General features: G+C 63.3%; 37 protein-coding genes. 23 read left to right on the forward strand and 14 right to left on the reverse strand.

Annotated features, from left to right (window positions below; all coding sequences use genetic code 11):
- Positions 1-105 precede the first annotated feature (105 nt).
- Entirely contained in the window at positions 106-2,115 is a 2,010-nt protein-coding gene (locus QMX78_RS03505; RefSeq protein WP_282266573.1) for a M13 family metallopeptidase, read from the reverse strand.
- Positions 2,116-2,405: 290 nt separating this feature from the next.
- Positions 2,406-4,502, reverse strand: a complete 2,097-nt coding sequence (locus QMX78_RS03510) for a M13-type metalloendopeptidase (RefSeq protein WP_282266639.1) — start codon at positions 4,500-4,502, stop codon at positions 2,406-2,408.
- A gap of 169 nt (positions 4,503-4,671) precedes the next feature.
- Here QMX78_RS03510 and QMX78_RS03515 point away from each other — a divergent pair, with 169 nt between their 5' ends.
- Positions 4,672-6,279, forward strand: coding sequence for an NAD(P)/FAD-dependent oxidoreductase (locus tag QMX78_RS03515; protein WP_282266575.1), 1,608 nt, complete (start codon positions 4,672-4,674; stop codon positions 6,277-6,279).
- Positions 6,280-6,665: 386 nt separating this feature from the next.
- Here QMX78_RS03515 and QMX78_RS03520 read toward each other — a convergent pair whose 3' ends face one another.
- The 3 genes from QMX78_RS03520 to QMX78_RS03530 form a co-directional block, all read right to left on the reverse strand.
- Positions 6,666-7,481: a hypothetical protein gene (locus QMX78_RS03520; RefSeq protein ID WP_282266577.1), complete on the reverse strand. Its 816-nt coding sequence runs from the start codon at positions 7,479-7,481 to the stop codon at positions 6,666-6,668.
- Between the two features lie 99 nt (positions 7,482-7,580).
- A complete protein-coding gene (locus QMX78_RS03525) occupies positions 7,581-9,545 on the reverse strand; it encodes a S9 family peptidase (RefSeq protein WP_282266579.1) in 1,965 nt (654 codons plus the stop codon).
- A gap of 127 nt (positions 9,546-9,672) precedes the next feature.
- The gene (locus QMX78_RS03530; protein ID WP_282266581.1) at positions 9,673-12,477 is read right to left on the reverse strand and encodes a TonB-dependent receptor; all 2,805 of its coding nucleotides are present in this window, start codon (positions 12,475-12,477) and stop codon (positions 9,673-9,675) included.
- A 453-nt stretch (positions 12,478-12,930) separates the two neighbouring features.
- Between QMX78_RS03530 and apbC the strand changes: the two genes are divergently transcribed.
- Positions 12,931-13,773, forward strand: coding sequence for an iron-sulfur cluster carrier protein ApbC (gene apbC / locus QMX78_RS03535; protein WP_282266641.1), 843 nt, complete (start codon positions 12,931-12,933; stop codon positions 13,771-13,773).
- A gap of 172 nt (positions 13,774-13,945) precedes the next feature.
- A complete protein-coding gene (gene dcd, locus QMX78_RS03540) occupies positions 13,946-14,518 on the forward strand; it encodes a dCTP deaminase (protein WP_282266583.1) in 573 nt (190 codons plus the stop codon).
- Between the two features lie 72 nt (positions 14,519-14,590).
- Here dcd and QMX78_RS03545 read toward each other — a convergent pair whose 3' ends face one another.
- The 3 genes from QMX78_RS03545 to QMX78_RS03555 are packed head-to-tail and all read right to left on the reverse strand — an operon-like array spanning position 14,591 to position 15,868.
- Positions 14,591-14,758, reverse strand: a complete 168-nt coding sequence (locus tag QMX78_RS03545) for a DUF5668 domain-containing protein (RefSeq protein WP_089153126.1) — start codon at positions 14,756-14,758, stop codon at positions 14,591-14,593.
- A 31-nt stretch (positions 14,759-14,789) separates the two neighbouring features.
- Positions 14,790-15,212, reverse strand: coding sequence for an HIT family protein (locus tag QMX78_RS03550; RefSeq protein WP_282266589.1), 423 nt, complete (start codon positions 15,210-15,212; stop codon positions 14,790-14,792).
- Positions 15,209-15,868 carry a dienelactone hydrolase family protein gene (locus QMX78_RS03555; protein WP_282266591.1) on the reverse strand — a complete coding sequence of 220 codons (660 nt, stop codon included), beginning with the start codon at positions 15,866-15,868 and terminating at the stop codon, positions 15,209-15,211. The genes QMX78_RS03550 and QMX78_RS03555 overlap by 4 nt, the downstream gene beginning before the upstream one ends.
- Before the next feature lie 309 nt (positions 15,869-16,177).
- Between QMX78_RS03555 and rimO the strand changes: the two genes are divergently transcribed.
- Both rimO and QMX78_RS03565 read left to right on the forward strand, forming a co-directional pair.
- Entirely contained in the window at positions 16,178-17,539 is a 1,362-nt protein-coding gene (rimO, locus tag QMX78_RS03560; protein WP_282266593.1) for a 30S ribosomal protein S12 methylthiotransferase RimO, read from the forward strand.
- A 29-nt stretch (positions 17,540-17,568) separates the two neighbouring features.
- On the forward strand, positions 17,569-18,375 hold the full coding sequence (locus QMX78_RS03565; RefSeq protein ID WP_282266595.1) for a DUF3025 domain-containing protein: 807 nt from the start codon (positions 17,569-17,571) through the stop codon (positions 18,373-18,375).
- On the opposite strand, the gene greB is transcribed toward QMX78_RS03565, so the two are convergent.
- Positions 18,362-18,862, reverse strand: coding sequence for a transcription elongation factor GreB (gene greB / locus QMX78_RS03570; RefSeq protein WP_282266597.1), 501 nt, complete (start codon positions 18,860-18,862; stop codon positions 18,362-18,364). The two genes, QMX78_RS03565 and greB, sit on opposite strands and share 14 nt — an antisense overlap.
- A 103-nt stretch (positions 18,863-18,965) precedes the next feature.
- Between greB and QMX78_RS03575 the strand changes: the two genes are divergently transcribed.
- A complete protein-coding gene (locus QMX78_RS03575) occupies positions 18,966-20,414 on the forward strand; it encodes a rhomboid family intramembrane serine protease (RefSeq protein ID WP_282266599.1) in 1,449 nt (482 codons plus the stop codon).
- A 189-nt stretch (positions 20,415-20,603) separates the two neighbouring features.
- Here QMX78_RS03575 and QMX78_RS03580 read toward each other — a convergent pair whose 3' ends face one another.
- Positions 20,604-21,869: a hypothetical protein gene (locus QMX78_RS03580; protein ID WP_282266601.1), complete on the reverse strand. Its 1,266-nt coding sequence runs from the start codon at positions 21,867-21,869 to the stop codon at positions 20,604-20,606.
- Between the two features lie 78 nt (positions 21,870-21,947).
- Complete coding sequence (locus QMX78_RS03585; RefSeq protein ID WP_282266602.1) at positions 21,948-23,453, reverse strand: helicase HerA-like domain-containing protein; 1,506 nt, start codon at positions 23,451-23,453, stop codon at positions 21,948-21,950.
- 123 nt (positions 23,454-23,576) lie between these two features.
- On the opposite strand from QMX78_RS03585, the gene QMX78_RS03590 reads away from it, so the two are divergent.
- Entirely contained in the window at positions 23,577-25,154 is a 1,578-nt protein-coding gene (locus tag QMX78_RS03590) for a transglycosylase SLT domain-containing protein (RefSeq protein ID WP_282266604.1), read from the forward strand.
- A 154-nt stretch (positions 25,155-25,308) separates the two neighbouring features.
- On the opposite strand, the gene asd is transcribed toward QMX78_RS03590, so the two are convergent.
- Both asd and QMX78_RS03600 read right to left on the reverse strand, forming a co-directional pair.
- On the reverse strand, positions 25,309-26,151 hold the full coding sequence (asd, locus tag QMX78_RS03595) for an archaetidylserine decarboxylase (RefSeq protein WP_282266606.1): 843 nt from the start codon (positions 26,149-26,151) through the stop codon (positions 25,309-25,311).
- The gene (locus QMX78_RS03600) at positions 26,148-26,795 is read right to left on the reverse strand and encodes an SCO family protein (RefSeq protein ID WP_282266607.1); all 648 of its coding nucleotides are present in this window, start codon (positions 26,793-26,795) and stop codon (positions 26,148-26,150) included. The genes asd and QMX78_RS03600 overlap by 4 nt, the downstream gene beginning before the upstream one ends.
- A 215-nt stretch (positions 26,796-27,010) precedes the next feature.
- Here QMX78_RS03600 and prmB point away from each other — a divergent pair, with 215 nt between their 5' ends.
- From prmB to QMX78_RS03665, 13 genes are all read left to right on the forward strand, one after another.
- Complete coding sequence (gene prmB, locus QMX78_RS03605) at positions 27,011-27,940, forward strand: 50S ribosomal protein L3 N(5)-glutamine methyltransferase (RefSeq protein ID WP_282266609.1); 930 nt, start codon at positions 27,011-27,013, stop codon at positions 27,938-27,940.
- A gap of 74 nt (positions 27,941-28,014) precedes the next feature.
- Entirely contained in the window at positions 28,015-29,112 is a 1,098-nt protein-coding gene (aroC, locus tag QMX78_RS03610; RefSeq protein WP_282266611.1) for a chorismate synthase, read from the forward strand.
- Positions 29,105-30,157: a D-glycerate dehydrogenase gene (locus QMX78_RS03615; protein ID WP_282266613.1), complete on the forward strand. Its 1,053-nt coding sequence runs from the start codon at positions 29,105-29,107 to the stop codon at positions 30,155-30,157. The genes aroC and QMX78_RS03615 overlap by 8 nt, the downstream gene beginning before the upstream one ends.
- Positions 30,158-30,238: 81 nt before the next feature.
- Positions 30,239-31,264 carry an aspartate-semialdehyde dehydrogenase gene (locus tag QMX78_RS03620; protein WP_282266614.1) on the forward strand — a complete coding sequence of 342 codons (1,026 nt, stop codon included), beginning with the start codon at positions 30,239-30,241 and terminating at the stop codon, positions 31,262-31,264.
- A gap of 116 nt (positions 31,265-31,380) precedes the next feature.
- Positions 31,381-33,237, forward strand: coding sequence for a FimV/HubP family polar landmark protein (locus QMX78_RS03625; RefSeq protein ID WP_282266616.1), 1,857 nt, complete (start codon positions 31,381-31,383; stop codon positions 33,235-33,237).
- A 12-nt stretch (positions 33,238-33,249) separates the two neighbouring features.
- The gene (locus tag QMX78_RS03630; protein WP_282266618.1) at positions 33,250-33,609 is read left to right on the forward strand and encodes a VOC family protein; all 360 of its coding nucleotides are present in this window, start codon (positions 33,250-33,252) and stop codon (positions 33,607-33,609) included.
- Between the two features lie 45 nt (positions 33,610-33,654).
- Positions 33,655-34,428, forward strand: coding sequence for a tRNA pseudouridine(38-40) synthase TruA (gene truA, locus QMX78_RS03635; protein WP_282266643.1), 774 nt, complete (start codon positions 33,655-33,657; stop codon positions 34,426-34,428).
- Positions 34,425-35,084 carry a phosphoribosylanthranilate isomerase gene (locus QMX78_RS03640; protein ID WP_282266620.1) on the forward strand — a complete coding sequence of 220 codons (660 nt, stop codon included), beginning with the start codon at positions 34,425-34,427 and terminating at the stop codon, positions 35,082-35,084. Before truA ends, QMX78_RS03640 begins: the two co-directional genes overlap by 4 nt.
- 212 nt (positions 35,085-35,296) lie before the next feature.
- Positions 35,297-35,986: a hypothetical protein gene (locus QMX78_RS03645; protein ID WP_282266622.1), complete on the forward strand. Its 690-nt coding sequence runs from the start codon at positions 35,297-35,299 to the stop codon at positions 35,984-35,986.
- Positions 35,986-37,986: a hypothetical protein gene (locus QMX78_RS03650; RefSeq protein WP_282266623.1), complete on the forward strand. Its 2,001-nt coding sequence runs from the start codon at positions 35,986-35,988 to the stop codon at positions 37,984-37,986. The genes QMX78_RS03645 and QMX78_RS03650 overlap by 1 nt, the downstream gene beginning before the upstream one ends.
- Positions 37,987-38,126: 140 nt before the next feature.
- The gene (locus QMX78_RS03655; RefSeq protein ID WP_282266625.1) at positions 38,127-43,487 is read left to right on the forward strand and encodes a DNA repair ATPase; all 5,361 of its coding nucleotides are present in this window, start codon (positions 38,127-38,129) and stop codon (positions 43,485-43,487) included.
- Entirely contained in the window at positions 43,465-44,202 is a 738-nt protein-coding gene (locus QMX78_RS03660) for a hypothetical protein (protein WP_282266627.1), read from the forward strand. Before QMX78_RS03655 ends, QMX78_RS03660 begins: the two co-directional genes overlap by 23 nt.
- Positions 44,203-44,265: 63 nt before the next feature.
- Complete coding sequence (locus QMX78_RS03665) at positions 44,266-45,363, forward strand: toxic anion resistance protein (protein ID WP_282266629.1); 1,098 nt, start codon at positions 44,266-44,268, stop codon at positions 45,361-45,363.
- A 206-nt stretch (positions 45,364-45,569) separates the two neighbouring features.
- Here QMX78_RS03665 and QMX78_RS03670 read toward each other — a convergent pair whose 3' ends face one another.
- On the reverse strand, positions 45,570-46,460 hold the full coding sequence (locus QMX78_RS03670) for a LysR family transcriptional regulator (protein WP_282266631.1): 891 nt from the start codon (positions 46,458-46,460) through the stop codon (positions 45,570-45,572).
- Between the two features lie 94 nt (positions 46,461-46,554).
- Here QMX78_RS03670 and trpB point away from each other — a divergent pair, with 94 nt between their 5' ends.
- The 3 genes from trpB to trpA are packed head-to-tail and all read left to right on the forward strand — an operon-like array spanning position 46,555 to position 49,245.
- Positions 46,555-47,772, forward strand: coding sequence for a tryptophan synthase subunit beta (gene trpB / locus QMX78_RS03675; RefSeq protein WP_282266633.1), 1,218 nt, complete (start codon positions 46,555-46,557; stop codon positions 47,770-47,772).
- Positions 47,772-48,443 carry a hypothetical protein gene (locus QMX78_RS03680; RefSeq protein WP_282266635.1) on the forward strand — a complete coding sequence of 224 codons (672 nt, stop codon included), beginning with the start codon at positions 47,772-47,774 and terminating at the stop codon, positions 48,441-48,443. Before trpB ends, QMX78_RS03680 begins: the two co-directional genes overlap by 1 nt.
- A 1-nt stretch (position 48,444) precedes the next feature.
- Positions 48,445-49,245, forward strand: a complete 801-nt coding sequence (gene trpA / locus QMX78_RS03685; protein WP_282266637.1) for a tryptophan synthase subunit alpha — start codon at positions 48,445-48,447, stop codon at positions 49,243-49,245.
- Positions 49,246-49,367: the final 122 nt, after the last annotated feature.

Here is a 49,367-nt window from a genome sequence, read left to right on the forward strand (position 1 = left end):
ATGCTCGGCAAAGGGGCATCACAGGTAAAGCCTCAGCCGAGCATGGCTCGGCACTACAAAACAAAAAAAGCCGCGGAATCCGCGGCTTTTTTTGTCAGCGAGGCATCAACGCCAGATCCTGATCTGTTCGGCGTCGGTGCGCTGCATCGGCTGGCCCGGCTTGCAGCTGAAACTGGCGCCAAACTCCGGCAGGTTGGACAGCGGTGCATTGCTGCGCCAGCGGCCCGGTGCGCGCACGTCGGTGCTCAGGCGCTGCACGGCTTCGTTCGGCGACAACTGCTGCGCCCACAGGCTGGTCCAGCCCTTGAAGAAGTCCTGCTTGTCGGCGGGCTTGGCATCAGCCTGGGCGGCAGTGAAGGCCTCCAGTGCGATCTCCATGCCCGACAGATCCGCCATGTTCTCGTCGCGGGTCAGCTCACCGTTGACCTTGGCATCCTTGACGCCCGGGAACGGGTAAGCGCTGTACTGCGCGGCGACGCGGTTGCCGAGCAGCGTCCAGGCGCTCTTGTCAGCCGGCGTCCACCAGCTGCGCAGTTCGCCCTTGGCGTCGATCATGGCACCCTTGACGTCGATCGCGCGGCTGACTTCATGCGCGACCAGGCCACCGAAAGCGCCGAACTTCTCGGCATTGCTGGCGTTGGCGGCAAAGATCGGCCCCTGCAGGGCCGCGGCCGTCACGATCAAGCGGTTCTGGGCGATGTCGTAAGCGATCGACGGCTGCTGCGGCAGCACGTCCCAACGGCGGTCGGCGTTGCCCTTGCCGATGCGCTTCATTTCCTGGGCGTGGCGCCAGGTGGAAGCGATCAGGATGTTGCCGCCAAAGCTGCCGCGGCCCATCGGTTGCACGGTGTAGTCCAGATCGCGCAGCGGGGTGCCGATCTCGATCTTCATCGCCGCCAGCTTGGCTTCGGCTTCGGTCTTGGCCTCGGCGCTGAGCCAGCTGCTGCGCTTGACCGCGGCGATCTGTGCTTCGCGGATCTGGTCGACCATGACGCCCGCCTGGCGGCGGGTATCGCGGTTGAGGTAGGTTGCGGCGTATTCGTGGCCCAGCATCGGACCGGCGGCCACGTTGATGGCATCCAGCACGGCGTCCGGGCGCGCCGGGGCGATGGCCTGGCCACGCAGCAGGCGGCCACGGAACTCGAATTCGGCGTCGCGGTAGGCCTTGGACAGGTAGGGCGCCATCGCATCGCCCACGCGCCAGCGCAGGTAGGCCTTCCACTGGTTGGCCGGCAGGCGGCTGACCATGCCGTTGAGCTGCTGGAACAGCGCCGGGTCGGCCAGCGACACCAGGTCGTCGTTCACGCCCTGCACCTTCAGGAAGGCATCCAGCTGCAGGTTGCGGTAGCGGCTGTTGAGGTCCTTGGTGGAGACCGGCGCATAGTTGTTGAACGGGTTGTTGATGTCGGCAACCGAGTGCGCGCTGCGCGCCAGCTCGGTTTCCAGCTGGATGACCAGCGCAGACTCGGCATCAAGCTGTGCGGCCGGGGTGCCGGTCAGCGCCAGGATCTGCTTCACATAGGCGCGGTAACGCCCCATCAGGGCGACGGTGTCGGCATCGGTACGGGTGTAGAACGCCGGGTCCGGCAGGCCGGTGCCGCCCTGCATGAAGTAGCCGATATGGCGGTCCAATGCCTTCAGGTCCACGTCCGGGGCGAAGTTGAACGCCACCGGGATGCCGACCTGATGCAGTGCAGCGATCGAGGCCGGGATGTCCTTGGCCTTCTTGATGGCGTTGATGCGGGTCAGCAGCGGTGCGATCGGCTTGGAGCCGTCGGCTTCAACCGCGGCCTCATCCAGGCCGCTGGCCCAGAAATCGCCAAGCAGCTTCTGCACGTTGCCTTGCGGCGCGGTCATCGCGCGATCCAGCAACTGGCGCTGCTGGGTGCGGGTGTTCTCTGCCAGGGTGCCGAGGGCGCTGACCGCGCCGGTCTGCGGCACCGGATTGGCCTTGAGCCAGTTGCCGTTGGTGGTTTCGTAGAAATCCGTACAGGCTGCGCTCACTGCCGGTGCCCGTGCCGCAGGCTTCTTGCGGGCGGCCTGCGCATCGTTGGTGGACAGCACGGTCACCAGGGAGAAGGCCAGGGCCAGGGTAAGTGGGCGAACGTTGGGCATGTGGTGCATATCCGCAGAAGGACAAAGTGGGCGGAGTTTAACAAGCTGGCGGCGGATTGGTGCCGGGGCAGGGCACGGATTTGGGTGCTGCATCAAAACCAGTGGTTGTAGGAGCGGCGTCGGCCGCGAAGTCACTGCAGATGATGCGGCTGGCATTGACTGGATTGCGTTGATTTCTGGCGTTTTGGACCTGGTCGGCTTCGCGGCTGACGCCGCTCCCACAAAGAAACGCTGAAAAAAGAAGGCCCGGCAATGCCGGGCCTTCTTCGGTTCTTACTGCAGGGCAGCGATTACCAGATCACAACCTGCTTGTCGCCAGCACGGACCATCGGCGAACCGGCCTTGCACTGGAACGCAGCGGCGAAGGTCGGCAGGTTCGACGGCGCACCCATGGCGCGGAACTGAGCCGGGGCGTGCGGATCGGTAGCCAGGCGGACCTTGGCGTTTTCGGCGGTGTACTTGGTACGCCACACGGTTGCCCAGTTGAAGAAGAAGCGCTGGTCGCGGGTGAAGCCGTCAACCTTGGCGTCTTCCTTGCCGGCCGAAGCCTTCTGCAGGGCGTCGTAGGCCGTGGCCAGGCCACCGAGATCAGCGATGTTCTCGCCCAGGGTCAGCGAGCCGTTGACGCTCTGGTCGCCTACCTTGTACTCGTTGAACTGGTTGACCAGCTTGCCGGTCAGGCCAGCGAAGCCCTTCGAATCCGCCGGGGTCCACCAGTTCTCGAAGTTGCCGGTCGGGCCGAAACGGCTGCCCTGGTCGTCGTAACCGTGGGTCATTTCGTGGCCGATGACAGCACCGATGCCACCGTAGTTCAGCGCGTCGTCGGCGTTCGGGTCGAAGAACGGCGGCTGCAGGATGGCGGCCGGGAACACGATCTCGTTCTGCAGCGGGTTGTAATAGGCGTTGACGGTCTGCGGGGTCATGCCCCACTCGGTCTTGTCCACCGGCTGGCCGATCTTGGCCAGTGCCCACTTGTAGTTGAAGGCATTGGCAGCGCGCACATTGCCCAGGTAGTCATCGTGCGTGGTGCTCAGGCCGCTCCAATCACGCCACTTGTCCGGGTAGCCGATCTTCGGGGTGAAGGTTTCCCACTTGGCGATGGCCTTGGCCTTGGTCTCGTCGCTCATCCAGGTCAGGTTCTGGATGCGGTCCTTCAGCGCGCCGGCCAGGTTCTTGACCAGCTCTTCCATCTTGGCCTTGGACTCGGGCGAGAAGGCGACCTTCACGTACATCTGGCCGAAGGCGTCGCCGGCATCGCTCTCGATCGTGCCAAGCACCTGCTTCCAACGTGGCTTGATTTCCTTCTGGCCGTTCAGTTCCTTGCCGTAGAACGCGTAGTTCTCCTGCACGAACTCATTGCTCAGGTACGGCGCGGCGCCGTCCACGGTGTGGAAGCGCAGGTAGGCGCGCCAGGCTGCCGGGTCGGTGTCGGCCAGCATCTTGCTCACTTCCGCGTGGAAGGCCGGCATCGCCAGCGAGAAGGTCGCCGGTGCGGCAATGCCCTGTGCCTGGAAGAACGCAGTCCAGCTGAAGTTCGGGGTCAGCTTGTCGGCATCAGCCACGGTGACCGGGTTGTAGTACAGCGAGACGTCGCGCGACAGCTCGACGCTGGACTTTGAGGCCTTGGCAAGACGGGTTTCGAACTTGATCACGTCCTCGGCCTGCTTGGCAGCGTCGGCTGCGGCCACGCCGCTCAGCTCCAGTACCTTGGCCACGTGGGCCTTGTAGGCGTTGAGCTTGTCGGCCTTGCTGGCGTCGGTGTAATAGGTGGTGTCCGGCAGACCCAGGCCGCCCTGGCTGGCGTAGGCCATGTTCATGGACGAATTCTTGAAGTCCGCTTCCGGACCGAAGCCGAACAGGAAGTTCTCGCCCTTGGCAGCGGTGCTGCGCAGGTAGTCGGCCAGTGCGGCGGTGTCCTGCAGGCCGTCAATCGCGGCCAGGTCGGCCTTCAGCGGGGTGATGCCAAGGCTGTTGATCTTGGCTTCGTCCATGCCGGCGGCCCAGAAGTCGCCGACGATCTTCTCGATGCCGGTGGCGTTCTTCATTGCAGCAGCCTGCTCGGCCAGCTGGTGCTGCACGGCAACCGAGCGCTCGTCGAGGATGGTGAAGGCGCCCCAGCTGGTGCGGTCAGCCGGAATTTCGTTGGCGTTGAGCCACTTTTCGTTCACGTAACCGTTGAAGTCGGTACATGCGTCCTTGCTGGCGTCGAGGTCGGCAGCGGTGAAGGCGTTGTAGGCCGGCAGCTTGGACTCGTCCAGCTTCAGCTCAGTGGCGGCCGGGGCAGCGGCGGTGGCTGCCGGCGGGGACTGCTCTTCCTGCTTGGGGCAACCGGTCAGCACGGCGGCGACAGCCAGCGACAGCAGGAGAATCTGGGGTTTGCGAACGATCACGGGAAAGGCCTCCAGGCCGGTTTCAAAGCATGAGTGAGGCCACGGAGTCCGGGGCCGAAGCAGGAAGATACGCCTGAAACCGATGAGGAAGGGGTGTAGAAGGTCATGGGTCGCGGCGGGCGTATTCCTATGGGCGGCGACGGCTGGCCGGTGCTATACAGCGGGAATGACCAAGACATCAAGCAAGCAGTGGGATGCGATCCTGATCGGCGGCGGCCATAACGGGCTGGTGTGCGCGGCCTATCTGGCGAGGGCCGGCAAGCGCGTACTGGTATTGGAGCGACGATCAGTAGTCGGAGGCGCAGCCGTCACCGAGGAGTTCCATCCCGGTTTCCGCAACTCGGTGGCCTCTTATACGGTGTCGCTGCTGCAACCCAAGGTGATTGCCGAGCTGGAGCTGGAGCGGCACGGCCTGCGGGTGGTGCCGCGCAAGCTCAACAACTTCCTGCCCTTGGGCAATGACGAGTATCTGTTGGCCGGGGGCGGGCGCACTGCCGAACAGGTTGCGCGCTTCTCCGCACGCGATGCGGCACGCCTGCCCGAGTACGAACAGCGCTTGGAGATTTTTGCCGATGTGCTGCGTGCGCAGGCCCTGCAGGCGCCGCCGAACATCAGCGGTGCGAGTTGGTTGCGTGCGTTGCCGGAGCTGTGGAAGGCAGGGCAGCTGGGCCGGCAGCTGCAGCGCCTGGATCCGGGCTTGCAGCAGGAGTTGATGGATCTGTTCACCATCTCCGCTGCCGAATACCTGGACCGTTGGTTCGAAAGCGCACCGATCAAGGCCTTGTTCGGTTTCGATGGAATCGTCGGCAACTACGCAAGCCCCTACGCTCCCGGTACCGCATACGTGTTGTTGCACCATGTGTTTGGTGAAAGCAATGGCGTCAAAGGCGCCTGGGGGCATGCCATCGGTGGCATGGGCGCGATCACCCAGGCGATGGCGCGCTCGGCAGTTGAGGCCGGTGTCGAGATTCGTACTGATGCCGCCGTCGAGAAGGTGTTGGTGGAGCAGGGGCGTGCAGTCGGCGTTGTATTGGCCGGTGGCGACGTGCTGCGCGGCTCTGCCATCGTTGCCAACGTCAATCCGAAGCTGCTCTACGAGCGCCTGTTCGATCCTGCCGATGTGCCGGCGGCTACGTTGGAGCGCATGGCCAACTGGCGCTGCGGCTCGGGAACATTCCGCATGAATGTGGCTTTGTCGAAGCTGCCTGATTTCAGCGTGCTGCCGGGACTCGGTGATCACCTGACCGCTGGCATCATTATCGCCCCGAGCCTGGACTACATGGATCGCGCCTATCTGGATGCGCGTCAATACGGTTGGTCACGCGAGCCCATCGTCGAGATGCTGATTCCCAGCACGCTGGATGACTCGCTGGCGCCCCCCGGGCAACATGTGGCCAGCCTGTTCTGCCAGCACGTGGCGCCCCAGCTTTCGGATGGACGAAGCTGGGACGATCATCGCGAAGAGGTCGCGGATCTGATGATCGCCACCGTCGACAAGCATGCGCCGGGTTTTGCTGCTTCGGTGCTAGGCAGGCAGATCATGAGCCCGCTGGATCTCGAGCGGACCTTCGGCCTGATTGGCGGCGATATTTTCCATGGCGCGCTGAGCTTGAACCAGTTGTTCAGTGCGCGGCCGATGCTGGGGCAGGCGGGGTACAAGGGGGCGCTGCCTGGTTTGTATCTCTGCGGATCGGGCGCACACCCTGGGGGTGGGGTTACTGGTGCGCCGGGGCACAATGCGGCAAACGTGATTATGGCGGACCTGGTCGGTTGATGAGCGAAATCGTTGGAGCCGAGCGGGTTTGGATGCAGAAGACCCGGTTTTAGTAGATTCTACGAGTGGTAATTCGATGGGGAATGGAAATCCTGTGTCAGCCAAGTTGCGTATTTAGGGCCAAAAATTTTTGGAAGACATGGGTTTAAGCTATTTCTTCACCAATCTCAATGAGCGATATTTTTAGCCGAAGCGAGTTATTCAAACGCGAATCCTCCATTCCAGAGTCCCCGTTAGTTGTGAAGGCAATGGTCGCTAAGAGCTCTGTTTCCAGCTGCATGAGTTTTCTTCGGGTAGATTGTGCAAGGCCTGAAGGTGTGAGGCAGGGACCAAAAAGACAACGGCCGCAAAAGCGGCCGTTGCTTTTTTCGCTCTAAGCATGGAATTCAAGGCTTTGTATTGCCGCCCTGCAGATTAGGCATTGCGTCGTCGGTAGCGGGTTCCTCGGCATCAATTTGTGGTTGCACTTTGGGTATGCGGTGCTCATTGATGCTGGGCGGAATCTGGCTGGCTGCGCCGACATTCACCGAACCAATGCGCGGCTTCATCCACACCTGATCATGCCATTGCTGATATAGCTGTGGATCCCAATAGCGGCGGTCATAGAATTTGGAGCCCGAGATCTGCATGCCCTCTCCATCCGGACCTGGGACGTAGATGGTCAGTGCGCCAGCTGAACCCAAGCGACTGCCGGTCACACCTTGCTGGCCACGATGCAGGACGCGCGCCAAGCGGGGCGATGCCGCTTCATCACCGTAATGAGCGTAGACCTCTTGCCCCAGTTCCACCGCACGTTCACGTTCGATGTCGTCGAGTTGAGCCCAGTAGCGCTCTCGCAAACCAGCAAAACCGGCGTAGCCGCGCTCCGCCGCAAGATCCATCCATGCATAGGCCAAACTGCGGTCCGCGGTTACACCTTGGCCGTTCCAAAGCATTTCGGCAACCATACCTTGGGACGGCTTGTCCGAATAATAAGCAGCACGCTTGAAGTAAGTGAAAGCCTTTTCTGGTTCGTTGTTCTTCAGTTTCTCCAGGCCCAGTAGCCGGAATCTGAGGTCTGGGTGGCTGGAAAGAAAGCCGGCAGACCTCATCAGGGGGTCCATTGTCGGGTCGGCGGGTAGCTTCTCCGCGGCGATCGTAACAGCACTGGACAATAGTGAAAGTGCCAGTACTGGCGCGGCAAGGAACAGTTTTATTTTCATGATGGCTCGGTGACGGGCGAGTCAGTGCTATAGGCGAGATTTTGTCGATGTTGATGATATCCCTGTCACCGGCAAAATCCGATGACAGGGTATCCATTTTTATTGTTTCGTGCCGATGTGGCGATCGAAGAAATTCAACATCTCGGTATAGAGTTTGAGGCGTGCTTCGTCACCATAGAAGCCATGCATTTCGCCGGACTGGATGATCATTCCTTCAGGGCGGTTACCCGCCGCAATAAGTGCTTTGTTCATCAGCTCGGTTTGCTCGGGTACGGCGCGAGCATCGCGAGCGCCGGCTGCAAGGTAAACCGGAATCTTGACTTCGCTCGCCCGCAGGGCTGGGGATGCACGCTGCCAGTCAGCGCGGTCGCTACCGTGGGTGCGGCGAAGATAGCGAAGCCCGGAATCGCTTTGCGGGATGTCGCCTTTCTTGAAAAGCATGTCGATGTCGTAGACGCCGACATAGCCAAAGGCGCATTGAAACAGGCCTGGCTCGCGGATCGGTGCCATCATCGACGAGTAGCCACCAAAGCTACCGCCATAAATGCAGATGCGACTCCTATCTACGTAGCCGTTGTCCAGTGCCCAGTGTGTGGCATCGAGGATATCGTTCTGTATGTTCTGGTCCCATTGGCGGTGACCTGCGTTCTGGAACTCCTTGCCGTAGCCGCCTGAGCCGCGGAAGTTGACCTGCAGGGTTGCATAGCCTCGGCTGGCGAACAGCTGCGCCTCAGGGTTGAAAGCCCAATCATCGCGAGGACCAATAGGACCTCCATGGGGATTGACAATCAACGGCAGATTCTTGCCGTCGCTGCCATTGGGGATGGTCAAGTAAGCATGAACCGTACGGCCATCTCGCGCGGTGAAGGAGAAGGGGCGAGTGGTTGCCATCTTCTTCGGGTCGAGTTGGGTCCTGCGCGACATCAGGAAGCGAGCTTTACCGGTATCCCTATCGTACAGATATAGCTCTCCGGGGTTACTGTCGCTGTAGACGGACACGAGAATCTTCTTGCCATCATTGGTGAAGCTGGAGAAGCCCACCATTTGGCCGTCAAAAGCAGATGCGAGGGAGGTATAAAGCTGGGCATCCGGATGTGCTTCATCTAGCATCGTTACCGCCGGTGCCCCGGCCTCGGTGATGACGCCGATCAGCGTGTTCAGATCGGTGGACCAGATGTTTCCGGAGATTTCGGCGATGGGGTCGGAGAACAGCTGTTTGAACTCGCCACTGCTGGTGTCGAGTGTTCCGATAGCAGCTGGCGTCTTGCCATCATCCAAAGAGGCATAGACGGTTCCGCTTTCGGTGGTGCGTTCAACGGATAAGTGTTTGCCTTCGGCTTTTGAGGAATTGATCAGTGTCCAGCTCTGCGCATCACGGCGGTAAAGTTCGGAACGTTCGGCGTACTCGCCACTTTCATCACGTGAAGAGCTGCAGACGGCAAATCGCGGCTGTTTGGTTTCGTCAAGAGTAATGCTGCAGTTTTCCTTGGGGGCTCGGCCCAAAGACGTGCGACGCCCACTGACTACGTCGACCTTGAAAAGCTCGGTCCCAACGCCTTCGCTGGACCGTGCTGAGGTCGCCTGCATGATCACGTTGTCGTCGTCGTTACGCAGGGTGTCGACCAACGAGTAACGTTCGTTGCCGATGCTCTTGGCTTGCTGGGTAGCGTCGCGCGTCCCCTGGAAGATGAGCGGTCGCGGTTGGGTGCCGTCCGCGTTCACTGCGTACCATTCTCCGATGCTGAATGGAGCGGCGTAGCCCCCCAATTTCTTGACAGCATCGAACATCAGGCGCTCTGGGCTGACCCAGTAAAAACTGCCTATGCTTTTCTTATCGGGCAGCTGGTTTATTTTCAGTGGCTTGAGGTCAGCAGCGTTCAATACAATCAGGACGTCCTGATCGCCCTTGTCCACGGTGATTGCCAGGTAGCGGCCATCGGGTGAGATTTTTGCTGTTCCGTAGGTTGGACGGCCGATGAAGTCCTGGATGTCCTGGGCAGCAAACACTGGGGAACAGGCTGCGCCAATGGATAGGGCCAGCGTCAGGCCAATAACTTTCTTCATTGTCAGCTCCTTGCTTTTTAGCGCGCAGTGGTGGCGCTCAGCCCCATTTTGGGGGCATATTCAATATCCTTTCAGAAAGAAGCCCGGCAGAAACCGGGCTTCTTCTTGATTCTCCAGAACTATCTGATCAGAACTTATAGTTCAGTTCAGCAGAGATCTGGCGGCCTACCGGAGAGTACGAGCGGAAGAAGTACGGGTAGGAATTGTAGGTATCGTCCGCCGGGTGCAGCTTGTCGAACACATTGAGCACTTGCAGGCCAACGGAGGCTTTGTTCGTGATCTTCTTGTTCAGGGTGAGGTTCCACACCAGGTACGGCGCAATACGGCCGGTTTCAGCCCAGTTTGGCAGCGAACCCGTACGAGTGCCGTACACAGTTGCGCTCCAGTCATCCTTGCTCCATGAAGTGGTCAGGCTGGCCTTGCTACGGTAGTTGAAGTACTGCAGGTGGTCTCGGGTGTTGACGATATCGCCACCCGGGAAATCCTGATCTTCCAACTTGAGCACATGGGTGTACTTCATCTGGACGCCGAAACGGCCCCAACGATCAGTATCGAACTTGTAGTCCAATGCTGCGTCGATACCCGAGGTGCGGGTCATGGCTTGGTTGTACGGGATCGAGGTGAAGCCAGTGACCTTGTTCTCGCCCAGGGCGGTATCGTCGCGGGTCACCAGGCTCTTGAAGTACTGGCAAGCGGCCGAGTTGCCGTCGACGACCGAACCAGAGGTCGTAACACCCAGGCGGCAATCGGCTTCATTGCGATACAGGTAGTCGCTGTCGATGTCAGCGACTGCGCCTTCAAGCTTGATGTTGTAGTAATCCACCGTCAGCGCCAAGTCGTCGATGATGTCCCAGACGAAACCAACGGTGAACGACTTGCCGGTTTCTTCTTCCAGTTCCTTGCTGCCTTGGCGGGTAGAAAAAGCCTGGTAGTAGTAGTCGGTGTCATTCGTGCAGGCGGTGCTCTTCGGATCCAAGCCGGCCTCACGGCAGCGCAGTTGGTCGACAATGTAAGAGTACGAGCCGGATTGGCCGGCAAAGACGTAATGCATGTCGGGGGCACGGAAGCTGGTTGCGTAGTTGCCGCGCAACAGCAGGCTCTCAAACGGACGCCATTCCAGGCCGGCGGACCAAGTCGACGCGCCATCAACGTTGGTCACGTCGTCGTATTTGTCGAATCGACCTGCCAAGCTGGCTTTCAGCGAATCGAAGATCGGAATGCTCAATTCAAGGCCAGCCGCATAGCGGTCGCGCTCACCGCCACCGCCGGTTGCTGTGAGGTTGTAGATCTTGTCAGCTCCGGTATACGTGACGGTGGAGCGCACGTCGGGATCAAGCGTGTATTCCTGGCTTGCGGCCTCAAACACCAATGCTGCGCCCAGCGGGCCAGCTGGCAGGTCGAACAAGTCACCGCTGATGGTGAAGCTTCCGGTTGTGTTCTTGGAAGAGCCACTGTTGCGCACGTTGGTGATCAACGAGCGATACACATCAGGCGTCATCGGGCTGAACAGGCGGTCAACATCAACGTTGTACACGCTATAGGTGCCGACGGTGCCGAGCTGCGGGCCGAGGAAATAGTCGTTGATCTTATTGGTCAAGAAGCGGGGGCGGGTGGTGTCGTAGTCGAACTTGGAGTGCGAAATGCTCGCATCCCAATCAAAGCGATTGTTTGCGAACGAACCTCGCAGGCCAGCAACCACGTTGATCGAGGTTTCGTCATATGTCGTGGCCTGTGCGCCGCCAACTTCCTCTGGAGTGAAGATGCGCTGGGCCTGTACGTAGCCGAGGGTCGGGTCGTACACATAGCCAGGTGTCTGCCAGAACTGGGTGGAGCTATAGCCCTTGTTGCTGCTGTCGGTGAACAGCGCCTGGGCGTAAGCCTGGATCCCATTGCTGAAGTCATAGTTGCCAGCGATGTAGCCAGAGGTCTTGTCGTAGGCGTTCTGGATGGACTGGGTTGCCGGATAACCGAAATAACCGCAGCGATTCGGTGTGCTGTTTGACACCGAAGCAGAGGAGTTATATGGGGTGAACTCCGACGATGTGGCCGCGCAGGCCTCACGCAGGTTGGCTACCGAATTGTTCAGGCTGCCATCGTTGCCCTTCCACACATACTGAGCCCCAGTGTTTCGATACAGATAGACGCCACTGGTCGCGGTGGTGAAATCCGGTTTGCCCTTGAAGTCGGGGTTGTCGTAGTAGGAATCCATGAAATCGCGCTGCGATGCCAAGATTTCCTCACGATTGAGGTATTCCGCCGAGTAGGTGACGCTCCAGTTGTCGCCGCTCTTGCCGCCGGTGAACTGGAACAAGCCAGTATCGCCACCGCCACGGGTAGTAGTACCCGCGCGGATCTTGATCGCATTCCCTTCGAAATTGGTTTTGGTAATGATGTTGACAACGCCAGCCACCGCGTCGGAACCGTAAATAGCTGACGCGCCGCCGGTCAGAACCTCGATGCGTTCGACCGCTGCGGCGGGAATGCTGCTCAGACTGACCGCGTTGGACCTGCTGTTGTAGGGCTGCGGGTAGTCAGCCATGCGCTTGCCGTTGATCAGGATCAGGGTGTAGCCCGGGCCCATGCCACGCATATTCAGGAACTGGGCGTTTGGAGTGAAGCCACTCTGCGTCAATTCGTTCTGTACGTCGCCGGTCACCTGGCTTAGCGTGGTGAGTGCTTCGTAGACCGTATTGAAGCCTTCCTTCTCGATATCTGCAGCGGTAATGACGACGACCGGAGTGGGGCCTTCTACGTCGCTCTTCTTGATGCGGGAGCCTGTGACTGAAACGCGATCGAGCGTGGTAGCGCGCTGGGCACTCGGTGTCGCCGCGCCCTGATCTTGGGCGTACGAGACGGCAGGTGCAGCCAGTACTGTCAACAGTGCGATGGCCAAGGCTGAACGCTTTGCGGAAGTAATTTTGTTGATGTGCACGTGGATGAATCCCCTTGAAATTTAAAGACTTTTCCCTGTCACTGGCGTCATTTCAGTGTGTTACAGCGCAGTGAGTAAGGTTAACGTAACATGACCTTAACGTTAATTGCACAGTTTCCGCCGCATTTGGCAAATGATTTCACTTGCAACTTAATTGGCGTGTGTGGTTGGGCGCCTCGATGGGCAGGAGTTGCGCAGCTGGGTCGAGCGGCCGACTGGCAGGCCATGGATCCTCGTTGGCTTTCAAGGAAGCAGGCATAGCCCTTCAGGGCCGGTAGAACTCAACAAAGCGGGGGGCACGGTGCATATTTGCCTTGCCTTGCGAGCGCTGAGTTTGTCAGGGATGCTGACTCATGATTGTTTTCGCTGAAACAGCGTAAGAAAGAGACTGCTCAGTACCTCGCGCTATAGTTCGCATCTGAAATAAAGCAGAGGTTGCAAGTGAGTAGGTCGATTTCGCTGGGTGGCGCCCATAAGGTGCAGAAGGGGCTCTCCCCCCATTCACGTATCCGCAATGTCATTGCGGTTGGCTCGGGCAAGGGTGGGGTAGGCAAGTCCACGACCGCGGTGAACCTTGCGTTGGCGCTGAAAGCGCTGGGCGCCAAGGTCGGCGTGTTGGACGCCGATATCTACGGCCCCAGCGTGCCGGCCATGCTGGGCCTGAGCGGGCGGCCGGAGAGCCCGGACAACAAGTCCATCGAGCCGCTGCGGGCGTTCGGGGTCGAGGCGATGTCGATCGGTTTCCTGATCGAGCCGGACTCCCCGATGATCTGGCGTGGCCCGATGGCCACTTCCGCGCTGACCCAGCTGTTCAACGACACGCTGTGGGGCGACCTGGATTTCCTGCTGATCGATCTGCCGCCGGGTACCGGCGATATCCAGCTGACGCTGTCGCAGAAAATCCCGGTGGCCGGCGCGGTGATCGTTACCACGCCGCAGGACATTGCCACGCTGGATGCACGCAAGGCTTTGAATATGTTCGAAAAGGTCGAGGTGCCGGTGCTGGGTATCGTCGAGAACATGGCCATGCACACCTGCAGCAGCTGCGGTCATGTCGAGCACCTGTTTGGCGAAGGTGGCGGCCAGCGCATGGCCGAGCAGTACGGGGTGCCGTTGTTGGGCTCGCTGCCGCTGGACATCGGCATCCGCGAGCAGGGTGATGTGGGTGCGCCTATCGTGGTTGCGCAGCCCGATTCGGCCGCGGCGAAGGCCTATATGTCGGCGGCGCAGCGGATGGCGGAAGAATTGGCCAAGCGCCCACGCGCCAGCATTCCGATCCTGTCCTCGTTGATCTGAGGCAGTCGCCAGCTCGGTAGCAAGCAAGGCCCGCTCAGCGGGCCTTGCCTTATATAGAGTGTGCAGAAGTTGCTGGCAGGCCATTGCTTGCCGGCTCCTGGCCGGCTCTAGGCTAGAATCGACCACCCCCGGCCGCAGGTATGCTGCGGCACAACGTGAACAGGATCACTGAATGAGCATCAAGAGCGACCGTTGGATCCGCCAAATGTCCGAACAGCACGGCATGATCGCGCCGTACGAAGCCGGCCAGGTCAAGCAGGTGGATGGCCAGCGCATCGTCAGTTACGGCACCTCCAGCTATGGCTACGACGTGCGTTGCTCGCGTGAGTTCAAGGTGTTCACCAACATCAACTCGACCATCGTCGACCCCAAGCACTTCGACCCGAAGAGCTTCGTCGACATCGAGGCCGATGAGTGCATCATCCCGCCGAACTCGTTCGCGCTGGCACGCACGGTGGAATTCTTCCGCATCCCGCGTGACACCCTGGTGGTGTGCCTGGGCAAGAGCACCTATGCGCGCTGCGGCATCATCGTCAACGTCACCCCGCTGGAGCCGGAGTGGGAAGGCCACGTGACGCTGGAATTCTCCAACACCACGCCGCTGCCGGCACGTATCTATGCCAACGAGGGCGTGGCGCAGATGCTGTTCTTCCAGGCCGACAAGGACGACATCTGCGAGACCTCGTACAAGGATCGTGGCGGCAAGTACCAGGGCCAGACCGGCGTCACTCTCCCGCGCACCTGAGTGCGGCCTGGGCTGAAATGAAAAAGGCGCCGTGAGGCGCCTTTTTCTTTGTGCAGGATCCGGCGGTGCGGCTTATTTGCCGCGTCCGAACAACATGCCGATACCGACAGCCACCAGGATGGCCGGCCACCAGGTGGCGAGCATGCTGCCGATGTTGCCGTTGATCCAGCCGAGGTTCTTGGCCAGGAAAAACAGGCCAACGATGATCAGGATCAGGGCGGCGATCAGATTGGAGCGCATCGGCTTGCGGAGTCCGTAAGGGAGAAGGTGCTTATCGTAGCCGCTGGCGCCAGATTTCGACACGTTCGGCCAGCACCTCCGGATCGAAACGCTGTGCCTTGCCGCTGCCCCAGACCGGGCCCGGCCAAGCGGCGTCGTTCTCGTTGCGGCCGATCAGATGCACGTGCAGCTGACGCACGATGTTGCCGAGCGCACCGATGTTGATCTTGCTGACATTGGGCTTGTGCTTGAGGTGCTGGGAGATCTGGTTGATCTCGGCCAGCAGCAGGCGTTGCTGGGCACCGTCCAGGTCGATCCATTCGCTGGCGTTGGGCACACGCGGTACCAGCACGACCCAGGGGAAGCGGTCGTCGTTCATCAAGCGGATCTGCGACAGGGGGCCATCGGCAATCAGCACGCTGTCGGCAGCAAGGCGGGTATCAAGTACGAAATCGGACGTCACAGCTTCGGTCATCGCAGGTTCTCGCTGAAGAAGGCCAAGGTGCGTTCGCGCGCCAGGTCGGCGCTGGCTGGGTGGTAGTGCATGCCGACCTCGCGGTTGAAGGCGTGGTCGGCTGGATAGACATATACAGGCAAGTCGGGTTGCTTTTCACGGTGCGCTGCAACGGCGGCTGCTGGGATCGAAGCGTCCTGGTCGCCAAAGTGGAAGATCGCATGGGCTTTGAACGCTGTATCTAGGAACGGCACGTTGCGTGCGCCGTAGTAGCTGGCCGAAGGTAGGCCCAGCTGTTGCGCAGCCAACATGGCGATGGTGCCGCCCCAGCAATAGCCGACCGTGCCGACCTTGCCGTGGGGCGCCAGCGCAGCAGCGGCCGCTTCGACCACGGTTACCGCGCGGTCCACGCCTAGCTCGTCGACCAACGCCTTGCCGCGACTGACGCCGGCCGCGTCATAGTCCAGCTGCAGGTCCGGTTCGATCAGGTCGAAGAAGGAGGGCGCCAGCACCGCATAGCCCTCGGCGGCGTACTGCTCGGCGACATGGCGGATATGCGCATTGGCGCCGAAGATTTCCTGTATGACCACCAGGCCGGCGCGTGTGTTGCTGGAGGGCAGGGCCTGCCAGGCGCGCACCGGGCCGATTGGGGTGGGGAGGGTGATCCAGTTGGGCATGGGGCAGGCTCCAAGGTGTTGGGTTGGCTCCCTTCTCCCGCTTGCGGGGGAAGGTGTCCGAAGGGCGGATGGGGGGAGCTTTTGGAGCGAGGGGTCTGCTTGCCAGGAGCTTCCCCTCACCCCAACCCCTCTCCCGCTGGCGGGAGAGGGGCTTGAGCGGGTTCATCGGCTAGTAATTCCAGCGATGAGACTGATTATCAGCTCTCTCGCGTATTAAGCCAGCCGCAGGGCGCCGCGGCTGTGGCCCGGTATACTGCCCGGCTTTCCGGCCTCGCTGCCATTCCGGCCCGGCCACAGGATTTCCAGATCATGTCCCAGCTGAACCCCAAAGTCGGCTTCGTCAGCCTTGGCTGCCCGAAAGCCCTAGTCGATTCCGAGCGCATCCTCACCCAGTTGCGGGTTGAGGGCTACAGCATCGTGCCGTCCTATGATTCGGCCGATGTGGTGGTGGTCAATACCTGCGGCTTCATCGACTCGGCCGTGGCTGAATCGCTGGACGCGATCGGCGAGGCGATGAATGAGAACGGCAAGGTCATCGTCACTGGTTGCCTGGGCAAGAAGGGCGACATGATCCGCGAGCATTACCCGGACGTGCTGTCGGTGTCCGGTCCGCAGGACTACACCACGGTGATGGAGGCGGTGCATGCCGCGCTGCCGCCCAAGCACGATCCGTTCGTGGATCTGGTGCCGGACTACGGCATCAAGCTGACCCCGCGCCACTACGCCTATCTGAAGATTTCCGAAGGCTGCAACCACCGTTGCAGCTTCTGCATCATTCCCTCGATGCGTGGCGATCTGGTCTCGCGCCCGGTTGATGAGGTGCTGCGCGAGGCCGAGCGCCTGGTCAAGGGCGGCGTGCGCGAGTTGCTGGTGGTGTCGCAGGACACCTCGGCCTATGGCGTGGACCGCAAGTACGCGCCGGGTACCTGGCGCGGCAAGGAATACGCCACGCGCATGAAGGCTCTGTGCGAAGGCCTGTCCGAGCTCGATGCCTGGACCCGCCTGCACTACGTCTATCCGTACCCGCACGTCGACGACGTGGTGCCGTTGATGGCAGAGGGCAAGATCCTGCCGTACCTGGACATCCCGTTCCAGCACGCCAGCCCGCGCATCCTCAAGCTGATGAAGCGCCCGGGTGCGGTCGACAAGACCCTGGAGCGCGTGCTGCGCTGGCGCGAGATCGCGCCGGACATTACCGTGCGCTCGACCTTCATCGTTGGCTTCCCGGGCGAAACCGATGCCGAGTTCGAGCAGCTGCTGGACTTCCTCGATACCGCTCAGCTTGACCGCGTCGGCGCCTTCGCCTACTCGCCGGTGGAAGGTGCAACCGCCAACCAGCTGCCGGACCCGGTGCCTGAAGAAGTGAAGCAGGAGCGTCTTGCCCGTTTCATGGAGAAGCAGGCAGCTATTTCCTCCGCCAAGCTCGAAGCCAAGATCGGCAGCGTGCAGCAATGTCTGGTCGATGTCATCGAAGACGGCATCGCCGTTGCCCGCTCCAAGGCCGATGCGCCGGAAATCGACGGTCTGGTGCATATCCAGAATGCTGTTGAGGCCAAGCTGCGCGTGGGCGAATTCGTCAATGTCGAGATCACCGACAGCGACGAGCACGATCTGTTCGGCGACGCGCTGATCGAAACCAAGGCCGCACCGTTCGACCTCAAGGTGCTGTGACCACCGCAGCGGCCGCAAACGATGCCGGCGTGAGCCGGCGTCGTTTTGTAGCGCCATTGCGCGGGCAGGTTGAATCGCAGTGCTTTGATCATCCGCTGTTCGCGGACTTCCGCGATTTCGAGGCGTTGATGCGGGCTGCCGATTGGCCGGGCATCGATGCACTCACTGTGCAGTTGCCCGTGCAAGGCAAGCGCTTTGTCGCCCAGGACGAGGCGTTGCTGACTGACGGCCTGCACTACGAGCAACGTATTGCACAGGGCCGTATCGCCACCCGCGAGCAGAACTGGCATGACCTGTTCAACGCGATGGTGTGGGCACGTCACTTCGCTATCAAACGCGCGCTCAACGCGCAGCAGTGCCGGCATATCGCAGTGATGGGGGCAAGCCAGCGCAATCGCGCGCAGGCTGCATTGACCCAGTTCGATGAAACCGGGTTGATCGTGCGTGTGCGCGATGCGGGCGTGCTGGCGGCATGGGATCGGCATGACTGGTCAGCGCTGTTCAATCCGGATGGGTGGCGCGCAGGCGATATCGCGGTCTGCGCGGTGATTGGCCATGCGCTGATGGAGCAGGCATTGCTGCCCGAACGCCTTCTCGTCGGAAAGTGCCTGGTCGTCGTTGGCGATGACGACGTGGCGTGTGTTGCCGCAGTAGCTGCAGCAATCGAAGGCGACCGCTTGCTCGCGGACCCCGCCGAGCTGCGTCCACTGCCGCTGGCCGGCATCCCTGGTTGGCATGCGTCCCAGGATGCGGCCTTTTACCAATTGGCCGACTACTTCCGTCCGTTACGCGAAGGTCGCGCCTATCCGGTGCCGCTCAGGCTCAGCCGTAGTTGACGTCGATGATCGCGAAGCGGGTCAGTCCACTGGGCAGCTCCACCGCGAATTCATCGTCGATGCGTTTCTTGAGCAATGCACGCGCCAAAGGCGAGTCGATGCTGATCCAGCCAGCTGGCGCATCGGTTTCATCGGGGCCGACGATCCGGTAGATCACGGTCTGCCCCGAATCCACGTTCTCCAATTCCACCGTCGCGCCGAAGAACACGGCCTCCGGATCGCTGGGCGTGGTGTCGACAACGCGCAGGGCTTCAAGCCGCTTGCTCAGGTAGCGCACGCGGCGGTCGATCTCGCCCAGCTGCTTCTTGCGGTAGGTGTACTCGGCGTTCTCCGAACGGTCGCCTTCAGCGGCCGCGGCCGCCAGCGCCTTGACCACTTCCGGCCGACGCTGCCGCCACAATTCATCCAGCTCGGCCTTGAGCCGGGCATGGCCCTGGGCAGTGATCAGGGCGGTGCTTTTTTCTGCAGGGGGACGCCAGCGGCTCATTGCGGTCTTGCGTTGCGTGGATGCCGGCATGGTAGCCGGGCTTGCTTGCGCAAGGCCAATCCATGGCTGAAGCTCTGCGTTCTCCGACAAGGAAGTCCGGCCGATGTTGATCCTGCCGCTGCATAAACCGCTCAACCTGAGCACGCTGCCCTTGGTGACCGTGTTGCTGGTGCTGATCAATATCTACGTGTTTTTCGCCTGGCAGGCCGGTGATGAGCAGAAGGTGCAGGCGGCGCAGGACTGGTACCAGCAGTCCGGGCTGGCCGAATACGAGCTGCCCGCCTACGAGAAGCATCTGCGTATGACTGCGCAGGGCGATGCCTTGGCCGAACTGGAATCAATTCCGGCAGGGCAGCGGGGCCGCTACGTTGGCATGGCGACCTTGAGCGATGTTGCGTTCCAGCGAGCGCTGGAGAGTGGTGGCCTGTTCGGGTCGGAAGACGAACAGGCGGCATGGGCGCCATTGCGCCGCGAGTACCAGGCGCAGCTGGACCAGGTATTCACCCTGCGACATATCCTGCGCAGTTCGGAATGGTCGCCGCGGCGATTGCTGTCAGCCGCTTTCCTGCACGGCAGCGTGATGCATCTGCTGGGCAACATGCTGTTCCTGGTGGTACTTGGCCTGTTGCTGGAAGGCGCGCTCGGGGGCTGGCGCTTTCTCGGCCTGTATCTGTTGGGAGCGATGGGTTCCAGTGTGGCCAGCGTGTTGTGGCGCTGGGGCGAAGTCGGCGGCGGGCTCGGCGCATCCGGTGCCATCGCAGCGGTGATGGGGGCGTTCTGCGTGGTCTGGGGAATGCGCCCGGTGCGCTTCTTCTATTGGTTCGGGGTGATCTTCGACTATGTGCGCGCGCCGGCGATCTGGCTGTTGCCGTTGTGGTTGGGCTGGGAGGTGTTCAACCTGCTGACCAATGATGAAGCAGGCATTGGCTTCGACGCGCACGCTGGTGGACTGATCTGCGGTGCGCTGCTGGGTGGCATGCTGGTGCTGGGCCGGCAGACCCGCGAGGACTATATGGCGGACGACACCGAGGTGGCGGTCGACGATCAGCGTTGGGAGCAGGCCCAGTACTACATGGGGCGTCTTGAAAATGCGGCTGCCGAGCGCGTATTGAGTGCACTGGCGGTCGAACAACCACAACGGTTGGATATTGCGCTGGCGCGCTACCGGGTGGCTGCCAATGCCGGCAATAGCGCCGAGATGCGGGCGCGTGCTGCCGATGTATTGCGGCTGGATGCGGATGATGCGTCAGCCCTCGCTGCACAGCGCGGCATCGTGAAGCAGCTGCTGGCCGATGGCGGGGTTGCCGAGCTTGCGCAGCCCGCGTTCGAGCGCTGCCTCAAGGCCGGCTGGCTGCAGGAGGCGGAAGCAGTATGGGAGCAGGCAACGCAGCTATCCGGTGAGGCGCAGGCGCAGGGGTGGCTCCGGCTGGCCCTGCGACACGGCGAGGCTCATGCGCATGAGCAGCGCCGCCGCCTGCTGGAGTTGTTGCAACAGCGGTTTGGCACCACGCCGCAGGCCGGCAAGGCGCGTTTCCTGCTGGAGAACGAGTAAGCCTGCGCGGCAGCAGCTTCAAGCCGAACAAGGCCAGTCTCCTGCCGCCGCCGTAGCCCTGGTAAGCGCAGCGCAGCCGGGGAAATAGGGATATCTGGACGGATCTGCCGCTATGCGTTGGCAATCCCGGGTGCGCTGCGCTTACCCGAGCTACGTTGGCTGTACGGTGGTGCTCGCGAGCGTGCCGCGTCAGACAGGGCTGACCTGCAGCGCCTGCCTGGCGGCCTCGAGCTTGCGGCGTTGCTCATCGTCTTCGCAGCGTTGCAGCGCATCTTCGATCAGTTGCAGTGCTTCGGCATCGCGGTTGTAACGTTCGCCCAGCAACAACGCGGCCTGCAAGGCCCACTGTGGTGCATCAGGTGCGCGCGGCCATGCCTTGAACATCGCACGCAAGGTATCCATCTGCAGTTGCAGCTGGCCGCCGAGGCGGGCGCGTTCGGCCAGATGCGCTGCCTGCTGCGGCTCGGCAGGGGTAAAGTCCGGGTCGACCTCGAGCATGTCACGCAACACGTTCATCGCCTCGCGCTCCTGCTTCTCGATCAGCAGGCGGCTGATGTACTGACGGGCATGGTCGCGCAAAGCATCCGATGGGCCTTTGCGGCGAAGCAGGCGCTGGTACAGCTCGTGTACCGGCAGGCTGACTGCACGCGAGCGCACTGAGCCGCGTAGCGCATCCAGCGCGGCATCCGGGTGACCTTCGCGGATGAAGTGTTCGGCTTCATCCAGCAGTTTCTGGTCCGGGTCATGTCGTGCAAGGGCGTCGTGTGTACCTTCCGGTTCGAAGCCCAGCGCATCGTGGTACTGGTAGACCAGATAGCCGAGCAGATGGAAGGCGCTGAACAAGCCCCAGATGCTGAAGAGGTTGAGCACCAGCTCGCCAACGACGGGCGGCATGAAGGTGTGCAGCCATTGGCCAGCGGTCAATGCGCTGGCCTGGATGACGAACAGCAGCAGGAAGGCGGCGAGGTAGGGCCAGCCGATGCGGAAGGCGATGGTGATCGAAGTGACTGGATTGGCAGCGTGGCGCAGGCTGCCATCCATCGCCAGCGAGATCACGCAGCCGGGTTGCAGCAGGACGACCGCGCCGAGTGTCAGCAGGCCGATCACGGGGCCGGTGAAGATCGTCACCGTCACTACGAAGACGCCCATCAGTATCATCAACCCCAATAGCCGGATGACGGTGCCATCACTGCTGTTGAGGGTGTTTTCCGGCGAGGCCATGCGTCCGTTTGCGGTTTCGCGCAGGATCTCGAAGGCGTAGCGGTAGATCGCCACCCAGGTGACGATGCCAAGCAGCCAACCAATGGCTGGCAGCCAGGTCAGCAAGGTGCATAGGGTGAGTGCGATCAGCGAGTACAGTGCCGGACCACGCACAGGATAGAGCGTGATCGCAGGCAGTCGTTGCCAGAACGGTTGTAGGCGTTGCGCTTTCGCGTCGCGCTTGCGGTCTTCCATGACATTCCCCGGTGAGTCAGAAGCTGATTGTGGTTGCTGCGATAGCGGGCCGGGAATGGGCCGGCCCGGTTGGGACACTCAGCGCTTGCCGCCGAAGATGCTGCCCAGGATGCCGCGCACGATCTGGTTGCCCAGCTTGGTGCCCACGGTGCGGGTGGTCTGCTTGGCCATGGTCTCGATCATGCCTTGGCGGCGTTTGGTGCCGAAGATCGCGTCCTTGATGCTCTGGCCGAAACCGCCTTCCTGTTCTTCATCCTGCTGGCGGGTGCGTGCGGCCGGGGCCTGTGCCTGTGCGCTCGCTTTCTCCGCGCGCTGTGCCAGCAGCTCCGCTGCTGATTCGCGATTGACGGCTGTGTCGTAACGGGTGCCGACCGGGCTGCCTGCGCGTACCTGGCTGCGTTCGGCGTCGGTGATCGAGCCCATCCGGCAGCGCGGCGGTGCGATCAGGGTCTTCTGCACCGGGGAGGGAATGCCCTTGTCCTGCAGCGTGGACACCAGTGCTTCGCCGGTGCCCAGCTGCGACAAGGTGGCGACCACGTCGAGCTTGGGGTTCTGCACGAAGGTCTCGGCCGCCGTCTTGACCGCCTTCTGGTCACGCGGGGTGAAGGCGCGCAGTGCGTGCTGCACGCGGTTGCCGAGCTGGCCAAGGATGTTGCCGGGCACGTCATCCGGGAACTGCGAGCAGAAATACACGCCCACGCCCTTGGAGCGGATCAGGCGCACCACCTGCTCGATACGCTGCACCAATGCCGGTGGCGCATCGTCGAACAACAGGTGGGCTTCGTCGAAGATGAAGACTAGCTTGGGTTTCTCCAGGTCGCCCACTTCCGGCAGCTGCTCGAACAGCTCGGACAGCAGCCACAGCAGGAAGGTGGAATACAGGCGAGGCTTGAGGATCAGCTGCGCGGCGGCAAGGATGCCGACCACGCCACGGCCGTCATGGTTGACCCGCATGATGTCGACCAGATCCAGTGCCGGCTCGCCGAAGAAGGCTTCGCCGCCGTCCTGCGACAGGCGCAGCAGCGAGCGCTGGATGGCCGCCACCGACTGCGCGCTGACCAGCCCATATTCGGTGGAGATGTCCTTGCGCTCCTCGGCCACCAGGCCGAGCAGGGCGCGCAGGTCATCCAGGTCCAGCAACAGCAGGCCACGGTCGTCGGCCAGCTTGAAGACGATGTCGAGCACGCCGGACTGGGTGTCGTTGAGCTCGAGGATGCGGGCCAGCAGGGTGGGGCCCATTTCGCTGACCGTCGTACGCACTGGATGACCGAGCTTGCCGTACAGGTCCCAGAACACCACCGGGCTGGCAGCCGGGGCGAAGCCGTCGACGCCAATCTCGGCGGCGCGTTGGGCCAGCTTCTCGCCGCCTTCGCCGGCAACTGCAAGGCCGGCCACGTCGCCCTTCACGTCGGCCATGAACACCGGCACGCCCAGTCGCGAGAAACCCTCGGCCAGCGTCATCAAGGTCACCGTCTTGCCGGTACCGGTGGCGCCTGCCACCAGGCCGTGACGGTTGCCGAAGCGCGGGAGCAGGGTGACGGCGATGTCGTCGGTGACGCCTTTGCCGAGCAGGATCGGGTCCATGGAGGCACTCATTGATGAATGAAGGAAGGATTCTAACGGCCGACTGTATCGCGGCGGTGGCAATGTTGCCCCCGGGTCTGTCCGCCAGCTACCCTGCCTCACCTTTGTCATGCAGTGCTGCTGATGCCCGTATCCCTGTTTTCTGCTCGTGCCTGGTCGATGTTGGTTGCGACTTCGCTGTTGACCGTGGTTCCGGCCGCCCAGGCGATCTCCGCCCGTGACAAGGTCAAGGTTGATGCCATCGAGGCGCGGATGACGGCGGCCGAGAAGCGCTACAGCGATGCCTTGGTGCTGGTTGCCAATGCCGACCCCAAGGGCACGGCCGAGGGCGACGCCGCGCTGGAAGACATGGAAGACGTGATCAGCGCCTGCATTGCACAGAAGGGCTGCCAGGTCAGCAATCTGCTGGCGACCTACAAACGCCTGCTCAAGCAGCGGACCGATGCCAACGGCGAGGCGCAGGAGGAGGACGGTGGCCCATTGGAGGCCGATCCGGACCACATCGCGCCGCTGGTGGCCGATGTGCCCGAAGCCGCCCGTGCAGCTGCATTGCTCAATGACCACCGGCACGCCTTCGACGACATGGTCGAGTACAACCCGGCGATCCAGGCCGGCATCCGCCGCTGGCTCACCGATATGCGTCCCTCGCTGCTGACCAGCTACGAGAACTACATGAACCTGCGTGGGATCATGTGGCCCGAATGGGAGAAGGACGGCCTGCCCGAAGCGTTGCTGTTCGGCATCATGGCCAAGGAATCCAATGGCCGCGTGCATGCATCCTCGCGTGTGGGTGCGGCCGGCCTGATGCAGTTCATGCCGGCCACCGGCCGCCGTTTCGGGCTGGGCCCGGATGGCACCGGCTTCGATACCCGCTTTGACCCGCGCAGCGCGGCCAGTGCCAGCGCCGATTACATGAATGAGCGCATGCGTGGGCTCAACAAGAACATCGAGTACGCCTTGGCTGCCTACAACGGTGGCGAAGGCCGTGCTGCGCGCATCTACCGCGAAACTGGCGGGCAGAGCTTCTGGACCGATACCTCGTACAACCAGTTCCCGGGCGAGACCAAGGATTACGTGCCGATGGTGATCGCCGCGGCGTGGATCTTCCTGCACCCACAGCAGTACGGCGTCGAATTCCCCAAGCTCAACGCACAGCCGGCAACCCTGCGTTTGGCGAAGTCGACCACCATCTATGAGTTGACCATCTGCCTGGGCAGTACCGGTACCCGCGACGGTTACATGCGTGCGCTGCGCAACCTCAACCCGCGTTACGAGGCCGATGGTTGGATTCCGGGCGGCACCACCATCAATGTCACCACCCGCATTGCTGGTCTGTACAACCGCTACTGCGTCAGCGGCCCGCGTGCCGACCTGGCCCGCGCGCTGATCACGGCCGATCTGAATGCGGCGATCAAGCGGCCATCGGCGGCGACGGTTACCGGTAGCGTCGCGGTAGGCGATGTGCAGGCGATGCAGGCAGCGCAGGCCGCTGCACCTGTTGTCGCGCCGCCACCGCGCCCGGCAGCACCGGCACGACGGGCAGCGCGCAGCTACAAGGTTGTCCGCGGAGACACGCTGGGCGCCATCGCCAACCGCTTCCAATGCGAAGTGCCGGCTTTGGCGCGCGCCAATGGCCTGCGCGCGCCGGCTTACGCGCTCAAGCCCGGGCAAAGCCTGAAGCTGGAAGGCTGCGGTCGTTGAAGCAGAAGGGCGCCGAAAGGCGCCCTTGTTGGTTGGTTTTGTAGGAGCGGCGTAAGCCGCGAAGCTGGGATGATTTCAGCGATCAGAGCTTCTGCAATCTGAGGGTCTATCTGCTTCGCGGCTTACGCCGCTCCTACAATCGGATGCGCTGCTGTCAGCGCAGCTTCGCCAGCGCCTGACCCAGCTGCACCGGGCTCTCGGCCGTCAGCGAGGGATCAAAGTCGGCAACGCCGGGCGGCAGCAGCACGATCACCGTCGAGCCGTAATTGAAACGTGCCATCTCGGCGAAGCGTTCCAGGGTGATGCCCTTGCCGCGCCAGTCCTTGCGGGTGATGCGGTCGCCGTAGGCGGGGATTTCCTCGCCGCTCCATACCGTCTCCACGCCGCTGACCAGCAGCGCGCCAACCATCACCTGCACCATCGGGCCGAAATCGGTGTCGAAGTGGCAGACCAGTCGTTCGTTGCGGGCAAACAGGCGCGGTACATTGGCCACCGCATCGGTGCCTACGCTGAACAGTCGCCCCGGCACATGCACGGTCTCGCGCAGGGTGCCGGTCCACGGCATGTGCACGCGGTGGTAGTCGCGCGGCGACAGGTACACGGTGGCGTACAGGCCGTTATTGAACGGGACCGCGTCGGCAGCGTCGCCCAGCAGCTCGGCGGCGGTGAACGACTGGCCCTTGGCCTGGAAGATGCGGCCATCCTCGATCGGGCCCAGCTGGCTGATACGGCCATCGGCCGGCATGGTCAGGGTGCGTGGGTCGACCGCGGCCACGCGCGCGCCGGGCTTCAGCGCACGGGTGAAGAAGGCGTTGAAGCTGGGATAGCTGCGCGGGTCCGGATTGGCGGCTTCGGCCAGATTGACGTTGAACTTGCTCGATACCGTGTCGATCAGCCAGCGCGAGATGCGCGGGTTCTGCGAATAGGCCAGCGAGCGGGCCATCGACGACAACAAGCGGTGCGGCAATACATAGGTGAGGCTTGTAACCAGACTCATGGTGCGGTTTTCTCGGTGAGCTTCTTCAGGTCGCTGGCAATCGCCTGCGGGTTGAACGGGGGGCGCATCAGGCCGGCCAGGCGACCCTGCGGGTCGAGCACGGCGATGCTGGCGGAGTGGTCCATGCTGTAGTCGTCCGGGTTCTGCTCGAAGTGCTTGCCCGGTGCCTTCTGGAACACCATGCCAAGCGAGGTGGCAAAACGCTCCAGCGACGGCACGTCGGCGGTGGCGGCAATGGTGTCCTTATGGAAGGCATGGGCGTACTCGCCCAGGCGGTTCGGGGTGTCGCGCTCGGGGTCCACCGAGACCAGCACCACGCGTGGGCGCAGGCTGTCGGGGATGGTCTCCCATTGCTTCTGGGCCTGGGCCAGCTCGGTCAGGGTGGTCGGGCAGACGTCCGGGCAGGAGGTGAAGCCCAGGAACACCAGGGTCCAATGGCCGCGCAGCTCACCCGGGATCAGGCGGGTGCCGTCGGACTGGGCCAGGTCGAAGTCGGGCAGGGTGCGCGGGGTGCCATAGAACAGGATGCTGCTGGTGCCGTCCGTGCCCTTGTTGGAGGGGCCGAAGACCTTCTGTGCCAGCAGCAGGCCGAGGCCGGCGGCCAGGGCGATGGCCAGGATGATGCCGGTATTTCGATTGAACATGCGCGCGGGCTTCCGTTCGGATACGGCGGCGGGACGGGAGGTCCGCCGCGGGCGGGATACGGGAGTGTAGGGGATTGCAGGCGTACACCCCGGCGGTTTGGCGGGCGTTTGCGCCCCTTTGGAGGGCCATTGCCGAAGTTTCGGCTGCAACTTGGCAATCAATATACCGGCCAGATGCCTATAATCGCAGACCTTTCAAGTATTTCCGTATTGCCATGACTGCCGAAGCGGCCGCTGAACTCCAAACGATCGTCGATCTGATCCGCTACGGCGCAAGCCGTTTCAATGCTGCTGGCCTGACCTTCGGCCACAGCTATGACAATGCCCTGGACGAGGCGACCCAGCTGACCCTGCACAGCCTGCACCTGCCGCCGGACCTTGGCCCGGCCTATGGCACGGCGCGGGTGCTGCTGGAAGAGCGGCAGCAGGTGCTGGCGCTGTTCCAGCGTCGCATCGACGAGCGCCAGCCGGCAGCCTACCTGACCGGTGAGGCCTGGTTTGCGGGTTTGAGCTTCAAGAGCGATTCGCGCGCGCTGGTGCCGCGTTCGCCGATCGCCGAGCTGATCCTCAGCGGCTTCGAGCCGTGGCTGGCCGGACGTGACGTCAACCGCGCGCTGGACCTGTGCACCGGCTCGGGCTGCATCGCCATTGCGATGGGCCATTACTACCCGAACTGGCAGGTGGACGGTAGCGACGTCAATGACGCCGCGCTGTCGCTGGCGGTGGAGAACAAGGAGCGCCTGCTCGCCCACAACGTGGAGCTGGTCAAAAGCGACCTGTTCGCTGGTCTGCAGGGCCGCGTCTACGACCTGATCGTCACCAATCCGCCTTACGTCACCAATGACGAGACCGACGCGCTGCCGAAGGAATACCAGCACGAGCCGGACCTGGCCCTGCGCGCCGGCGACGACGGCCTGGACCTGGTGCTGAAGATCCTGCGTGATGCGCCGGACCACCTGACCGAAGACGGCCTGCTGATCTGCGAAGTAGGCGATTCCGAGCAGCACCTGATCAAGCTGCTGCCGGAGGTCTACATGTCCTGGATCGAGTTCAAGGTCGGGCAGATGGGCATCTTCGCTGTCGAAGCGGCTGAGCTGCGTGCACACCATGCGCGCATCGCCGAATTGGCTGCAGCACGTTCCTGAGTCACGCTTTTGCCGTCACTCCGCATCTGTGGGGTGACGGCAACGGCCGGCGTAACCGCAAGAGCACAACGGCATTGAATACATTCGGACAACTCCTCCGCGTCACTACCTTCGGTGAATCCCACGGGCCGGCCATCGGCTGCGTGATCGATGGTTGCCCGCCCGGTCTGGAAATCAGCCCCGAAGAATTCGCCCACGACCTGCAGCGGCGTGCCACCGGCAAGAGCCGCCACACGTCCGCGCGGCGTGAGGCCGACGAGGTCGAGATCCTGTCCGGGGTCTATGAAGGCCGCACCACCGGCACGCCGATCGCGCTGCTGATCCGCAACACCGACCAGCGCAGCAAGGACTACAGCAACATCGCCCAGCAGTTCCGTCCGGGCCATGCCGATTACAGCTACTGGCAGAAGTACGGCATCCGCGATCCGCGCGGTGGCGGCCGTTCCTCCGCGCGCGAAACCACCATGCGCGTGGCCGCCGGCGTGGTCGCCAAGAAGTGGCTGCTGCAGCGTTTCGGCGTCAGCGTGCGCGGCTACCTGTCGCAGCTTGGCGAGATCACCCCGGCCGGTTTTGACTGGAATGTGGTCGAATACAACCCCTTTTTCTGGCCCGATGCCAAGCAGGTGCCGGAGCTGGAAACCTATATGGATGCGCTGCGTAAGTCCGGTGATTCGGTCGGTGCGCGCGTCACCGTGGTTGCCGACGGCGTGCCGCCGGGTTGGGGCGAGCCGATCTACGGCAAGCTCGATGGCGATATCGCCGCCGCGCTGATGAGCATCAATGCGGTCAAGGGCGTGGAGATCGGCGACGGTTTTGCCAGCGCCGCGCAGAAGGGCACCGAACACCGTGACCTGATCACCCCGCAGGGTTTCCAGTCCAACCATGCCGGCGGCATCCTCGGTGGCATTTCCACCGGCCAGCAGATCGTTGCCTCGATGGTGCTCAAGCCAACCTCCAGCCTGCGCCTGCCCGGCGCAACCGTGGATACGGCGGGCAATGCGGTCGAGGTCATCACCACCGGTCGCCATGATCCCTGCGTCGGCATCCGCGCAACGCCCATCGCCGAGGCGATGCTGGCGCTGGTGTTGATGGATCAGGCCATGCGTCATCGCGGTCAGTGTGGCGATGTCGGCGAGATGAGCCCGCGCATCCCGGGCCAGCGCAGTGACTGACCGTCGTCCCCGCGTCTGGGTGTCGCAGCCCCTGTTCGACGACACCGTCGCGCAGTTGGCGGTGCATTGTGATGTGGTTTCCACTGATGCGGTCACCAAGCACGACAGTGCCAGCCTCAGTGCGAATCTGGCTGGCATGGATGGCGTCCTTGTCACGCTCAACGAGCGCATCGGTGCGGCGGAAATCGCCAACGCGCCCGCGCTGAAAATGATCGCCAACGTTGGCGTCGGCTATAACAATCTGGATGTCCCTGCGTTGAATGCAGCCGGCATCGTTGCCAGCAATACGCCGGACGTACTTACCGAAACCACGGCCGATCTTGGCTTCTCGCTGCTGATGGCGGCCGCTCGCCGCATCGTCGAGTCCGATCGCTGGTTGCGTGACGGCAAGTGGGGGCAGTGGTCGTTCACCACCATGCTCGGCGCCGATCTGCATGGCAGCACCCTGGGCATCCTCGGCATGGGCCGGATTGGCCAGGCCATCGCCCGGCGTGGCCATCATGGCTTCGGCATGAAGGTGCTGTACCACAACCGTTCGCAGCTGCCTGCCGAGCAGGAGCAGGCGGTCGGCGCCAGCTATGTCGGTTTCGATGAACTACTGGCCAGCGTCGATCACCTGGTGCTGGTGCTGCCGTATACGGCGCAGAACCACCACATCATCAACGCCGACGCGCTGGCGAAGATGAAGCCGACCGCCACCTTGGTCAACATCGCCCGCGGCGGCATCGTCGATGAGCTGGCCCTGGTCGATGCGCTGGCCAACGGTTGCCTGGCCTCGGCCGCGCTGGATGTTTACGAGAACGAGCCGAACGTGCGTCCGGAATTGCTGGCGCTGGACAACATCGTGCTCACTCCGCATATCGGCAGCGCATCGCTGGCAACACGCCGGGCGATGGTGCAGGTTGCGCTGGACAACCTGCTGGCCGGCCTGGGCATCGGGCCGGATGCCGGCAAGCCGGTCAACGCCATCAATACCGAACTGCTGAGCAACGGCACCGCGCGCATTGCCGTTGCCGGCAAAAAAATCGACGACAAAAAACGATAGGGAGCCTCGGCAGCCGCGCGCTGGAGGTTCCCCGAATCTGGCTCGATATGTGTCTCCCCCTCCAAACTTTCGAGTATCCCCATGAGCAATGAAGCCCGTCGTTTCCATGTAGCCGTTGTTGGCGCCACCGGCGCTGTCGGCCAGACCATGCTGTCCATCCTGGCCGAGCGCAATTTCCCGATCAGCAAGCTGACTCTGCTCGCCTCCGAGCGCTCGGCCGGCCAGCAGGTCGACTTTGAAGGCGACAAGATCACCATCCAGGACCTGGCCACGTTCGACCCGGCTGGCGTCGAGATCGCCCTGTTCTCGGCCGGTGGTGGTATTTCCAAGGAATTCGCGCCCAAGTTCGCCGCTGCTGGCGCCGTGGTGATCGATAACTCGTCGACCTTCCGTTACGACGATGACGTACCGCTGGTGGTGTCCGAGGTCAATCCGGAAGCGGCGAAGAACCGCCCGCGCGGCATCATCGCCAACCCGAACTGCTCGACCATGCAGCTGATGCCGGTGCTGGCGCCGATCCACCGCGAGTACGGCATCGAGCGCATCAATATCGCCACCTACCAGTCCGTGTCGGGCGCGGGCCAGACCGGCATGGAAGAGCTGGGCAAGCAGACCGCACAGTTGCTCGGCTTCCAGGAGATCGAGCCGAAGAAGTTCCCGATGCAGATCGCCTTCAACCTGATCCCGCACATCGACGAGTTCCTCGACAACGGCTTCACCAAGGAAGAAATGAAGCTGGTCTGGGAGACCCGCAAGATCCTCGGCGACGACAGCATCCTGGTGAACCCCACCGCAGTGCGTGTGCCGGTGTTCTACGGCCACTCCGAGGCGGTCAATATCGAGACGAAGAAGAAGATCAGCACCGAGCAGGCCCGTGAGCTGCTGGCCACCGCGCCAGGCGTGAAGGTGGTGGACGAGCGCAAGGCTGGCGGCTATCCGACCCCGGTCACCCATGCTTCGGGCACCGATCCGGTCTATGTCGGCCGCATCCGCGAGGACATCTCGCACCCGCGTGGTTTGAACATGTGGGTGGTGGCGGACAACATCCGCAAGGGTGCCGCACTGAACGCAGTGCAGCTCGCCGAGCTGGTCGCCAACGGCGGCTGATCCCCCCAACGACGCCGGCGTGATGCCGGCGTCGTTGCATATGGGCGGTACAGCGGTGTTCGAAAGGCGGGTCAGCCGTTATATTGGCCGCCATGAAACCAAGGGGCGGGGGCGCGATGCGCTCATTACAAGGTGTGCTGGTTCTCGGCCTGGCGCTGTTCAGTAGCACAGCAATGGCGTTGGGGCTGGGCAATATCCGCGTCCTGTCCAAGCCGGGACAGCCTTTGCTGGCCGAGATTCCGGTCATTACCAGTGATGCGAGCGAGCTCGACAACGCCAAGGCGGGGCTGGCATCAGCGGCCACCTTCGAGCGTGTAGGGCTGGCTGCGCCGGCCGGGCTGGTAGGAGAACTGCAATTCCAGTTTGCGCAGGACCGTGACGGCCGCGCGGTGATCCGTGTGACCAGTGCCGCGCCGGTGCAGGTGGCGTCGGTGGGTTTCCTGATCGAGGTCGATTGGGGCCAGGGCCGGCTGGTGCGTGAATACTCGGCGTTGGTGGCCGCACCCGAAGCCGCAACCGCAGTGGCCGAACCGGTGATCGAAGCGCCGGCTGCGGCGCAATCCAATCTGATCGTGCGTGAGCCCGAGCCGCTGCCTGGGTTGCCGGCACCTGCCGCGCCGGTAGCAGCGCCTGCGCCGGCTCAACCGGTTTCCGCGGCGCCTGCAGCGCGCCCGGCAGCGATGCCGGTGGCCAGTAGCGAAGGCCAGCTGGCTCCGGTGCAGCGCGGTCAGAGCCTGTCGCAGATCGCCCGCGAGTTGTCGCGCGAGAGCGGCGCGTCCTTGAACCAGACCATGGTCGCGCTGATGCGGGCCAATCCGGAAGCCTTCATCCGCGGCAACATCAACCTGCTCAAGCAGGGTGCGGTGCTGCGTACCCCGGCGCAGGAAGAGCTGGCACGGGTGGATGCATCCGAGGCACGTGCCATCGTTCGTGACCAGGCCGCACAGTGGCGACAGGCACGCGCGCCCATCCCGCAGCCGGCCGTAGCCGATGCTGTGGTGGCGCCAGCCAAGGCCGCTGCACCAGCAGCAAATGCGGGTCCCAGTGGTGCACGCCTGGAAATCGCTCCGGCCGTGGCCGGTGCACAACAGACTGCGGGAATGACGACCGGACTCGATGCCGGTGGCGAGGGTGACATGTTGGCCAACGAACAGCTGCAGCAAGCCAAGGAAGATCTGGCGGCGCGTGACGCGGAACTGCAGGAGCTGCGTGATCGCGTCGGCGAACTCGAGAAGCTGCAGAAGCAGCAGCAATCGCTGATCGCGATGAAGGATTCGGATCTGGCCGCTGCCCAGCAGCAATTGGGTGAGGCGGCCAAGCGTGATGGCAGCAGTTCGTTTGGCTGGATCTGGTTGGGGCTGGCGCTGCTGGTGCTGGGTGCGTTGGGCTGGCTGCTGAGCCGTCGGCGCAAGCCACTGCCGGTTGCCCCGCGCGCTGATTTCGAGGCAGGAGACCTGGCCGCAGCGATGCCGGTGATGGGCGCCGCTGCTGCGCAGCAGTCGTTGCATGCAGCGGAAGTGGACGAATTCGACCCGCGGGACGAGCTCGACGCCCAGCCGTTGCCGGTCGTTGCGGAAGTGCAGCCCGAAGCCTATGAAGAACCGATGCCGGCATGGCTGAAGTCCACCCCGCCGGCCCGCGTGGAGCCGGTGCTTCCGGTGGCTGCGCCGGCGGTTGCACACAAGCCGGTGCTGCTGTTTGAGGCCTCGCGGCAGTTCGATGCGGTGGTCGAGCCCGTGCCTGCGCAACCCGAGCCGGCTGCGGCCGATGAGGCGGGTTGGCTGGCCGGTGACGTGGCTGCGGTTGCGCCGCTGGCACCGGCACCTGCTGGCCGTGAGCGGCTGGAGTTGGCCATTGCCTATCTGGATCTGGGTGATGCCGAGACTGCGCGTACTCTGCTCAACGAGGTTGCTGCCAGCGCTGACCCGCAGGCACGCAGTGAAGCACTGGAATTACTTGGCCGCATGGCCTGACGGAGAGTTGCAATGAAACGCGAGCGGCGGATTGACTACGTGGAATTCGCCTCGCGCGACCCTGCGGCGAGTCGTGTTTTCTTCGAGCAGGTATTCGGCTGGACCTTTGAAGATTACGGCCCGGATTACACTGCTTTTGATGACGGTGAGCTGCAGGGAGGTTTCTTCCGTGGCACGCCGGCGACCACCAGTGTCGGGGCGCCGCTGCTGGTGCTGTATGCCGCACAGCTGGGTCCGCTGCTCGAGGTGATCGCAGCCCAGGGCGGTGAAGTGGTCAAGCCGATCTTCACTTTTCCCGGTGGTCGGCGGTTCCAGTTCCTGGAGCCGGGTGGCAACGAACTGGCTGTGTGGTCAGAGCGCGACAACGACTGAGTTGGGCATGGTTCCACCAGTTCCAACAAGATCAGAGGTTCAATGATGCGCTATGCGCTGGGCGTGGAGTACGACGGCAGCGAGTTCAAGGGCTGGCAACAGCTTGGCGAGCACGGCTGCGCGAGTGTGCAGGCCACGTTGCAGGAGGCACTGTCTTCGGTCGCCAATGCACCGATCAGTGTGGTGTGTGCAGGGCGTACCGATGCCGGTGTGCACGGCGAATGCCAGGTCGTGCACTTCGACAGTGATGTCGAGCGTGCGCCGCGTGGCTGGGTGCTGGGTACCACCACGCGTCTGCCGCCATCAATCTGTGTGCGCTGGTGCGTGCCGGTGGTGGATGAGTTCCATGCGCGGTTCTCGGCCAAGGCGAGGCGCTATCGCTATCGTATCCTCAACCGCCAGGTACGGCCGGCGCTGTACCGGCAGATCCTGAGCTGGGATCGCCGCCCGCTGGACGCCGATGCCATGCATCGGGCGGCGCAGGCACTGCTGGGTGAGAATGACTTCGGTGCGTTCCGCAGCGCGCAATGCCAAGCTTTGCATGCCCGCCGTGAACTGCAATCGATCGCCGTGCGGCGCCAGGGCGAGGTGGTAGAGGTCGAGGTCCAGGCCAATGCCTTCCTGCATCACATGGTGCGCAATATCGTCGGTTCGCTGATGATGGTGGGCGCTGGCGAAAAACCTGAAAGCTGGATCGGGGAGCTGCTGGCAGGCCGTGATCGCAACCTGGCAGGGCCAACCGCACCGCCGCAGGGCCTGGTATTCGTCGGTCCGCTGTATCCTGAGCTCTGGAAGCTGCCGGACGAGGTGACACTGTGAGCCGTACGCTGTTTCGTACCCGCATCAAATTCTGCGGCATGACCCGCGCAGGCGACATCCGTCTGGCCACCGAGTTGGGTGTGGATGCCATCGGTTTCATCTTCGCCAAGGGCAGTGCCCGCAGGGTGGCACCATCCGAGGCGCGCGCCATGCGCCAGGCGATCGCACCGATGGTCGAAGTGGTGGCCTTGTTCCAGCAGAACAATCGCGAGGAAGTTCGCGAGGTGCTGCGCGCGGTGCGGCCAACCCTGTTGCAGTTCCATGGCGACGAGGACGATGCGTTCTGCCGCAGCTTCAACATGCCGTACCTGAAGGCGGTTGCGATGGGCGGACGCAGCGACGTCACCGCGCGCGGGTTGCAGCAGATGTATCCGCATGCCGCGGGCTTCCTGTTCGACAGCCACGTGGCCGGTGGCAGCGGCGGCACCGGCGTCGCCTTTGACTGGTCGCAGATTCCGCCCGGTGTGCACCGGCCGTACCTGCTGGCCGGGGGGATTCGCCCGGAGAACGTGCACGACGCCATTCTCGCGACCCAGCCTTGGGGCGTGGATGTGTCCAGCGGCATCGAGGTGTCGCCGGGGATCAAGGACGGCTACAAGATGCGCCAGTTCGTCGAAGAAGTACGCCGCGCCGACCTGCATGTCGATCAGGACTGAATACGCGCGCTGAGCGTGGCGATGTATTGCACTGGTGCTGCCCGGGCTGCCGCACTTTTGGGATCCGGTCGCAGGGCATGTCCGGGCTGATTCCCTTATGATGGTGTCCACGGCGACAAGCACGGATGCCTGTGGGAAACGGATGTTGCTGTCACAGCTTGCAGGCTGGGGCAGTTCCCGCTGAGCAGCTGGGCGCCACAAGGAAAGTGTGCATGGCGGAGTTTCTGGAAGTAGCGCTGTCCTACCCGACGTTGCCTTACAGCGTCGTGTTCGCGTTTGCTGTCATCTACTGGTTGCTGGCCGCGACCGGTATCGTTGATGACGGTGGCATTGGTAGCGGCGACGGCGCCGACTTTCATTCCCATGGCGGTGAGCATGGCGCGACCGGCATTGCCGCGATGTTCGCGCGGCTCGGCCTCGGTGGTGCGCCGACCATGCTGGTGGTGTTGCTGCTGGCCTTTTTCGGCTGGACCATCACCTATCTGGTTCAACTTTTCTTCCTGCAGTCATTGCCGGCGCCGCTGCGCTGGGGTGTCGGCACGGTGGTGGCCATTGCCGCCTTGATTCCCGGTGCGGTGGTGTCGGCCTGGGTGCTGCGGCCAATACGCCGACTGCTGCTCAAGCTTCGGCCGGTTGCCCAAGAGTCCATCCTCGGCCGGTTTGCCCAGGTCACCTCGCCGGAAGTCACCGCCACGCAGGGCTATGCCAGCATGGACGACGGCGGTGCCGGCCTGATCCTGCATGTGCGGACCCGCGAAGGCAGCCGTTTGCCGCGTGGCCAACGTGTAAGGCTGGTGGAATACCTGCCCGACAAGAATCACTACCTGGTGGTCGCCGATACCGACCTGCCAGGCTTGGACGTTTTCCCTTCTGATGTATCAGGCGACAAGGAGATCCACTGATGAGTACTGCTGCGCTGGCCCCTTTCATTATCGGGGTTGCTGCCCTGTTGGTGTTTTTCCTTGGTTTGGCTGGCTTGTTCAAAGCCTTCTACAAGAAGGTTGACCAAGGCACCGCGCTGATCGTGAACGACATGAGTGCGCAACCCAAGGTGCACTTCACCGGCGCCTTGATCATTCCGGTGCTGTACCGCGCCGAGCACATGAAGATCAGCCTGATCACGTTGCAGGTGGATCGCCGTGGCAAGGAAGGTTTGATCTGCCGCGACAACATGCGTGCCGACATCACCGTGGCGTTCTACCTGCGCGTCAATGAAACCCAGGCCGATGTGCTGCGTGTGGCCAAGGCCATCGGTGCAGACCGCGCCTCGGACAAGAACGCGGTGGATGACCTGTTCAACGCCAAGTTCTCCGAAGCCTTGAAGACCGTGGGCAAGAAGTTCGACTTCACCCAGTTGTTCGAGAAGCGCCAGGAGTTCCGTGACGAGATCATCGCGGTGATCGGCAATGACTTGAATGGCTACGCGCTGGAAGACGTGGCCATCGACTATCTGGAGCAGACCCCGAAGTCGCTGCTTGACCCGAGCAACATCCTCGATGCCGAAGGCATCCGCAAGATCACCGAGCTGACCGCCGCGCAGAACGTGATCACCAACGAGCTGGCGCAGAACGAGCGCCTGGCCATCACCAAGAAGAATGTCGAGGCCAAGGAAGCCACGCTGGCGCTTGAGCGGCAGCAGGCAGAGGCCGAGGCACGCCAGCGCCGCGAGGTGGAAACCATCCGCGCCCGCGAGGAAGCCGAGACCCTTAAGGTGCAGGAAGAACAGCGCCAGCTGTCCGAGAATGCCCGCATTGAAGCGCAGCAGCTGATCGACATCCGCGACCAGAACCGCCTGCGCGAAGTGGAAGTGGCCGAGCAGAACCGTCAACGCGCCGTTGCCATCGAAGTCGAGCGCGTCGCCCGTGCGCGCCAGCTGGAGCAGGTCACCACCGATCGTGAAGTGCAGCTGCAGGGCGTGGAGCGCGACAAGGTGGTCGAGCAGGGCAAGATGGATGTTGCCAACATCACCCGTGAGCGCATCTCCATTGACAAGACCGTGGCGCAGGAAGAAGAGCGCATCAAGGAAGTGCGCCAGGTATCGGAAGCCGACCGCCTGAAGCAGGTCGCCATCCTCGAAGCCGAGGCGCAGGCGCAGGAAGCCATGCTCAAGCAGGTCAAGGAGGCCGAGGCCAGCGAAGCAGCTGCCAAGCACCGCGCGGTGGAAATCACCACGCTGGCGCAAGCCGAGTTCGACGCCGCAGGCAAGCAGGCCGAAGCCAAGAAGGCCTTGGCCGATGGTGTGCGCGCCGAGCGCGCTGCGCCGGGTCTGGCGGATGCCCAGGTCAAGGAAGCCAGCGCGCTGGCCATCGAGAAGGTCGGTATTGCCGAAGCCCGCGTCGTCGATGCGATGGCCGACGCCAACCTGAAGCAGGGTACTGCCGAAGCCAAGGTGCTGGCCGAGCAGCTGGCCGCGCGTGCGCAGGGCGAGGAGCAGATGGGCCGTGCCAAGGCAACGGCAACCGAAACGCTGGGCGTGGCCGAAGCCGCGGTCATCGAGAAGAAGCTGTTCGCCGAAGCCGACGGTTTGACCCGCAAGTTCCAGGCCATCGATTCGCTGGGCGATACCGCACGCGGTCACGAAGAGTTCCGCATGACCCTGGAAACCGGCCTGCGTCAGGCCCTGGCGGCGATCGACGCCGGCAAGGAAGTGACCAAGGAGAATGCCGAGGTCATCGCCAGTGCGCTGCGCAACGCCAGGATCGACATGGTCGGCGGCGACGGTGGCATGTTCGAGAACCTGGTCAAGGCGGTCTCGCTGGGCAAGTCGATCGAAGGCCTCACCGACAAGAGCCCGATCGTGCAGGACCTGATGCAGCGCTACCTGGGCGTGGACATGTCCGCGCGCGGTCTGCCGGCCCGGCGTGGTGCCGATACACCGGCGATGGAATCGGACGCAGGTTGAGCGTTGGCGTGCCCCGCGCGCTTGCACCGCGTGTGGCGTTGATGCGCCGCCTGGCTGGAGCTGGCGGCACACGAGCATGAGGGCGTCGGGGATTCCGTCCCGAGGGCGGAATCTGCCGATGTCAGAGCAGGGAACAATCGATGGCCGATACAAATCTGGACGCTGCCGCTACGCAGGAAGGCGGCTCCATCGCCGATCAGGCGGTGGCGCAGGGCGGTGCCTATGAGGTGCTGCGTAAACGTCTGAGTGATCAGGGCGCACGTTTGCGGCAGGTGGTGGACGCGCTGAACCAGCGCCGGCTGCAGGAGTTCGGCGACAGCCGGATGGAAGTGATCGGGCGCTTTCGCATCCGCAGCGAGAACAACTGCGTTGGCCGCGATGTGGTGCAGGTCGGCGACGACCTGCTGCTGTTCGGCTACAACGTCTTCATCGGCTTGAAGACACAGACCCGCATCGAGGATGTGTTCGGGCTCTATCGCCTGGTGGACGGTACCGAAGGCTACGACGTCACCCCGGTGGACCTGAAAAGCAGTTTCCTGGCACAGGCCGGCTTCGTCCACGATTTCGGTGAGCTCTACGCGTATTACAAAAATGCGCGCCTGCTGCAGCTGATCGTGCGCGACGGCAAGTTGCTGGCTGCGTTCCAGATCGGCGAGCGCAGCACTGATGTGCGCGTGTTCCGCTGGGCGATGGCACCCAGTGGCGAGCTGACCTATATCGATGCACGTGGCGAGCGTGATATCGCGCTGCCGCCGCCGTTCGATTTCGAGTGGGCGCGTGCTGGCCGTGACATGCTGATCACCGGCCGCTTCCCGCACCTCAACATCCTCGACACCATCTTCGTCGAGACCACCGGTGGTGACCTGACCATCAAGGTCGAGAACAATACCGAGACCGGGCAGGGCGTTTACAGCGAGCCGGTCGAGGACAGCACGCAGTCGGTGGACGACGCGACCATTGACTTCGCCAAGGTCGGCTCGCTGATCCTGCTGAAGATCCAGCCGTACCGCGAGGACAGCTGGCGTGGCCTGATCTACAACACGCTGACCGGCAAGGTGGTGCGCAACGACGCCATCGTCCAGGCCTGCGTGCAGCTGCCCGATGACCATGGCGTCATCTTTCCCGGTGGCTATTACCTGCAAAGCGGCGAGCACAAGGCGTTCGATGCCTCGATGCAGGGCATGCGTTACAAGCGCTCGATCCGCTCGCCGAACGGCGAGGACATGTTGTACATCTTCTACGAGCGTGAAGCCGGCAAGTCGGCGCTGTTCGTCTACAACAGCATCCAGCGTGTGCTGCAGAACCCGGTGTTCGGCATGGGCTACGCCTTCATGCGTGATGGTCGCATGGTCCTGTTCAATGCCGAAAACGAGGAGCCTACCCGCGTCCATCCGATGCAGGTCTGGCAGACCCCGTTCAGCAGTGATGAATTCGCTGCACATGCACCCACCGGCACCAGCTTCATGGCCCGCATCGGCAATGCCGAGCTGGTGCGTGGCATCTCCAATCTGCTGGATCTCGGTCGCGAGATCGACAGCCGCGAGGTATCGCTGCCGCGCTACGAGCTGCTGACCCATAACGCGCGCCGTCTGTTCGATACTCACCATTGGCTGGATGATGCCAATTGCGACGGTGCGGCAACGCTGCTGCGCGAGATCAGCGCGACCGGCGAATCGATGCTCGATGAGTACGAAAAGGTCGAGAGCATCCGCAAGCAGTCGGCGCAGGCGATGGCCGAGGTCACCACCGCGCACAAGACGCTGCTTGGGCGGTTGCAGCCACAGAACTGGACGAAGATCGGCGAGTTCGTCGAGTCGCTCGGCGAGATCGGCAAGCTGCGTGGCCGCCTGCTGACGGTACGTGACTTCCGTTATGTGGATGTTGCCGCCATCGACGCAATGAATGCGTCTTTGCAGGAGGCGCATGACCGGGTTGGTGCGGCGGCGGGTGAATTCCTTGGCAGCGACAAAGCGCTGCAGCCGTTCGCTGATCGATTGCAGGAGCTGGATGTCGCCGCGCAGGTGGCACAGACCGCCAAGCAGCTGTCCGAGCAGATCGCGCAGATGCAGGTGATGTCGGGCGATCTGGATATGTTGTCCGAGCTGATGGCCAGCCTGAAGGTTGACGACGCCGCGCAGCGCACGCGCGTGGTCGAGGCCATTTCCGCCATCTACGCCAAGCTCAACCAGGCGCGCGCACGTGCGGATCAGCGCCGTCGTTCGTTGGGTTCGGCTGAAGCCGTGGCGCAGTTTGGAGCGCAGTTCTCCCTGTTCAGCCAGGCCATCACCAGTGCGCTGGGTTTGGCGACCGATCCGGAGCGCGCCGACGAGCAGTTGTCGCGGTTGATGGTGCAGCTGGAAGAACTGGAGAGCCAGTTCGGCGAGCATGAACAGTTCCTTGGCGACATCCTCAACAAGCGTGAGGAGCTGCTCGATACCTTCGAGTCGCACAAGCAGACGCTGCTGGATGCGCGCCAGCGCAAGGCACAGTCGGTACTGGACGCAGCCAACCGTATCCTTGATGGCCTGGCCAAGCGTACCGAGCGCTTCACCACCGTTGATGAACTGAACGCTTTCTTCGCCGGTGACCCGCTGATCCTGAAGTTGCGTGAGCTCGCCGATCGCCTGCGCGACTACAAGGACAGCGTCAAGGCCGACGACGTGGAAGCGCGGCTCAAGGGCGTGCGCGACCAGGCGGTGCGGGCGCTGCGTGATCGCAGTGATCTGTTCGAAGGCGGCGGCAACATCATCCGTCTTGGCCGACACCGTTTCAGCGTCAACACCCAGCCGCTGGACCTGACCATCCTGCCGCGCGGCGATGGTCTGGCAGTACATCTCACTGGCACCGACTACTACGAGGCCATTGTCGATCCGGAGCTGGAGGAGCTGCGCGACTATTGGCCGGTGACGCTGGATTCGGAGTCAGCCGCGCTCTATCGCGGGGAGTATCTGGCGGGTCTGCTGCTGGATGCGGCCATCAACGGTCGCGATGGCTTGAGTGTCGAGTTGCTGCTGCGCGAAGCCGCACAAGCCGATGCCTTGGCCAAGCGGGTGCGCGATTTCGCTGCGCCACGTTACCGCGAAGGCTACGAGAAAGGCATTCACGATCACGATGCGACGTTGATCCTGCAGGCGGTTCTGCCGCTGTATCAGGCGGCAGGATCACTGGTGCATGCAGCGGGTCCACGCGCGCTTGCCTTGCTGTTCTGGGCGCGCGAGGGCAAGCGCGAGGAAGTGAGCCAGTGGTTGGAACGCGCCGCCGGTGCGTTCGCCATCGCCAAGCTGTTCAATGTGCGGGACGGGCTTGATGCCTTGCGCACGGAGATCGCATCGGCGTTGGCGGCCTTCCAGGACGAGCATGGCTTGCCGTTCGACAGCGGCGTGCCAGCCTTGGCTGCCGAGTACCTGCTGGCGGAGCTTGGCAACGGCGAGCCAACCTTCTCCTTCAGTGGCTACGCGCGGCAGCTGCTCGGCGGCCTGCGCGAACAGCTGCAGGCTGCCGGGCAAGCGGATGCATTTGATCGCAGCCTGCAACGTCTGAACACGCGACTGGCCCTGCAATGGGCGCAGGCGCTGCAATGGTTGCAGGCAATGTGTGGCCAGCCGAAGTTTGCCGCCATGGCCGGCTATGTGCCGGAAGCCGCTGCGATGCTGCTCGGCGAACGGGCTTTGCGCAGCCAGGTACGCGAGGTGACCTTGATCGCCGATGTCGGTGGCCTGCTCGGTGAGCATGCGCGCGTCGCCCAAGGCCACCCGCAGTTGGCGGTGGATGATTTCCTGCAGCGCTGGCAGTCGCATCGCCGCCAGTTCCAGCCCGGTTTCGAGCGCTACCAGGCGCTGCGCCATCGCATCAGTGCGCGCGAACGCGATTCGCTGCGGCTGAGCGAATTCCAGGCGCGGCCGCTGAGCTCGTTCGTTCGCAACAAGCTGATCAATGACGTCTACCTGCCCATCATCGGTGACAACCTCGCCAAGCAGATGGGCACGGTGGGCGAGAACAAACGCAGCGACCTGATGGGCCTGCTGATGATGATCAGCCCGCCCGGTTACGGAAAAACCACATTGATGGAATACGTGGCCAACCGGCTTGGCCTGGTCTTCATGAAGATCAACGGCCCGGCGCTGGGCCATGAAGTGCGCTCGCTGGACCCGGAGCAGGCACCGGATGCTACCTCACGACAGGAACTGCACAAGCTCAATCTGGCGCTGGAGATGGGCAACAACACCATGCTGTATGTCGACGACATCCAGCACACCCATCCGGAGTTCCTGCAGAAATTCATTTCCCTGTGTGACGGCACCCGTCGCATCGAGGGCGTGTGGAAGGGCCGCACCAAGACCTATGATCTGCGTGGCAAGAAATTCTGCGTGGTGATGGCAGGCAACCCGTATACCGAGTCCGGTGAAGTGTTCAAGGTGCCGGACATGCTGGCCAACCGTGCCGATATCTACAACCTCGGTGATGTACTCGGCGGCATGGAAGAGGCCTTCAAGCTCAGCTACATCGAGAACAGCCTGACCTCCAGCCAGGTGTTGGCGCCGATGGCAACCCGTGACCTGGCCGACCTCTACCTGCTGGTCGACAAGGCTGGCGGCAAGGAGGTGTCGACCAATGCACTCAGCCACGCTTACAGCGGTGCGGAGATCAACGAGATCGTCGCCACCTTGCAGCGGCTGATGCAGGTGCGCGAGGTCGTGTATCGGGTCAACCAGCAATACATCGCCAGCGCCGCGCAGGCCGACAAGTACCGGGTCGAGCCGCCGTTCCGCCTGCAGGGCAGCTACCGCAACATGAACAAGCTGTCGGAGAAGATCTCGCCGGTGATGAATGCCGCCGAGCTGCAGCAGCTGGTCACCGACCATTACCTCGGCGAGTCGCAGCTGCTGACCAGTGGCTCCGAGGAAAACCTGCTCAAGCTGGGTGAGCTGCGCGAGGTATTGGATGCGACGCAGGTGGCGCGCTGGGAGCAGATCAAACGCGACTTCATGCGCGACAAAGCGATGGGCGGCGACGATGCCGACACTGGTGCGCGCATGGTCGCGCAGCTGGCCGATATTGCCAGTGGGCTGCAGGGCCTGCGTGCTGATGAGCCAGCGCCGGTTGCACCGCTCGCGCCGCAGGTCGAGGTGCCGTGGGAGCAGATCGTGGCCTTGTTGCAGTCGGTTGCCGAGCGTCCCGCAGCGGTGGTCGCAGCACCGCCAGCTGCCGTGGCGCCGGTTGCACCAGTGCAGGATCTGACCCCGTTGTTGCAGGTATTGGCGACAGCCCAGCAGCGCCAGGGCGAGGTTGGCGATGCACTGGCCGGCCTGGCTACGCAGCTGCAGGAGTGGCTGTCCAAGGACGGCGGTGCGGGCAGCAAGCCAGCACCGCGCGTGCGGCGCGCGCGCACGCCGGAAGAGAAGGCGTTGGACGAAGCGCTGATGCGGCATTTCTACGGCGGCAACGTGGTGGTGCCGGGGCAGCAGGGCAGTCGTGGCAATGAAGCGCCGGACGATGCCTGATGTGACGCCGCCAGTGTTGCCGCCGCCACCGCAGCCGCCGCTGCAAGCCGATGATGCGCTGGCCGTGGCCAGCTACGGCGCGGAACTGCTGGCCGCGGTGGAACAGTTGCTTGCCAACGCACCGGCTGGCACGGCCGCTGCGCGGCTGGTCGCGGAGATGAACAACATCCGCGAAGCGATGTCGGCAGCGGATGCTCGTCATATCCGTCGTTCGGTGGGTTTGCTCGGCCGCTTGCTGGGTCGCGATGTCGAGGCACAGGCACGAGCCGAACAACTGGCGACCCAACTCGACGTCTGCCTGCTGCGTGCCGATGCCTGTCTAGAGGCTTTGCAGCAGGAGCTGGGCGAGCATCTGCTGCAGGCGACCCGGGTTCAGATGGCTGTGGCGGCCATCGATGACTGGGCGGTTGCCGGCGAGGCAGTTCGTCCGCCGGACGAGCCAATGGCGCAGGCTGCGCTGCAGCGACGGCTGCAGCATCTGCGCGGGCTGGCCCGCCTGCGCGACAGCGAGGCCGGGCAGTTGCGCTTGCTGCATGCGCAGGGCGTGGAGCTGGTCGAGCGCTATCTCCGCATCCGTGATGTGCTGCTGCCGCTATGGCGGCAGCGAAGCCTGGCCGGTCGTGCCGCCGACAAGCAGGCCCAGCTGGCGCAAGCCAATGAGGCGCAGGCGCGGATTCTCGACGAGGTGGCAGCGATGCAGGCTAGACTGCGCTGAGAACCATCCTGCACATGATTGCTCGCGCGCCGCGTCGCGCCACTTGCTCAAGGAGAACTGCTGATGACCCAGGACACTTTGCCGCTGCCGGCCGGCCCTTCCGCCGATGTTGATGGCACCATGCTGGTCGCCTTGGGCCTGAGCGAAGCGGATCGCCCGCAGATCGCGCAGATCGTGCGCACGCTGGACGACATCAGCCCGGGCAACCTGCACGTATTCGGCCGCGAGGCGGCGGGCAAGAGTGCGGCCTTCTCCAGCCAGTTGCTGGACCATGTGCGCAACCGCGACCTGGATGCCTCGGGCGAGAAGCTCGGTGAGGTGGTGCGTATTGCCCGCTCGCTGAAGCTGGACGGTTTGAACGAGCGTTCCAAGGTGCCGGTGATCGGTGGCCTGATCGACCGCATGCGCGCCTCCAAGGGCGAGCTGGTGCAGAAATTCAGCGACACCAACCAGCAGATCGAACAGTTGCTGCGTGACGTTGGCGCACAGCAGGCGCAGATGGGCCAGCGCGTCGGTGAGTTTGATCGCATGCATGCCATCGTCCGCGACGAACGGCAGAGCCTTGGCCTGCACATCGCCGCTGGCAAACAGCGCCTGGCCGAACTCAGCAACGAGTTGCACGCGCTGGTTGGTCTGGAAGATCCGCAGTCGCGCATTCGGCGTGGCGAGATCGATAACGCGATCCGCCTGCTCGACAAGCGCGTGGGTGATCTGACGGTGATGCAGCATGCGGCTGACCAGTCGTTGCCGATGATCCGCCTCATCCAGGCCAATGCGATCCAGTTGATCGAGAAATTCAACGCCGTGCGCGACATCACCATCCCGTCGTGGAAGCGCCAGTTCGCCATCCAGCTGTCGCTGGGCGAGCAGAAGAACGCGGTGGATCTGTCCAATGCCATCGACGATGCCACCAATGAACTGATGCGCCGCAACGCCGACCTGATGCGGCAGACCTCGGTGGAAACGGCCAAGGCCAACCAGCGTGCAGTGATCGATGTCGCGACACTGCGCCATGTGCATGAGCAGCTGATCGCCACCGTGGAAGAGGTGCGCAGCATCCACCGCGAAGGCATGCAGCAGCGGCAGCAGGCGGAAGTCGAGTTGGCGCGTCTACGTGAGGACGTGCAGCAGCGGCTGGCACAGCCGACGCAAGGCAGCTGAATGTAGGAGCGGCGTCAGCCGCGAAACCACTGATGCGTCAGATACAGCTGACGCCAGCGCTGTTGCCCCCTCCCTTTGCCGAAGACAAGGCTTGGCTCCCTCCCTTTTGCGTAGCAAAGGGGAGGGCTGGGGAGGGGTAAGCTCTCAGGCCTTTCAAGCATTGCCAGCTTCGCAGCTGACGCCACTCCCAGAAAGGCTGAGAGCGCCTACAAAAGCTGCTTGCGCAGCCAATCCGCCAATGCCGCCACACGCGGGTCCTGCTGCTCGCCGGCGGTGCACAAGGCCCAGCAGCCTTCCGTCTCAACAAAGCTCCACGGTGCGATCAGGCGGCCGTTGACCAGGTCATCAGCGACCAGGGGTTCAGGCGCAATCGCGATGCCCAATCCGGCGACCGCCGCTTCCAGCATGTAGTACAGATGCTCCAGGCCGGTCCCATAGGTCAGCGCATCCGCATCGATGCCATTGCGCGCAGCCCAGGTCGGCCAGGCCTGGGGGCGCGAGCGCGTATGCAGCAGCGAGTGGTCACGCAGCGCTTCGACAGGCTGCCGGGCCAATACATGCGCGCCGTGCATTGAAGGGCTGAATACCGGGCCGATCCGTTCAGGCGCCAGCGCATGCACTTTCCAGCCGTTGGGCCAAGGCGCCTGGCCGAGCATCAGCGCTGCATCCAGACCATCCAGGCGTGGGGCGAAATCGCCGTCCTGTGCCGCCAGGTGCAGGGTCAGGCCGGGCAGGTCGCGCTGCAGGTCCTGCAGGCGCGGGATCATCCAGCGGGCAAGCAGGCTGCCAGGGCAGCCCAGCACGAAGGCGTCATTGCGCTGCGGCCGTCGCAGCGAGGAAATGCAGTCGCGCAGCTGCGAGAACGCGCCGGAAGTTGCTTCCAGCAAGCGATGGCCGGCGGCGCTGGGGCGGATGCCGCGGCCGTCACGTTCAAAAAGGGGCAGTCCCAGTTCTTCCTCCAGCGCCCGCAGTTGCCGGCTCACCGCGCCATGGGTGACATGTAGCTCGGCGGCAGCCTGGCTGACACTGCGCAGCCGTGCCGCAGCCTCGAAGGCACGCAAGGCATTGAGTGAAGGCAGGGATTGACTGGTCTTCATGTGAGTTTTTCTAACACGTGGTGGCTGAATTATCCATTTTTATGTCATCGGCCCTGCGTTAGAGTGCTTGCCTGTTCCTTGTAGCCGTGACGTCATGACTGATCCGTCGATCTCCGATTTCCACGCCTTCCCTGATGCGCGTGGGCACTTTGGCCGCTTTGGTGGCAGCTTTGTCGCCGAAACCCTGGTCGGGCCCCTGCAGGAGCTGGCAGCGGCCTACGATCAGGCGCGGGTCGATCCGTCCTTCATTGCTGCCTACGACAAGGACCTGAAGCATTACGTTGGCCGTCCCAGCCCGATCTACCACGCCGAGCGCCTGAGCAAGGACGTAGGTGGCGCGCAGATCCTGCTCAAGCGGGAAGACCTGAACCACACCGGCGCACACAAGGTGAACAACACCATTGGCCAGGCCTTGCTGGCCGCGCGCATGGGCAAAACCCGCATCATCGCCGAGACCGGTGCCGGCCAGCATGGCGTGGCCTCGGCCACGGTTGCCGCGCGACTGGGCCTGGAATGCGTGGTCTACATGGGTGCCACCGATATCGAGCGGCAGAAGATCAACGTCTACCGGATGAAGCTGCTCGGTGCCACGGTGGTGCCGGTCAGCAGCGGCTCGGCCACGCTCAAGGACGCGCTCAATGAAGCGATGCGCGACTGGGTCACGAACGTGCGCGATACCTTCTACATCATCGGTACCGTCGCCGGCCCGGACCCGTACCCGCGCATGGTGCGTGACTTCAACGCCATCGTCGGCCGCGAGGCGCGTGCGCAGATGCTGGAGGATTATGGTCGTCTGCCCGATGCGATCACCGCCTGTGTCGGTGGCGGTTCCAACGCCATCGGCCTGTTCCATGCCTTCCTCAATGATCGCGAGGTCAAGATCTACGGTGCCGAAGCTGCCGGCGATGGCATCCATACCGGCCGCCATGCCGCGTCCATTTCGGCCGGGCGCCCGGGCGTGCTGCACGGCAATCGCACCTATGTATTGTGCGACGACGACGGCCAAATCACCGAAACCCATTCGATCTCCGCCGGCCTGGATTACCCGGGCGTCGGCCCCGAGCACTCCTTCCTGTCCGATACCGGTCGCGCCCAGTACGTGGGCATCACCGATGAAGAAGCGTTGGCTGCCTTCCATCGCCTGACCCGCATCGAAGGCATCCTGCCAGCGCTGGAATCCAGCCATGCGGTCGCCCATGCGATCAAGCTGGCGCGTGAGTTGCCCAAGGATGCGTTGGTGCTGTGCAATCTGTCCGGCCGTGGCGACAAGGATGTGCATACCATCGCCGCGCGCGAAGGTCTGGTGCTGTGATGGCTGGCTTCGCGAATCCCCGTTTGCTGCGCACGCCCTTGCTGCTGGGCCTGGTTGCGGCCTTGGCAGGATGCACGCCGTCAGCCCCCGCGCCGGAACCTGCTGCGCCTGCCACTTCGTCGGCGGTTCCCGTCGCGCCCGCGGCAGCAACGGCGTCCCCGGCACCCGCCCCAGCGGGTGCTGCCACCAGCGCATCCGCCGGCCTGGGCGAGTTGGGTGCGTTGCGCATCGGCGCGCCGTTCGGCAAGGCGCCGGGTGACAAGGCGTTTGTCTCGCATGGCATGCGTGAGGTGATGGAGGGCGATTGTGAGTACTACGACAAGGGCTCCTTGCCCGAGAACATGTCGATGATGGTGATCGCCGATCGCATCGTGCGCTTCGAGGTGAATACCCCCTTCGAGCCGGGTCAGCAGGTTGCTGAGCCTGCACCTGGTGCCGAGGTGACGCCGTTCCATCTGTGGGTGGGCATGACGGTCACCGAGGCCAGGCAGCGTCTGCCGGCGGGCGTGGTGACCAGTCCGCATGCCTACAACTCGCCCAATGGCGATTACCTGACCTGGACCGACAAGGCTGCCAACCTGGCCCTGCGCCTGGAAACACTCGATGGCCTGATTACCTCCATTTATTGGGGCCAGCCCGATGCGGTCGAACTGATTGAAGGATGTGCCTGAGATGGCTGTTACCCGAATTGACGAATGTTTCGCCCGCCTGCGCGCCTCCGGCCGCAAGGCGCTGATTCCCTTCATCACCGCTGGCGACCCCTCGCTGGAGGCGACCGTGCCGGTGATGCATGCGCTGGTCGAGGCCGGTGCGGACGTGATCGAGCTTGGCGTACCGTTCTCCGACCCGATGGCCGATGGCCCGACCATCCAGCGCAGCTCCGAGCGCGCCTTGGAACGCGGGGCAGGGCGGCAATATGTGTTTGATGCCGTGGCGCGCTTCCGCCAGGCCGACACGACCACCCCGGTGGTGTTGATGGGTTATCTGAATCCGGTCGAGATCCGCGGCTATGCCCGTTATGCCGAAGAGGCGGTAGCGGCAGGGGTGGACGGCATTCTGCTGGTCGATCTGCCGCCGGAAGAGGCTGATGAGCCACGCGCCGCGTTTGCCGCAGCCGGCCTGGCCTTGATCCTGCTGGCCTCGCCGACCAGCAGCGATGCCCGCCTGGACAGCCTGTGCCAGGCGGCGCAGGGCTATCTGTATTACGTCAGCTTTGCCGGCGTCACCGGCGCGTCCGAGCGTCTGGACAGCAGCGCGGCTGGCGAACGCCTGCGCCTGCTGCGCAGCCGATCCACTGCGCCGGTAGTAGCGGGTTTCGGCATCAAGGATGCGGCCAGTGCGGCGGCAATGGCGGTGGATGCCGACGGCGTGGTGGTCGGCAGTGCGCTGGTCTCGGCGTTGGTTGAGACGTCGAATCCGGTCGCGGCGGCAACCGCGTTCCTCAAGCCGCTGCGCGAAGCGCTGGATCGCTGAGCGTCGTCACCTGTAGTGGGGGGGGGGGGGGGGGGGGGGGGGGGGGGGGGGGGGGGGGGGGGGGGGGGGGGGGGGGGGGGGGGGCGGGGCGGCCCGTCCGCCGCCCGCCCGCCCGCCGGCCG

The organism is Stenotrophomonas sp. PS02298, from assembly GCF_029959445.1.
Lineage (GTDB): Bacteria > Pseudomonadota > Gammaproteobacteria > Xanthomonadales > Xanthomonadaceae > Stenotrophomonas.

Coding starts and splice junctions, on each gene's coding strand:
- QMX78_RS03650 (WP_282266623.1), top strand. CDS start 35,986: ATGAGTACTGCTGCGCTGGCCCCTTTCATTATCGGGGTTGCTGCCCTG.
- QMX78_RS03665 (WP_282266629.1), top strand. CDS start 44,266: ATGACCCAGGACACTTTGCCGCTGCCGGCCGGCCCTTCCGCCGATGTT.
- QMX78_RS03590 (WP_282266604.1), top strand. CDS start 23,577: ATGCCCGTATCCCTGTTTTCTGCTCGTGCCTGGTCGATGTTGGTTGCG.
- QMX78_RS03545 (WP_089153126.1), bottom strand. CDS start 14,758: ATGCGCTCCAATCTGATCGCCGCCCTGATCCTGATCATCGTTGGCCTG.
- QMX78_RS03655 (WP_282266625.1), top strand. CDS start 38,127: ATGGCCGATACAAATCTGGACGCTGCCGCTACGCAGGAAGGCGGCTCC.
- QMX78_RS03670 (WP_282266631.1), bottom strand. CDS start 46,460: ATGAAGACCAGTCAATCCCTGCCTTCACTCAATGCCTTGCGTGCCTTC.
- prmB (WP_282266609.1), top strand. CDS start 27,011: ATGACTGCCGAAGCGGCCGCTGAACTCCAAACGATCGTCGATCTGATC.
- rimO (WP_282266593.1), top strand. CDS start 16,178: ATGTCCCAGCTGAACCCCAAAGTCGGCTTCGTCAGCCTTGGCTGCCCG.
- QMX78_RS03505 (WP_282266573.1), bottom strand. CDS start 2,115: ATGCCCAACGTTCGCCCACTTACCCTGGCCCTGGCCTTCTCCCTGGTG.
- QMX78_RS03550 (WP_282266589.1), bottom strand. CDS start 15,212: ATGACCGAAGCTGTGACGTCCGATTTCGTACTTGATACCCGCCTTGCT.
- trpA (WP_282266637.1), top strand. CDS start 48,445: ATGGCTGTTACCCGAATTGACGAATGTTTCGCCCGCCTGCGCGCCTCC.
- QMX78_RS03515 (WP_282266575.1), top strand. CDS start 4,672: ATGACCAAGACATCAAGCAAGCAGTGGGATGCGATCCTGATCGGCGGC.
- QMX78_RS03645 (WP_282266622.1), top strand. CDS start 35,297: ATGGCGGAGTTTCTGGAAGTAGCGCTGTCCTACCCGACGTTGCCTTAC.
- dcd (WP_282266583.1), top strand. CDS start 13,946: ATGAGCATCAAGAGCGACCGTTGGATCCGCCAAATGTCCGAACAGCAC.
- QMX78_RS03680 (WP_282266635.1), top strand. CDS start 47,772: ATGGCTGGCTTCGCGAATCCCCGTTTGCTGCGCACGCCCTTGCTGCTG.
- QMX78_RS03625 (WP_282266616.1), top strand. CDS start 31,381: ATGCGCTCATTACAAGGTGTGCTGGTTCTCGGCCTGGCGCTGTTCAGT.
- truA (WP_282266643.1), top strand. CDS start 33,655: ATGCGCTATGCGCTGGGCGTGGAGTACGACGGCAGCGAGTTCAAGGGC.
- trpB (WP_282266633.1), top strand. CDS start 46,555: ATGACTGATCCGTCGATCTCCGATTTCCACGCCTTCCCTGATGCGCGT.
- QMX78_RS03580 (WP_282266601.1), bottom strand. CDS start 21,869: ATGGAAGACCGCAAGCGCGACGCGAAAGCGCAACGCCTACAACCGTTC.
- QMX78_RS03575 (WP_282266599.1), top strand. CDS start 18,966: ATGTTGATCCTGCCGCTGCATAAACCGCTCAACCTGAGCACGCTGCCC.
- QMX78_RS03525 (WP_282266579.1), bottom strand. CDS start 9,545: ATGAAGAAAGTTATTGGCCTGACGCTGGCCCTATCCATTGGCGCAGCC.
- greB (WP_282266597.1), bottom strand. CDS start 18,862: ATGAGCCGCTGGCGTCCCCCTGCAGAAAAAAGCACCGCCCTGATCACT.
- QMX78_RS03620 (WP_282266614.1), top strand. CDS start 30,239: ATGAGCAATGAAGCCCGTCGTTTCCATGTAGCCGTTGTTGGCGCCACC.
- QMX78_RS03630 (WP_282266618.1), top strand. CDS start 33,250: ATGAAACGCGAGCGGCGGATTGACTACGTGGAATTCGCCTCGCGCGAC.
- QMX78_RS03520 (WP_282266577.1), bottom strand. CDS start 7,481: ATGAAAATAAAACTGTTCCTTGCCGCGCCAGTACTGGCACTTTCACTA.
- asd (WP_282266606.1), bottom strand. CDS start 26,151: ATGAGTCTGGTTACAAGCCTCACCTATGTATTGCCGCACCGCTTGTTG.
- QMX78_RS03600 (WP_282266607.1), bottom strand. CDS start 26,795: ATGTTCAATCGAAATACCGGCATCATCCTGGCCATCGCCCTGGCCGCC.
- QMX78_RS03555 (WP_282266591.1), bottom strand. CDS start 15,868: ATGCCCAACTGGATCACCCTCCCCACCCCAATCGGCCCGGTGCGCGCC.
- QMX78_RS03660 (WP_282266627.1), top strand. CDS start 43,465: ATGAAGCGCCGGACGATGCCTGATGTGACGCCGCCAGTGTTGCCGCCG.
- QMX78_RS03585 (WP_282266602.1), bottom strand. CDS start 23,453: ATGGACCCGATCCTGCTCGGCAAAGGCGTCACCGACGACATCGCCGTC.